General features: G+C 49.1%; 49 protein-coding genes and 4 tRNA genes (1 of these 53 running past the window's edge). 6 read left to right on the forward strand and 47 right to left on the reverse strand.

The window, feature by feature from the left end:
* Positions 1–168 precede the first annotated feature (168 nt).
* Genes pepF through MOZ60_RS05325 form a run of 4 tightly spaced genes read right to left on the reverse strand, consistent with a single transcriptional unit; the run spans position 169 to position 4,876 of the window.
* Positions 169–1,980, reverse strand: a complete 1,812-nt coding sequence (pepF, locus tag MOZ60_RS05310) for an oligoendopeptidase F (RefSeq protein WP_370595912.1) — start codon at positions 1,978–1,980, stop codon at positions 169–171.
* Positions 1,973–2,842, reverse strand: a complete 870-nt coding sequence (locus tag MOZ60_RS05315; RefSeq protein WP_370595913.1) for a patatin-like phospholipase family protein — start codon at positions 2,840–2,842, stop codon at positions 1,973–1,975. Before MOZ60_RS05315 ends, pepF begins: the two co-directional genes overlap by 8 nt.
* Before the next feature lie 15 nt (positions 2,843–2,857).
* Positions 2,858–4,387, reverse strand: a complete 1,530-nt coding sequence (gene cls, locus MOZ60_RS05320; RefSeq protein ID WP_277009305.1) for a cardiolipin synthase — start codon at positions 4,385–4,387, stop codon at positions 2,858–2,860.
* Between the two features lie 18 nt (positions 4,388–4,405).
* Positions 4,406–4,876, reverse strand: coding sequence for a GNAT family N-acetyltransferase (locus MOZ60_RS05325; RefSeq protein WP_277009306.1), 471 nt, complete (start codon positions 4,874–4,876; stop codon positions 4,406–4,408).
* A 47-nt stretch (positions 4,877–4,923) separates the two neighbouring features.
* Here MOZ60_RS05325 and MOZ60_RS05330 point away from each other — a divergent pair, with 47 nt between their 5' ends.
* Positions 4,924–6,408 carry a family 1 glycosylhydrolase gene (locus MOZ60_RS05330; RefSeq protein WP_370595914.1) on the forward strand — a complete coding sequence of 495 codons (1,485 nt, stop codon included), beginning with the start codon at positions 4,924–4,926 and terminating at the stop codon, positions 6,406–6,408.
* Positions 6,409–6,457: 49 nt separating this feature from the next.
* Here MOZ60_RS05330 and MOZ60_RS05335 read toward each other — a convergent pair whose 3' ends face one another.
* From MOZ60_RS05335 to MOZ60_RS05375, 9 genes are all read right to left on the reverse strand, one after another.
* A complete protein-coding gene (locus MOZ60_RS05335) occupies positions 6,458–7,081 on the reverse strand; it encodes a hypothetical protein (protein WP_277645514.1) in 624 nt (207 codons plus the stop codon).
* A 19-nt stretch (positions 7,082–7,100) separates the two neighbouring features.
* Positions 7,101–8,027 carry a 1-phosphofructokinase family hexose kinase gene (locus MOZ60_RS05340; protein ID WP_108775016.1) on the reverse strand — a complete coding sequence of 309 codons (927 nt, stop codon included), beginning with the start codon at positions 8,025–8,027 and terminating at the stop codon, positions 7,101–7,103.
* Positions 8,024–9,247, reverse strand: coding sequence for a peptidase T (gene pepT / locus MOZ60_RS05345; RefSeq protein WP_370595915.1), 1,224 nt, complete (start codon positions 9,245–9,247; stop codon positions 8,024–8,026). The genes MOZ60_RS05340 and pepT overlap by 4 nt, the downstream gene beginning before the upstream one ends.
* Positions 9,248–9,251: 4 nt before the next feature.
* Positions 9,252–9,812: a DUF1349 domain-containing protein gene (locus tag MOZ60_RS05350; protein WP_108775018.1), complete on the reverse strand. Its 561-nt coding sequence runs from the start codon at positions 9,810–9,812 to the stop codon at positions 9,252–9,254.
* A 13-nt stretch (positions 9,813–9,825) separates the two neighbouring features.
* The gene (locus MOZ60_RS05355) at positions 9,826–11,298 is read right to left on the reverse strand and encodes a monomeric [FeFe] hydrogenase (protein WP_370595916.1); all 1,473 of its coding nucleotides are present in this window, start codon (positions 11,296–11,298) and stop codon (positions 9,826–9,828) included.
* Between the two features lie 51 nt (positions 11,299–11,349).
* On the reverse strand, positions 11,350–11,898 hold the full coding sequence (locus MOZ60_RS05360) for a DJ-1 family glyoxalase III (protein ID WP_277635487.1): 549 nt from the start codon (positions 11,896–11,898) through the stop codon (positions 11,350–11,352).
* Positions 11,899–12,560: 662 nt separating this feature from the next.
* Positions 12,561–13,463: an ROK family protein gene (locus MOZ60_RS05365; RefSeq protein ID WP_370595917.1), complete on the reverse strand. Its 903-nt coding sequence runs from the start codon at positions 13,461–13,463 to the stop codon at positions 12,561–12,563.
* 123 nt (positions 13,464–13,586) lie between these two features.
* The gene (typA, locus tag MOZ60_RS05370; RefSeq protein WP_108775021.1) at positions 13,587–15,434 is read right to left on the reverse strand and encodes a translational GTPase TypA; all 1,848 of its coding nucleotides are present in this window, start codon (positions 15,432–15,434) and stop codon (positions 13,587–13,589) included.
* Positions 15,435–15,555: 121 nt separating this feature from the next.
* On the reverse strand, positions 15,556–18,141 hold the full coding sequence (locus MOZ60_RS05375; RefSeq protein WP_370595918.1) for an FAD-dependent oxidoreductase: 2,586 nt from the start codon (positions 18,139–18,141) through the stop codon (positions 15,556–15,558).
* Positions 18,142–18,258: 117 nt separating this feature from the next.
* On the opposite strand from MOZ60_RS05375, the gene MOZ60_RS05380 reads away from it, so the two are divergent.
* Entirely contained in the window at positions 18,259–19,083 is an 825-nt protein-coding gene (locus MOZ60_RS05380; RefSeq protein WP_108775023.1) for a MerR family transcriptional regulator, read from the forward strand.
* On the opposite strand, the gene MOZ60_RS05385 is transcribed toward MOZ60_RS05380, so the two are convergent.
* From MOZ60_RS05385 to MOZ60_RS05410, 6 genes are all read right to left on the reverse strand, one after another.
* A complete protein-coding gene (locus MOZ60_RS05385; protein ID WP_370595919.1) occupies positions 19,074–19,700 on the reverse strand; it encodes a YczE/YyaS/YitT family protein in 627 nt (208 codons plus the stop codon). The two genes, MOZ60_RS05380 and MOZ60_RS05385, sit on opposite strands and share 10 nt — an antisense overlap.
* 87 nt (positions 19,701–19,787) lie before the next feature.
* Positions 19,788–19,861 (reverse strand) — tRNA-Gly (locus tag MOZ60_RS05390).
* A gap of 10 nt (positions 19,862–19,871) precedes the next feature.
* Positions 19,872–19,945, reverse strand: a tRNA-Asp gene (locus MOZ60_RS05395).
* Positions 19,946–19,949: 4 nt separating this feature from the next.
* A tRNA-Ser gene (locus MOZ60_RS05400) sits at positions 19,950–20,040 on the reverse strand.
* A gap of 237 nt (positions 20,041–20,277) precedes the next feature.
* Positions 20,278–21,696, reverse strand: a complete 1,419-nt coding sequence (locus MOZ60_RS05405) for a serine hydrolase (protein WP_370595920.1) — start codon at positions 21,694–21,696, stop codon at positions 20,278–20,280.
* A 1-nt stretch (position 21,697) separates the two neighbouring features.
* Positions 21,698–22,768, reverse strand: a complete 1,071-nt coding sequence (locus MOZ60_RS05410; protein ID WP_277635493.1) for a dipeptide epimerase — start codon at positions 22,766–22,768, stop codon at positions 21,698–21,700.
* A 363-nt stretch (positions 22,769–23,131) separates the two neighbouring features.
* Between MOZ60_RS05410 and MOZ60_RS05415 the strand changes: the two genes are divergently transcribed.
* A complete protein-coding gene (locus tag MOZ60_RS05415) occupies positions 23,132–23,272 on the forward strand; it encodes a hypothetical protein (protein WP_370595921.1) in 141 nt (46 codons plus the stop codon).
* A 37-nt stretch (positions 23,273–23,309) separates the two neighbouring features.
* On the opposite strand, the gene MOZ60_RS05420 is transcribed toward MOZ60_RS05415, so the two are convergent.
* From MOZ60_RS05420 to MOZ60_RS05510, 19 genes are all read right to left on the reverse strand, one after another.
* Positions 23,310–24,263 (reverse strand): alpha/beta fold hydrolase, encoded by a 954-nt coding sequence (locus MOZ60_RS05420; RefSeq protein WP_370595922.1) that lies wholly within the window; start codon positions 24,261–24,263, stop codon positions 23,310–23,312.
* On the reverse strand, positions 24,260–24,991 hold the full coding sequence (locus MOZ60_RS05425) for a glycerophosphodiester phosphodiesterase (RefSeq protein WP_370595923.1): 732 nt from the start codon (positions 24,989–24,991) through the stop codon (positions 24,260–24,262). Before MOZ60_RS05425 ends, MOZ60_RS05420 begins: the two co-directional genes overlap by 4 nt.
* Positions 24,992–25,025: 34 nt before the next feature.
* Positions 25,026–25,913, reverse strand: a complete 888-nt coding sequence (locus MOZ60_RS05430) for an isoaspartyl peptidase/L-asparaginase (protein ID WP_277010601.1) — start codon at positions 25,911–25,913, stop codon at positions 25,026–25,028.
* Positions 25,914–25,919: 6 nt separating this feature from the next.
* Positions 25,920–27,494 (reverse strand): UDP-N-acetylmuramoyl-tripeptide--D-alanyl-D-alanine ligase, encoded by a 1,575-nt coding sequence (locus tag MOZ60_RS05435; protein WP_370595924.1) that lies wholly within the window; start codon positions 27,492–27,494, stop codon positions 25,920–25,922.
* A complete protein-coding gene (locus MOZ60_RS05440; RefSeq protein ID WP_370595925.1) occupies positions 27,491–28,261 on the reverse strand; it encodes an alpha/beta fold hydrolase in 771 nt (256 codons plus the stop codon). The genes MOZ60_RS05435 and MOZ60_RS05440 overlap by 4 nt, the downstream gene beginning before the upstream one ends.
* Positions 28,258–29,661, reverse strand: a complete 1,404-nt coding sequence (locus tag MOZ60_RS05445; RefSeq protein WP_277008660.1) for a HAMP domain-containing sensor histidine kinase — start codon at positions 29,659–29,661, stop codon at positions 28,258–28,260. The genes MOZ60_RS05440 and MOZ60_RS05445 overlap by 4 nt, the downstream gene beginning before the upstream one ends.
* Positions 29,658–30,317, reverse strand: a complete 660-nt coding sequence (locus MOZ60_RS05450; protein WP_108775307.1) for a response regulator transcription factor — start codon at positions 30,315–30,317, stop codon at positions 29,658–29,660. The genes MOZ60_RS05445 and MOZ60_RS05450 overlap by 4 nt, the downstream gene beginning before the upstream one ends.
* A gap of 69 nt (positions 30,318–30,386) precedes the next feature.
* Entirely contained in the window at positions 30,387–31,724 is a 1,338-nt protein-coding gene (gene glmM / locus MOZ60_RS05455) for a phosphoglucosamine mutase (protein WP_108775031.1), read from the reverse strand.
* Positions 31,717–33,123, reverse strand: a complete 1,407-nt coding sequence (locus tag MOZ60_RS05460) for a CdaR family protein (protein WP_277655592.1) — start codon at positions 33,121–33,123, stop codon at positions 31,717–31,719. Before MOZ60_RS05460 ends, glmM begins: the two co-directional genes overlap by 8 nt.
* Positions 33,116–34,276, reverse strand: coding sequence for a diadenylate cyclase CdaA (gene cdaA / locus MOZ60_RS05465; protein WP_370595926.1), 1,161 nt, complete (start codon positions 34,274–34,276; stop codon positions 33,116–33,118). Before cdaA ends, MOZ60_RS05460 begins: the two co-directional genes overlap by 8 nt.
* Positions 34,277–34,423: 147 nt before the next feature.
* Positions 34,424–34,843, reverse strand: a complete 420-nt coding sequence (locus tag MOZ60_RS05470) for a hypothetical protein (RefSeq protein WP_370595927.1) — start codon at positions 34,841–34,843, stop codon at positions 34,424–34,426.
* Between the two features lie 178 nt (positions 34,844–35,021).
* A complete protein-coding gene (locus tag MOZ60_RS05475) occupies positions 35,022–35,615 on the reverse strand; it encodes a histidine phosphatase family protein (protein WP_277653387.1) in 594 nt (197 codons plus the stop codon).
* Positions 35,616–35,625: 10 nt separating this feature from the next.
* Positions 35,626–37,464, reverse strand: a complete 1,839-nt coding sequence (locus tag MOZ60_RS05480) for a glycoside hydrolase family 13 protein (RefSeq protein ID WP_370595928.1) — start codon at positions 37,462–37,464, stop codon at positions 35,626–35,628.
* Positions 37,465–37,758: 294 nt separating this feature from the next.
* Complete coding sequence (glgB, locus tag MOZ60_RS05485; protein WP_370595929.1) at positions 37,759–39,759, reverse strand: 1,4-alpha-glucan branching protein GlgB; 2,001 nt, start codon at positions 39,757–39,759, stop codon at positions 37,759–37,761.
* A gap of 135 nt (positions 39,760–39,894) precedes the next feature.
* A tRNA-Leu gene (locus MOZ60_RS05490) sits at positions 39,895–39,976 on the reverse strand.
* Between the two features lie 42 nt (positions 39,977–40,018).
* On the reverse strand, positions 40,019–40,339 hold the full coding sequence (locus tag MOZ60_RS05495; protein ID WP_370595930.1) for a branched-chain amino acid transport AzlD family protein: 321 nt from the start codon (positions 40,337–40,339) through the stop codon (positions 40,019–40,021).
* Positions 40,336–41,022 (reverse strand): AzlC family ABC transporter permease, encoded by a 687-nt coding sequence (locus MOZ60_RS05500; protein ID WP_277009232.1) that lies wholly within the window; start codon positions 41,020–41,022, stop codon positions 40,336–40,338. The genes MOZ60_RS05495 and MOZ60_RS05500 overlap by 4 nt, the downstream gene beginning before the upstream one ends.
* An 83-nt stretch (positions 41,023–41,105) precedes the next feature.
* On the reverse strand, positions 41,106–41,237 hold the full coding sequence (locus MOZ60_RS05505) for a hypothetical protein (protein WP_277009231.1): 132 nt from the start codon (positions 41,235–41,237) through the stop codon (positions 41,106–41,108).
* Positions 41,238–41,269: 32 nt separating this feature from the next.
* Positions 41,270–42,106 (reverse strand): patatin-like phospholipase family protein, encoded by an 837-nt coding sequence (locus tag MOZ60_RS05510; protein WP_370595931.1) that lies wholly within the window; start codon positions 42,104–42,106, stop codon positions 41,270–41,272.
* 456 nt (positions 42,107–42,562) lie between these two features.
* Between MOZ60_RS05510 and MOZ60_RS05515 the strand changes: the two genes are divergently transcribed.
* Together MOZ60_RS05515 and MOZ60_RS05520 are read left to right on the forward strand one after the other, a co-directional pair.
* Positions 42,563–43,426 carry an AraC family transcriptional regulator gene (locus MOZ60_RS05515; RefSeq protein ID WP_370595932.1) on the forward strand — a complete coding sequence of 288 codons (864 nt, stop codon included), beginning with the start codon at positions 42,563–42,565 and terminating at the stop codon, positions 43,424–43,426.
* Positions 43,427–43,458: 32 nt separating this feature from the next.
* Positions 43,459–44,430 carry an MYG1 family protein gene (locus tag MOZ60_RS05520; RefSeq protein WP_277645391.1) on the forward strand — a complete coding sequence of 324 codons (972 nt, stop codon included), beginning with the start codon at positions 43,459–43,461 and terminating at the stop codon, positions 44,428–44,430.
* Between the two features lie 38 nt (positions 44,431–44,468).
* Here MOZ60_RS05520 and MOZ60_RS05525 read toward each other — a convergent pair whose 3' ends face one another.
* The 9 genes from MOZ60_RS05525 to MOZ60_RS05565 form a co-directional block, all read right to left on the reverse strand.
* Positions 44,469–45,317: an ABC transporter permease gene (locus MOZ60_RS05525; protein ID WP_370595933.1), complete on the reverse strand. Its 849-nt coding sequence runs from the start codon at positions 45,315–45,317 to the stop codon at positions 44,469–44,471.
* Between the two features lies 1 nt (position 45,318).
* Complete coding sequence (locus MOZ60_RS05530) at positions 45,319–46,275, reverse strand: ABC transporter permease (RefSeq protein ID WP_108775044.1); 957 nt, start codon at positions 46,273–46,275, stop codon at positions 45,319–45,321.
* Complete coding sequence (locus MOZ60_RS05535) at positions 46,272–47,258, reverse strand: ABC transporter ATP-binding protein (RefSeq protein WP_277634830.1); 987 nt, start codon at positions 47,256–47,258, stop codon at positions 46,272–46,274. Before MOZ60_RS05535 ends, MOZ60_RS05530 begins: the two co-directional genes overlap by 4 nt.
* On the reverse strand, positions 47,251–48,231 hold the full coding sequence (locus MOZ60_RS05540) for an ABC transporter ATP-binding protein (protein ID WP_108775046.1): 981 nt from the start codon (positions 48,229–48,231) through the stop codon (positions 47,251–47,253). The genes MOZ60_RS05535 and MOZ60_RS05540 overlap by 8 nt, the downstream gene beginning before the upstream one ends.
* A 65-nt stretch (positions 48,232–48,296) precedes the next feature.
* Positions 48,297–49,916, reverse strand: coding sequence for an ABC transporter substrate-binding protein (locus tag MOZ60_RS05545; protein ID WP_277009216.1), 1,620 nt, complete (start codon positions 49,914–49,916; stop codon positions 48,297–48,299).
* 30 nt (positions 49,917–49,946) lie between these two features.
* On the reverse strand, positions 49,947–50,534 hold the full coding sequence (locus MOZ60_RS05550) for a C39 family peptidase (protein ID WP_277009217.1): 588 nt from the start codon (positions 50,532–50,534) through the stop codon (positions 49,947–49,949).
* Positions 50,503–51,663: a M20/M25/M40 family metallo-hydrolase gene (locus tag MOZ60_RS05555; protein WP_370595934.1), complete on the reverse strand. Its 1,161-nt coding sequence runs from the start codon at positions 51,661–51,663 to the stop codon at positions 50,503–50,505. The genes MOZ60_RS05550 and MOZ60_RS05555 overlap by 32 nt, the downstream gene beginning before the upstream one ends.
* Positions 51,664–51,894: 231 nt before the next feature.
* Positions 51,895–53,373: a C69 family dipeptidase gene (locus tag MOZ60_RS05560; RefSeq protein WP_370595935.1), complete on the reverse strand. Its 1,479-nt coding sequence runs from the start codon at positions 53,371–53,373 to the stop codon at positions 51,895–51,897.
* A gap of 33 nt (positions 53,374–53,406) precedes the next feature.
* Positions 53,407–54,750, reverse strand: a complete 1,344-nt coding sequence (locus MOZ60_RS05565; RefSeq protein WP_370595936.1) for an MATE family efflux transporter — start codon at positions 54,748–54,750, stop codon at positions 53,407–53,409.
* A gap of 155 nt (positions 54,751–54,905) precedes the next feature.
* On the opposite strand from MOZ60_RS05565, the gene MOZ60_RS05570 reads away from it, so the two are divergent.
* A protein-coding gene (locus MOZ60_RS05570; protein ID WP_370595937.1) for an ABC transporter ATP-binding protein/permease crosses the window boundary here: on the forward strand, positions 54,906–57,671 show its 5' portion. It continues 717 nt past the right edge of the window; only the first 2,766 of its 3,483 coding nucleotides appear in the window; the start codon lies at positions 54,906–54,908; the stop codon falls past the right edge of the window.

Consider the following 57,671-nt stretch of genomic DNA (forward strand, 5'->3'; position numbering starts at 1 on the left):
AGGCTTTTCACCTTCACTAGGGTTCTACTTCATACGCTTTCATGTTTTCCATCCAGTTCTATCCTTTCTTGGATTACTTTGACAACGCACTATTGCGTTTCTGTATGAGTGTGACTGCCCGTCACACGAAAAAGCCATCAGATCATTGATGGCTTTTTGCATGTACAATCACTTGTTCTGCAGCTGTGCGTAGGTTTCTTCAGCATCATCCAGAACTCTTCTGAACTTATCCAGCGCTTTCTGGATCGGTGCTGGCGTTGTCAGATCTACGCCGCCATGACGCAGTTCATCCAGCGGATCAGCACTGCCGCCCATGGATAAGAATTCCAGATACTTCTTCACTGCCGGCTCTCCTTCTTTCAGAATGCCTTCCGAAAGAGCCACAGCACTTGTATAGCCTGTTGCATAGACATACACATAGAATGGAGAGTAGAAATGAGGGATTCTTGCCCATTCATAGGCAACTTCATCATCCATAACCAGATCCTTGCCAAAGTACTGTGCCACCAGGTTCTGATACAGATGGTCAAGTGCATCCGCATCCAGGGATTCTCCCCTTTCCTGCATAGCATGTGCTTCCTTTTCAAACTCAGCAAACATCGTCTGGCGGTACACCGTACCCTTGAAGCCTTCCAGATACTGGTTCAGCAGAGCAAGTCTTCTGGCTGGCTCATGGCAGTTCTGCAGCAACTGTTCAATCAGCAGATTTTCATTCACTGTAGAAGCAACCTCTGCCACAAACAGACTGTAGCCGGAATACTGAGCTGGCTGATGGTGCTGGGTCAGCCATGTATGCTGAGAATGGCCCATCTCATGGGCAAGTGTAGAAACGGAATCCAAAGATCCGGTGAAGTTCAGCAGAATGAACGGATTGGAATCATAGGTGCCGGAAGAATAGGCACCGCCGGATTTCCCAACATTTGGATACACATCAATCCAGCCGTCTTTATACGCTGCCCTGACCCGGTTGACATAGTCTTTGCCAAGAGGTGCCACCGCATCCAGCACCATCTGCTGTGCCTGCTGATAGGTATAGCTTGCATGATCACCGGCAGACAGCGGTGCATAGACATCATAGTAATGCAGCTCATCCAGGCCGAGAATCTTCTTGCGCAGTGCGACATAGCGGTACATCGCATCCATGTTGTCATGCACAGTCTGAATCAGATTGTCATAGACAGATACCGGAATGTTATTGGCAGCCATGGATGCCTGACGGGAACTTTCATATCCGCGCAGCTTTGCCTCGGCAGTAGCAGCTTTTACGCAGCCTGCATAGGTAGAGGCAAATGTATGAATGTGCTGGCGGTAGGAATTGTAATAGGACATAAAGCTGTTTTTACGAAGGGTGCGGTCTGTGCTCATCTGCAGCGGAATGTATGAGGATCCAGTAACCTCATGCATATTTCCTTCCGAGTCCGCAGCTGCCTCAAAACGAAGATCCGCATCCTGCAATGTACTGGCAGTTTCCCCAGAAGCACGGAGTGCATCACTCAATGAAGAAAGTACTTTTTCTTCAGGTGCAGACAGTGTATGCGGCTTTTCACGGATCAGCTTCTGCATCGTATAGGCATAGTCCGCAAGCAGAGGATCCTTTGCCAGAGCATTCAGCTGGTCTTCAGGCAGAGAAAGGATTTCCGGCTGGATGAAACTGACAGCACCGGCCAGCTGGGCATACTTGCCAAACGCACGTGAATACATGGACTGGGCAGTGTGGTCACGGGAATCCTCCGAATGACGCAGTGATGCATAGCAGATCACATCATCCAGACGGCGGCTCACCTCTGTTTCCCATGCAAAGCATGCCTTGATATGGCTGGCATCCTTCAAAGTACAGGCAAAAGAAGAAGCTTTGGCAATATCATCATCCAATGCCGAAAAAGCCTTCTCCCATGCCGCATCATCCGCAAACAACGTTGTCAGATCCCACTCATATCTGGGATCCATGTCTTTTCTTTCTTTCAATACATTCTCACTCATCCTGATCCTCCTGCAGAAGTGCATACACTTCTTCCTTTCTTGTTTCCATATCCTGATAGCCAAGATCATACAGCTTTACACAGTTGTCATGATTGCCCTTCCAGCGTGATACCTTGATATCCAGAGAAGGCAGAATATTCACGGCATTGCCCTGCGCAATCATATCATCTATGATTTTGCGCTGTTTATAGTAATTCTCCTTGCGCACCTTGTAATCCTTCGCAACCTGCGGGCATTCCTTATAGATATGCTTCATCAGCCAGATGACAATTTTGCTGGAATCCGGACGGACATAATCAGCCGGCTTGGTTGTGATCACCAGGCACTTGGTACATCCCTTTTCAATGGCACGCTCAATCGGAATCATCTTGGTAATGCCGCCATCCAGCAGCCGGTATCCATGCCAGTCGACAATCTCAGATGCCACCGGCAAAGAGCAGGCACCGCGGATCACATTCAGCTGATCATCGAGATCTTCCGGCCCGAAGTAAATCGTTTTACCCTGATTCAGATCATAGGCACCAATTTCCATATCTGGCTTTTCTTCACGGATCTTTGCAATGGACATATGTTCCTTTCCCAGAAGATATGTTTCAAAAATCTTGCGGTAATCCACGTAATAACCGCAGTGAAACAGTGCATACACGCCAACCAGATGGGGATCTGCTGCATAGATCGTTGCCATGTTCTTCGGTGTATGTTCATCATTGCACAGATAGCAGCAAAGATACGCTGCCCCTGAAGAAATCCCGACACTGTAATCAAAATGAATCTGATGATCCTGCAGCCAGGCAAGAGCACCTGCTGTATAGGCACCGCGGACACCGCCGCCTTCCAGGACCAGACCAATACGTTGTTTCATCTAACCTTCTCCTTGTTATGCCAGCGGCATCAGCATATGCAGAATACCACGGAATATACGGATAAACACATTCGTATGGGCAAGCACATAAGTGGATGTGATTTCCTGTGACTGGCCAATCGCTTCCATAAAGTCTTTGCGCACATCCCTGACTGCATCTGTATGCCACATCAGCACGCCATCCTCAAAATGCAGGAAATAACTGCGGAAATCTGTATTTACCGAACCGACAATTGCCATTTCATCATCGGCTACAATCGCCTTGGAATGATTGAATCCAGGTGTAAATTCGTAGATCTTCACGCCGCTCTGCAATAGTTCCAGATAATTGGAACGGGTTGCCTGGAAGACCAGCCATTTATCCGGCTTATGAGGCGTCAGGATGCGCACATCAACACCATTTTTCGCCGCTGTCTGCAAAGCTCTTGATATCGCATCATTCAACAGCAGATACGGCGTATTCAGATATACATAGCGGCGGGCATGGTTGATCAGGTTCAGATGCTCCGTCATGCCCACATCCTCTCCATCCGTCGGCGAGTCTGCATACGGCTGTACAAAGCCAGTCACCTGGAAATGAGGTGCTTCCAGGTGATAGCTGCTGTAATCCGCGTCTTCGCCGCCATGGGACAGATAGTGATACATGCCAAGAAACTGAGAAGTCATGGACCATACCGCCGGTCCTTCCACCCGGATGGCGCTGTCACGCCAGTAGCCAAAGCGCACAATCCGATTGACATATTCATCCGATAGATTGACACCGCCGGTAAATGCTACCCGGTTGTCAATGATGGTCAGCTTACGGTGGTCACGGTTGTTCATCTGCACGATCAGTGTCGGCCGCAGGCGGTTGAACGGATATGCCTCAATGCCATACTTTCCAAGCTTCTTGTACATATTCGGCGGCATGGTGACACAGCCAAAATCATCATAGATCAATTTCACTTCCACACCGGCAGCTGCCTTCTCCTTCAGGATTGAAAGAACTTCATCCCATACGGATCCCCTGTCAATGATAAACATCTCAATGAAGATAAAATGCTTTGCACTGCGCAGTGCTTCCAGATAATCCGGGAACCACTCTTCACCAGACTTATAGTACGTTGTCTTTGTACTGTCATAGATGGGAAAGCCGCATGTCTGCCAGCCATAGTGAAACAGGCGGGATACCGGTGTGTTCTCCATCTGCTTCAATACAGCCGGATCCTGATCTTCCTTCAGGGCAGCCTTGAGCTTTGTGCTGGCATTCAGTGTGCCATCATACAATTTGCGGGACAGCTTCTTATTGCCGCACAGCAGATACATCGGCACGCCGATGACCGGAACGGCCAGCAGCACAACCACCCAGGCAATCTTATACGCCGGATCTGTCTTGCGGTTAACCTGCCATACCGCCAGCAGCAGACCGATCAGCGTAAACAGCGGCGTCAGATTATTGACATAAGAAAACTGGCAGATATAAGCCAGCAGAAAGTAAATCTGGGCAATAACCAGGGCAATGACCAGAAATAATCTTGAAGATAGTACCCGTATCAGCTTATGCATGGTTCTATTATACCATTCTCAATTCCTGCTCAACGGATACAGATAGATGATCTTGACGGTTTCCCCGCGCTGATACAGCCAGTGATCATGGGGAACCGGCACGGTTTCCACCTTTGTGCCGCCGAGCTTTTCCAGTGTCATGCGGCTGGCAATATTTTCTGGTGAGCAGGTGATAATCACTTCCTGCATATGAAAGCGGTCACGGGCCAGCACCAGCAGCAGCTGACAGGCGTCATATGCATAGCCATGACCGCGGTACTGGGCATAGATCCGATAGCCGATATTACCGGCATAATATAATTCTCTGTTCATGCCGATCCGCAGATCACACTGGCCGATCCGGATCGCCGTATGATGAAAATAGATGCCGAAATCATAGGATTCATACGCACTGCCATGGCCGGGCAGATGATGTTCTTCCTGGATCAGATCGACGATATGGCCGCTGATTTTCTGACGCGGCTGGAAAAAAGAAAAGAAACCTGGCATATACACTCCAGTCCCATTATAAAATGAAGTTAGAAAAAGGAGAAATTATGACACATACATTTCCGAAAGATTTCTTATGGGGCGGTGCCACCGCTGCCAACCAGTTTGAGGGCGGCTTCAACCAGGGCGGCAAAGGATGGAGTGTTGCGGACTGTGCACGCAGCCATCTGGATACCGATGTCAAAGACTACAAGAAACAGAATGAAGTACTGATGAAGGATGTTGAAGAGGCTCTGGCCAATCCGGATGACATGGATCATTATCCCAAGCGCCATGGATCCGAGTTTTATTCCCACTACAAGGAAGATATTGCCCTGCTTGGTGAGATGGGCTTCAAGGTTTTCCGCATGTCTATTGCCTGGAGCCGCATTTACCCTCAGGGTGATGAGGATCAGCCAAATGAGGAAGGCCTGCAGTTCTATGATGCCGTCTTCCAGGAACTGCAGAAATATGGCATCCAGCCGCTGGTGACAATTTCCCACTATGAACCGCCGCTGCATCTTGCCCTGGAATACAACTGCTGGCATGACCGCAGAACCATCGGCTTCTTCATGAACTTTGTCCGCACGATCGTTGACCGCTATGGCAGATACGTCAAATACTGGCTGACCTTCAATGAAGTGGATTCCATGATCCGCCATCCGTTCACAACCGGCGGCCTGATCAAAGACCGTTTCGCACCCGAGAAATTTGAAGAAGTGATCTTTCAGTCCATGCACCACCAGTTTGTGGCAAGTGCCCTGGCGACAAAGTATATTCATGAAAAAGATCCGGATGCCAAAGTCGGCTGTATGCTTACCAAGCTGACCTATTATCCTTATTCTCCGAACCCCCTGGATGTGCTGGAAGCACAGCAGAGAATGCGCTCTACGTATTGTTACAGTGATACGCAGGTATTCGGTGAATACCCGGCTTATCTGCTTGCCAGATTCAAAAATCATGGCATCCGCATCCAGATGGAGCCGGATGATCTGAAGATCATGAAGGCATACCCGGTTGACTTCATCTCCTTCTCCTACTATTCCTCCAGCTGTGTTGCTCATCATACTGACAATCTTGAAACAACCGCCGGCAACACGATCACTGCTGTGAAAAATCCATATCTGCCAACGAGTGAATGGGGCTGGCAGAGTGACCCAACCGGCCTGAGGATTTCGCTTGTCGATCTGTATGACCGCTACCGCAAACCGCTGTTCATCGTGGAAAACGGCCTTGGTGAAAAAGAAACACTCGTCAAAGACGGTGATACCTATACCGTCAATGATGATGCCCACATTGCCTATTACAGAGATCACTTCAAAGCCATGTATGATGCCATTTATGAAGATGGCGTACAGCTGCTGGGCTATACGTCCTGGGCATGCATTGATCTTGTCTCAGAAAGCACGAAGCAGATGTCAAAACGCTATGGCTTTGTATATGTGGACTGTGATGACCATGGCAAAGGAACGTTCAACCGCTACCGCAAGAAGTCATTTTACTGGTACAAACATATCATTGAAACAAACGGTGCTGCCCTGTTTGAAGAATGATATAAAAGAAGCTGGAAATGCAACTCCAGCTTCTTTTCATGTTAATTGATTATTGGGCTGAGGAACTTGACACTGCATTGTCAGCAGCGGACTGGATGACACTGACATAATCGTTATACAGCTCATTCTTCTGGTCACTGCTCAGCTGCACACTGCCGGCGGCGGCACTGATGCCATCCAGCAGGGAAACATGATAGCCGCTGAGAGCACCATCTTTCACTGCCACAACATCCGGTACAAAGAACGACTTGCTGCCGGAATCATCTGTGACAAAGGTTTCTGAGATCAGGGATGTCAGGGCATTGTAATCATCCTGCGTGTAGTCCGAATTGGTATCTACATAATAGACCGTCACAGAAAGGTTCATTGCGGCTTCATTAAGAACCGGTGCCGCGGTGACGCATTCTGTGCCGTCCGGCTTGGCAAAAAACAGAATGGCAGAACCGCCCTGCTGGAAAATCTGCAGGGCCTGCGACATGGAAATTTCCCGGAAAGCATGGGCAGATGGATCACTCAGGCCATACGCTGTCATATCTGCTGCACTGCTGTCAATTGATACATTCTCGGTAATGGTAATAGGATTGGTTGATACAGTAGTGACGGCATCGGGATCCGTGTTGACAAACATGAACGCGTAAACAAGCAGCGCTCCCGCTATCAGCATTTTCTTCATTTATCACATCTCCAGAAATTCAGTCAGAAATCTTTCTGACTTTGGTTGTCTCATAGAAACTATCAATCTTCTCACGGGTAGCCAGGCCGCGTGAATAGACATTGGCACTGCCGCAGGATGCGCCAAACCGGAAAGAATCCACCGGTTCCCTAGAGCGCAGATAGTCCATCAGGAAGCCAGCCACCAGGGCATCACCTGTGCCCACTGTATTGACTGCTTTGCTTTCTCTCTGCAGGGCTGCTCCGTAGACGCCTTTATCACAGACAAGCAGGGCATCTCTGTTTTCAGAAAGAATCAGCACATTCTGCACACCATCGTCATGGAGCTGACGGCCTGCTTTGATTAATGCCGCTTCATCATCCAAAGGAAAATCCACCATGCTGGAAAGCTCCGCTGGGGTTGTCTTGATCATAAACAGGCCAGCGCCGAGCATATCCTTCATCAGGCGCGGATCCGTATCCATGCATACTCTGACCTTCTCCCTGACAGCGTCCTGCAGCATTTTCTTGACATCTTCCACAAGATAATCCTGCGTATTGCCAGCCAGAACAAGATAATCTCCCTCACTCAGGCGGGATACCTTGCCCATCAGATTCTGCATGTCCACATCCGTGATGTAAGGACCCGTCGCATTGATATCCGTGCTTTCATCCTGATTGCGCAGCTTGACGTTGATACGTGTATGACCTTCCGTATAGGTGAAATTCGGACGGATGAATTCATACTTGGCAAGCAGATCGATGTAGAAGTCCTTGGTGAAACCGCCGATGAAACCAAAGGCACGGGTTGGAATGCCAAGGTTATTGAGGACAATGGACACATTGATGCCCTTGCCGCCGGCTTCATAATATTCCAGCTGCGAACGGTTGAGCTTTCCCGGCTGCAGCTGACGGTCACCTTCCATGAAATAATCCAAAGATGGATTCAGTGTACATGTACAGATCATTTTCTCATCTCCCCAGTCCGCCTGACAATCTGTTCAATCAGCTGGCTGGACTGTTCCAACTGCTCCACAACACAGTATTCATAACGGCCATGGCAGTTGCCGCCGCCATTGCCAAGATTCGGACACGGCACACCCATGAAGGTCAGATTGGACCCATCTGTGCCGCCGCGGATACTCTCATTGACCGGTGTCAGGCCAAGATCTTTCAATGAAGCAACAGCAATTTCTGAAACCTCAGGATGCTTGACAAGCACTTCCTTCATATTGTGATAGGTATCACTGATCTCTACTGTAATCACCTGCCGCTTATATGCATCATTGATATAGTCAGCTGCCTGCTGCATCAGCTTCTTCATCTGCTCAAAATCACTTGTTTCATGAGCACGGATCAGATATTCTGCCTCAGCAGAATCCACGTCACCATGCATTCTGTGCAGATGGAAGAACGGTTCGCGTCCTTCCGTGTGCTCTGGTCTTTCATATGCCGGCAGAAGATTGTGATAATCAACGCACACATTCAGGGCATTCACCATCTTGTTTTTGGCAGAACCCGGATGAATGGAAACGCCTGTGCATTTGACAACAGCAGATGCTGCATTGAAGGTCTCATCCGAATAGACACTGATATCGCCGCCATCCATGGTGTAGGCATAATCAGCACCGAATTTCTTCACATCAAAATGTTCCGTACCTCTGCCTACTTCTTCATCCGGTGTAAAGGCAACAGCAATGCGGCCATGCTTTACTTCAGGATGAGAAACAAAATACTGCAGTGCTTCCATAATAGAGGTGATGCCTGCTTTGTCATCTGCGCCAAGCAGGGTTGTGCCATCTGTCACCACCAGTGTCTTTCCCTTCAGTGATGCCATCTCCGGGAAGTCCGCAATATGTGTGATGACGCCATTGCCAAGATCAATATCATTTCCATCATAGTTTTCAATCACATGCGGATTGACGCCAGTGCCGCTGTAATCCGGTGCTGTATCCATATGGGCAATGAAGCCTACACATGGACTTTCATGGTCCAGATTGCTTTCCAGATGTGCATAGATATAGCACGTATCATCCAGACTGGCATCCTGAATCCCCATGTCCTGCAGTTCTTTCAGCAATACCTTTGCCAGATCAAACTGCTTCTTTGTGGAAGGAGATGTCTGACTGTCTGGATCAGACTGTGTATCAATTCTGCAATAGCGGATCAATCTTTCTAGTGCGCTCATCTGTTTACCTCTTTTCTTTCAGTTCCATTTGTGAAAATGTACAGTCGAAATGGGAATCCTGCGGGCTGCAGGCATAGATGCCAATGCGGATCGGACCATTGCGTTCTTCCATTCTGAACTGTCTGACATCCGAATATACCCTGCCATTGAAGCTGTACTGAATCCGTACCGCCCCGGCCCTGTACCATACACGATAATACATCCAGCGGATTGCTGTGCCAATCTCACGGCAGGAACGGTCGCCATATTTGCCATGAAATACGATCACATCCAGCTCATCGAGCTCTTCATTGCGCCGCTTCGTGCAGCAGACCGCTTTCCGTCTGGAACCGTTGTACAGCAGAATGCCGCACTGGTCAAACTTGCCCTGATACGAAAAATCGACGCGGACAGTAAACATGAAATAGCCATCCGGTTTCAAAGACAGCTCTACTGCCTCTGCCCCGTGCCGGTGCCCCCGCAGGTCTGTATACGGTTCTGTTTCCAGAATCACACAGTCCCTTCTGACAATATAGCGTTCCGGCTTCCGGATCCATTTCAACTGATTCGCGTCAATTTTCGTCATGTATCTATTTTACTCAGATTTTGTGTCTGACATCCATATCAACATTCTCATAACTTGTTGCAGTCAGAGAATCATGGATCGTTGTTGCTTTGTTAGCCATGTTCTCACGCATCATTCTGCCCTTGACCTGAGCAGGCTGAGAAATGACGGCCGGGCCGGCAATACAGCCGCCCACACATGCCATGCCTTCCAGAATATCTGCTTTGAAGCGCTTGAACTTGATCAGGTTCAGCTGCTGTTTGCACTCCATACCGCCATTAGCCAGCACGGAAGTAACAGGCTTATCATACCCCATTTCCTTCAAAGCTTCTACAACCGCAGCCGCAACGCCGCCGCTGGCAGCGAAGTTTCTGCCATAGTTGGATGCTGTCAGCTTCTCATCACCCTGAATCTCATCCAGGTCTACACCCTTGGCCGCAAACATTGCCATCAGCTCTTCAAAGGTCAATACATAGTCAACTGCACTGACTTCCTGCATCGCTTCCTGCTTCTTGGCAACACACGGACCGATAAAGACGACCTGACAGCCAGGATGATCCTTCTTCAGTTTACGTGCCGTAGCCATCATCGGTGTAACTGTCGTACTCTTGTTTTCCTTGTACTGCTCCGGGAAGTGAATCATCAACATATTGACAAAGCCAGGGCAGCAGGATGTTGTCAGAGGAAGACCGGCTTCCTTGTGCTTGATCAGTTCCTCAGCTTCATTATGGGCAACCGCATCCGCACCACCCGCAACTTCCACGCACTTGGTAAAGCCAAGCATCTCAATCCCCTTGAAGATCACCGGCAGGCTGGCTGCTTCAAACTGACCCTGGATGGAAGGTGCCACAATCGCATACGTCTCTACTTTCTCATTCAGCAGATGAATGACCTGTGATACCCAGCTCATATCCGAGATCGCGCCAAACGGACATGCCTTCAGGCAGGCACCGCAGTTGATGCAGCGGTCCTCGTCAATCTGACAGATCTTGGCATCATTCCAGGAAATTGCCTGTACCGGGCAGTGTGCATAGCATGGACGTTCCGTAACAACAATCGCATTATACGGGCAGGCACGTGCACAGGCACCGCACTCCTTGCACTTGGCATGGTCAATCACCGAGCGGTGGGCACCCATGGAAATGGCACCGAAGTTGCAGGCAGCCAGGCATGCCTTCTTCATACATTTACGGCAGTTATCTGTTACCTGAATCTTCTGGATGGTGCAGCCGTCACATGCCGCATCAATGACCTGCACGATCTGTTTCGGCTTGTAGATTTCAGAATCATTTGCCATCTTGCCAAGGGCCAGACGCACTCTCTGCCGCAGAACTTCTCTTTCCTTATACACACAGCAGCGGAACCGCTCTCCCCCAAGCGAGACAAGCTGACGTGCAAAGGCATTCACCTTTTCCTCTGCCAGCTCTCCTTCAAAGGCTTCTCTTGCCACCTCTGTCAAGACATCAAACTTGAACAGATTGGCATCACTTGTCAGCATACTGAACATAATCCGTTGTTCTCCTTTTTCTCAATCCCTTAAATATAACAATATGATATCTCAGCGATAATACTGAACGCCATACTCTACTTTGGCAAGATCACTGTCCGGAATCAGCTTCTTCAGAATCTCACGGGCAAACTCCAGCGAGGCACTCATGCCGCGGCCGGTCACAACATTGCCGTCCGCAACAGCCGGCACCATCATGAACTTGCCGCCAAAGCTCTCATCATGAAAGCTCGGGAAGCATGTATAGTATTTATCCTTCAGAATACCCAGGTGTCCCAGCACGGAAGGCGCTGCACAGATTGCACAGGTCAGCTTTCCTGCCTTGTAATGGGCAAGCACCGCCGCTTTAACGGTATCACTCTTGTCAAGATTGGCTGTGCCAACCTTGCCGCCGGGCAGAACTACGACATCATATGTACTGACATCCACATCTTTCAGCAGAAGATCCGCACTGACATCCACGCCATGAGAACCATGCACCGTGAAACGATCACTGATTGAAACCATATCTGTATGGATTCCTGCTCTTCTCAGCAGATCCACTGTTACCAGAGCTTCACACTCTTCAAAACCATCAGCCAGAAATACAAGACTCTTCATTTCAGCCTCCTTGTGAAAATTATACCATGTTAGTATACATCCCACCACTCATAAAAAGAAGAGCCGGGGCTGTCCGACTCTCCTTCTCTTCATTCCGCTTCACAATATCCTGTCAGTTTCTATTTCAGCTTCTTTGCATTTCATGCTTATGATGGCACAACCGATTCTCTTTCATCTTGCCCATCTGCTTACATATACAGGATTCCTGATGTGTTTTGTTTTCCTGTTCGCTTTTGTTCAGCCATTGCTGACCACTGAAAGGCAGATCATGTCATGTTTTACCTACTGCCGCTGTTGTTACAATTGCGGCGCTCATGAACTTTTCCTTTTTCCTCACTGCCAGCTCATGTTCCAAGAGACTTACCCTATACACAGGGCACCATGAACAGCTTTTTCATGTCTGCGGATTGTTTCCAGTGGCTTCGCTCTGCGCTTCCATCAGGCTTTGACAGAAATATCAGAAGTCAGAATTGAATGCTTTGTTATTTGCAGGTTTCTATGACCTGCCTCCATAAATTCCTGGTTTCATTGGATACCTCCCGGCTCTCATTCGGTTGGCTCTTTCTCTTTGCACTTATATAATAGCTTTCCGCGGTATCATTACCAGTCTTGTATTTCAAATTTATTTCAGCTATATTGTTTATGTTAGGGCTTACATAAACTTAATCTGCATTTTCCATTAACTGACGATAATTATAAACGGCACCAAACATTCTGGCATTGGAATGAAAGTCTGATTCTACAACCTCCGGCTCCCAGATGTTATGATACGGCACGTTTTCAAAGCGCCTGTGTACAGCTTCCTGGATTAATTTCAGAAAGACAGGCTCAGAAATATTGCCGCCGATGACGATCCTGGAGGAATCGATGACACACTGGATGTTGTACAAATAGGAGGCCAGCCCGTCGCAATACGTATTTACTCCGCGCAGGACATCCGGGTCGTTCTGCTGCAGCCGCATCATGATCCGGATCACATTCATATCATCACGTCCGGTTGCCTCATTGACACACTGCGCCAGGGAATCCACACCGCTTGTCTGTGAAAAAATACCATTTTTGCCATAGCGGTCCTGGTAGTCTGCACGCATATAGGAAAATTCGCCAGCTGCGTAATGGGCGCCATCACACAGTTTGCCATCCATAATCACCGCACCGCCAATGCCGCCGCCAAGAATCATGACCATCATGCCATTGCGGATTCCCTTGAGGGCACCATAGCCGATTTCAGCCATGGCTGCTGCCTTGGCATCGTTGGCAATGACAGTCTTCAAGCCGGTCAGTTCCTTTACTTCTTCCGCATAGTCCATATTATGAACCCAGCGGAAAACGCCGCCAGAGTAGGCAATGCCTTTTTTACGGTCAATGACACCAGGCATCGTGATGGAGATTCCATCCACCTGATCTTTGTATCTGGCTGCCACATCACAAAGAGGTTCAAACAACTCTTCTTTGCATGACATGCCAAAGGTCATGCGGCCGCTGTCCATCAGATCCAGGCACTGCGAGACAATGCCATAGCGGAACGTGCCATTGTCAATATCAAAACATAAATATTTCTTCACGAAGCTTCCTCCGTTGGCTCCCTGCCATATCAAAAAATGCCAAATACTCTGTTTCTTATTATATGCCTGCAGACTGTCTTTGCAAAATAACAGAAAAACAGGACATCTCTGCCCTGTGATCTGTTACTTGGAATTTTCTTCCTGTGCATCGAGCTTGCCAAGTGCACGATAGTGACGGCGTCTGTCAATCTCCGTCAGATACTTCTTGCGGACACGGATATCTGTCGGTGTGACTTCGACAAGTTCATCATCATTGATGAACTCAACCGCACCTTCCAATGTCAGAATGCGCGGCGGAACAAGCTTCATGGCTTCATCATTTCCGGTAGAACGCACAGCTGTCATCTTCTTATTCTTGATCGGATTGACGCCCATATCCATATTCTTGCTGGAAACACCGATGATCATGCCTTCATAGACCGGTGTCTGAGCACCAATGAACAGCTGGCCTCTTTCCTGAATATTCCAGAGTGCATAGGTCATGGCATTTCCGGTTTCCGTTGAAATCAGAGCACCGTTTTCACGCTGCGGAATTTCACCCTTCCATGGCTCATAGTCCGCAAGACGCTGCACAATCGTACCTTCGCCATGCGTCATATTAATGAAGTCACTGCGGAAACCAATCAGGCCTCTGGTAGGAACCATATACGTAATACGTGTATACGTACCGATCTCTTCCATGTCATTCAGAACACCTTTACGCACATTCAAGGCGGAGATTACAGCACCGGAATATTCTGTCGGTACATCAATGACAACTTCCTCAACCGGCTCGCACTGTACGCCATCAATTTTCTTGAGAATAACCTGCGGACGGGATACTGCAACTTCATATCCCTCACGGCGCATCTGTTCCAACAGAACCGTCAGATGCAGCTCACCACGGCCGGATACCTTGAAGGTATCTGTGGAATCGGTGTCTTCCACTTTCAGACCGACATTGACTTCCAGTTCCTTTTCCAGTCTTTCACGGATATTGCGGGAAGTCACATACTTACCGGACTGACCTGCAAACGGTGAGTCATTGACCATGAAGTTCATGGACAGAGTCGGCTCTTCAATCTTGATGGCAGGCATTGGATCAGGCGCGCCAACCGGGCACAGCGTATCACCGATGTTGATATCAGGAATACCGGAGATCATGCAGATTTCACCGCACTGGATCTCATCAACAGAAATACGGCTCAGTCCCTTATAGACAAAGATCTGGTTTGTCTTGCCCTGATGAATCGTACCATTGGCATTGCACACTTCATATGGTGTGGCAGCCTTCAGAGTACCCTTGTAAATACGGCCGATGCCAAGTCTGCCAATATAGTCATCATAAGCCAGTGCACAGATCTGCATCTGTACCGGTTCATCCATCAGGTTCGGATACGGCTGGGTATGATGAATGATCGTCTCAAACAGCGGCACGATATCATTGTTGGTATCCTTGTCCCAGTCATAGCGGACAATACCTTCTCTTGCCACGCCATACAGGATCGGGAAGTCCAGCTGATCATCCGTCGCATTCAGCTCCAGGAACAGATCATAAACTTCATCAATAACCTCGGTTGCACGCTGGTCTGCTTTATCCATCTTATTGATCAGCAGGATCGGACGCAGGCCGATCTCCAGAGACTTGCTCAGAACGAAACGGGTCTGCGGCATCGGTCCTTCGGCACTGTCAACCAGCAGGATGACCGTATCCACGGTACGCATGATACGCTCAACTTCGGAAGAGAAATCCGCATGGCCTGGTGTATCGACAATGTTGATCTTATAGTCCTTATACGTAACCGAGCAGTTTTTGGAATAAATCGTGATGCCGCGCTCACGCTCCAGATCATTGGAGTCCATGATGCAGTCCACAACCTTCTCGTTGTCCTTGAAGACATGGCTCTGCTTGAGGAACGCATTGACAAGCGTACTCTTGCCTGCATCGACGTGGGCAATCACTGCAATATTGATAATCTTCTGATAATCCATATGCTCACCTCATTCTTAATCTCGAAACGTGTCTATTATATTGAGTTGGATTGCATAAATCAACTGCACTGCCAGCAGATGCGCGCACATAAAAAGCACCGGATTTCCGGTGCTTTGCGCCTTATTTCTGATCAGCGTCAATTGCATTGGCAGCTGTGCGTCCAGAGACAAAGATCTCAACAATCGCATTGCCGCCCAGACGGTTGCCACCATGGATGCCGCCCGTGACCTCACCAGCCGCATACAGACCCTTGATGACATTGCCCTTTTCATCCAGGACATGGCGTTCATCATCAATTGTCAAGCCACCCATTGTATGGTGTGTGCTCGGTGCCAGCAGGCGGACCTTGAGCTGTACGCCATCCAGTGTATAAGTATCTTCCTTGTAGTTGCCGTTTTCATCCTTTTCGGCATTGCCGATCAGTGCTGTCCAGCCGGTCTTTTCTGGATCCAGGTCTTCACCCTTGTTCTCCATCAGTGCCTTGTCATAAGCCAGAATGGTTTCCTTGACCTGCTCACCAGTGCAGTCAAAGCCAAGCTGTTTGAACAGATCGTCAAGCTGATCAACGGTGCGGGTGTACTGACGGTTTTCCACGTCGCTGTTCCACAGCGTCAGGTCACTGTCCTTCGGTGTGCCATATGGATACGGGCCAGGAATTGCCTGCGATGCATTGGCAATTTCAATGACAGTGCCCTGAGCGCCATCATAGCTGACACCATTTTCAAACTCACCAAGAGACAATACATCACGTTCACTTGTCTCATTGACATAGCGGGTGCCATCCTTCGGATTCAGATAGATCGCATAGTTGCCGCCGCCAAAGGCCAGGTTGCCATTGTCGACCCAGGAGATCGGCATCATCTGTGTCCAGCCCATGCCGGTCGTGCCGGCACCAACTTCTGTACCCATGTCAATGCCATCACCAACCAGTGAAGAACGGTTGGTTGTCTTTGTGGAAGAAGTAATATCGCCATCAGCCCAGTATTCGTTGGTATCCATGACACGCTGGATATTGGCTGCATAGCCGCCGGTTGCCAGAACAACGCCCTTGTTGGCATGCAGGGTGACTTCCGTACCGTCATACATCTTTGCCTTGACGCCTGTGACAGCACCATCATCTGTCAGCAGAGATTCCGCTTTGGTTCGCGTCATGATTGCATTGTCAGCCGCATTGGCCACCGTATTGAGAAGTGTATTCTTCGTGGTTGCAATGTACGTGTTGAAGACGCTCTTGCCCTTGGTGTTGCTGCCATCAGGATCCGCCGTACCATCGCCATCCAGGTCACAGCCAAGGAAGTCGTTTTCACGGTTCCACAGTGCACCGACAATGGTTGGCTGCACAGATTCATCAAACAGAGCTCCCTGGTCTTCCAGCCAGCCCTTGAGATCCTGGCCGCCTTCAATGAACTGAGAAACCAGCTTGTAGTCACCATAGATCCACTTTGTGTGGTCAGCATTCGGACGCAAGCCGCCATAGTAAGTCTGGAAGATATGCAGATTGACTGTGGAGAACAGTGTCAGATCGCCTTCATTAACCCCGGCATCCAGCTTGGGCTGTGCCCAGTCAAGATATGCCTGAATCTCTTTCTTCAGTGCCTTGAGTGTATCCAGATATTCCGCATGGACACCTGCCTGGCTGAGACTGTCAATATCACCAGCCACAAAGTCATGGTCCTTGAAGTAGCTTTCATCAAACGGTTCCTCACTCCAGTTCAGAATGGTCTTGAGAACCTTGATGTTGCCATTGGCCATCTTGACCTTGTCATAGGTCTGGCCCTTGTACTCACCGGTTGTGGCATCCGGATTGCTTTCATCCCAGCACAGATACTTCTGCACAGACTGGAACTGGCCGCCGGATGCGATGGTGTTGCCGCCGATTTCGGCATTCTCTTCGATCACGGCAACAGAATCACCATTCTGGGCTGCCTGCACAGCTGCGGCCATACCGGCACCGCCGGCACCAACGACAACGACATCATATGTCTTTTCAATCGGATCCTGTGCCTCATGCACAACCGTATTGCTTTCAAAGCCATCCTGGTCCGATGCCTTTGCCTGCTTTGCCGCATCTGCCAGTGCTTCCTTGACACCCTTGGAAGTAAAAGTAGCACCAGACACACTGTCAATACCGGAGCCATTGGCTTCCTTTGCATCCGCAAACAGAATGTCATATGCAGGTGTGCCAATATGATTTGTCTCCTTGGAACTCTTGATCGCAATATCCGTAATGCCATCTTCACTGAACGTGACATCCAGCTGGATCGGTCCATTATAACCGGTGCCTTCACCAGTATAGGTGCCGGCAGTATACGTAACCGGTACATTTTCATGCTTTGCGGCAACTGCATAGTCATCCGGATTCAAACCTGCATTCTTCAATGCATCCTTGACCGCATTCATGATTGCATTGGATGTAACGGTGGCACCAGACACTGCGTCCACATTCGGTGTCCCGGCATCCACAATCTCCTGCGGCACCTTTTCCAGAGCCGGATCGGCAATCCCTTTGGTCTCCTGCTGATCCGTCACTTCAACATTGGTAATCTCCCCGTTTTTCAGTGTGACTTCAACCGTCACATCCCCATTTTTACCTTCGGCAGTTCCCTTGAACGTGCCGCTCTTTTTTCCACATCCGGTCAAAGACCCTAACAGAAGTGCTGTGCACAGCAGCATTGTGCCACTGCGAAAACATCTTTTTGTGTTCATCTTTCCTCCCATAACTTGAACATTTCCGGATTTGTTCACTATGATTATTAAAAACCCTGTACCAGATACAGAGTCAATCATTTTTGTGAATTATTTCGTAAGTGGGGGTGTATTTCTATGTATATTCATGAACTGGCAGAACTGACCAATACCAATCCCGAAACGATCCGGATGTACCGTAAGAAAGGCCTGCTGCATCCATCCAGACAGAAAAACGGTTATTACGATTATTCCATGGCAGACTTTGCGTCTCTCATACACCTGCGCAAACTGCGTGAATATACAATGTCGCTCAATGATATCGACCACGCTCTCTCTGCATCCAATCCCATGAAGCTGCTGGACAGTTTCAGCCAGAAGGAGCAGGCAATCAAAGAACAGATTGCCGGGCTGCAGGAAAAAATACGTTTTCTGGAACTGGAAAAGCGGCATATCTGCGAAACTATGAGTGAAGGCTTTGACAGCGTACAGATCATGCAGTCCGTTGACACCAAGATTGACTTCTATCCGCCCTTCCAGGAAGCTGCCTCAACTCTGCTGTCACTGCACTATCTGACCACAACGATCTGCCTGTATATACCAAAAGAGATTCTGAATGGTCCCATCATAGACAAAGAGATTCCCCTGCAGGCAGGTATCGGCACCTACAAATACATGCTCAAAGATGATGCAGACATACCGGAAAAGGCTGTGGTGATTCCCAACGGCAGGTGCATTTCCCAGTTGATTTCCCTGCAGGATCTGACCCGCATCAATATTCTTTCCCTGGCACCGATGATGGCTTATGCCAGAACAAACAAGACACCTTTTCTGTCTGATACCACAGCCTACCTTGCTGCAGTCAATTACCAGCAGGACAAACCGGTCTATACATTCCGGCTGCGTGCCTGCATAGAAAAAAATGATATCCGTGATCCGGATACCAGGATTTCTCAGAACTGATTTTCAACGCCAAGCAGTTTTGCATTGACAAGACGTGTAAACAAAGAGACAAGCGGGCCCAGCAGGAAGGTACATACAAGTGTGCCGATGCCGATCAGGCCGCCGGAAAGCCATGCCACAAGTGCGCACATGGCATCTGTGAATACCCGGCAGCCAAAATATGGCAGATGCAGATGATCGCGCAGACCGATTGCTGCATAATCATACGGAGCAATACCTTCATTGGATGCCTGGTATAAAGAAGAACCGTAGCAGGTAACCACCACCGCCGCAAGCATGATCACAATCTTTACCGAAAATGTCTCCGGCAAAGAGAAAGCAGCTGTCAGCATATTGTAAAAGAAGGTCACCATATAGCCAAGCAGGCCGCCATTGACCAGAGTCCCCCAGCCAATGTACTGTTTTCCAGCAAGGAACTCCACCGCCAGCAGCACAATATTTACCAGTAACTGCCAGTTGCCAAGCTGCCAGCCAATCTTGTTTGAAATGGCAATGTTCATAGCAGTATACGCATCATTTCCTGTCAGTGAAAAACGGAATACAGCAATGCCCAGTGCCAGAATCACATTGCCTGCAACCATGCCGGTAATTCTCCGGCCGCGATTTTCTTTGTTCATTTTGAATCACTCACAAACTTTCTATCTCTATGATATCTCAGTTCATGACAAAGCAAAAAAAATCCGAAACGAATTCCGGATCGATCATGGAGCGCGTGAGCAGAATTGAACTGCCGTGTCCACCTTGGCAAGGTGGCGTTCTACCATTGAACTACACGCGCACAATAGAGGCGGTTCTGACGAGATTCGAACTCGCGATCTTCTCCGTGACAGGGAGACGAGATAAGCCACTACTCCACAGAACCAGTATGGCGAGGAAAGAGGGATTTGAACCCTCGCGCCGGTTTCCCGACCTATGCCCTTAGCAGGGGCACCTCTTCGGCCTCTTGAGTATTTCCTCAATATCTGCCAAGCGCATATTGTGTTGCTCTTTTTTAGCGCTCATTCATATTACCATGGGGTATATTTGAATGCAACTCTTTTTTTCCAAATTTCGCATCTTCGTCAGTTTCTGCTACACCCTCAATTATACGATAGAAAGCATCAGTGCAAATACCATAGCCAAAAAAAGCGATCCAGGTGGGAGACAACTGAGAAATATCCCGGTTTTCCCCAAAGATCGCTTTTACTGCAATGATTACTTTTTACGGAAAAAAGAAGGTTTCACCTTTGCCTCTGTTTCCAGCCATACCTTCAGTCCGGCAACGCTGCCATCATCCGCAATAACAAACTGGGCAGGAACAGGCATGCCAAGCATTGGAAGCACGAGGTCAAAACTGTCATAGTGATAATGATTCAGCATTGCCGGAAGACCGTTCCATGTTCCTGTATAGCCGTCCTTATCCCCTTTCCGGAAATTCATTGTACCAAAGCCCGGATGTTCATAGACGCCTTCATATGCCGCAGAATCCCTGACAGTATGGGTGTTGGGGATTTTCTTTGCAGCGCGTTCCTGCAGCCTGCCCATAATCCTGCCATAGTAATCCGTAAAGACTTTCTGATAGCGGGATGACCAGTCCGGAATCTCTTTGACCCCAAGTGCCTCATCGCACAGGATATTGCCAAGTGCGTTAACGGCAAATGTGGAAGTCGCATTGCTCAGCACTACCATGCCGAAATCCTGTTCAGGAAGGAAGGCAAGCTGGGATGAGAAGCCATTGGTATTGCCACCGTGGGAGATCATTGGTACGCCGCGGTAAATGTCTGTAAACCATGCCATGCCATACTCGGCGCACTGCACTTCCGGGAAAGACCAGAAATACGGGCTGCCGATCATCTGATGTGTATGCATTTCCTTCAATGTCTCCGGCTTTACAAGCTGAGGGCCATGCCCCAGCTGAAAATTGACATACTTAGCCATGTCCTTTGCACAGGACACGATGCCGCCGGCGGGATTGAAAGCACCCAGATGCAGGTAAGGCGGTTCCATGTACTGTTCATTGGCATAGACATATCCTGCCGCATGGTCTTCATATCCCGAAAGCGAGTCCACTTCAAAATCCGTATGTTCCATGCCCAGCGGCCTGAAGATGCGCTCTTTGACAAAGTCTTTATAGCTTATGCCAGACAGAACATCCACGAGATAGCCTGCCAGAGAAACCATCTGGTTGGAATACTGCAGTTTGGTGCGAAACGGTGCACTTGGCTGCAGATACTGCAAAGAGGCAATCATCTTCTGTGGATCATCCACGGCATCATAGGCAAGCTGCAGATCATATCTGGGCACGCCAGAACGATGGCAGAGAATATCTCTTACTGTGACATTGCTCTCTGCCTCCGGGTCTGCCAGTTTCAGAGAAGGCAGATAGTTTTTTACCGGCACATCCCAGTCAAGCTTTCCTTCTTCCACCAGCATGCCAAGAGCAAGGGCAGTAAACGACTTGGTGATGGAGCCAATCGGCATCACCGTTTCTGCACTCATCGGCAGCTGTTCCTTCACATTGCGCAGTCCACTGGCCTCCAGACAGACAACGCTGCCATTTTTCACAACCGCTGCAGCCATGCCTGCCACATGGTAATCTTTGCGCAGACTTTCCAACGCTTCTCTGACATCCATATCATTGTTCTCCTTCCATATCAAAACCAATGCCCGGCTGAGAGCCAAGGGTAATGTTGCTGCCATTCTGCAAATATCCTGCCTGCATATGATCATGTTTCAGGATAACACCGGAATCCAGATCGATTTCCTGCAGATTGCGCAGGGCAGCAGCCAGATGCAGTCCCGCCGCATTCGCCAGCGGACTTTCTCCCATACAGCCAATCATGCAGGAAATTCCGGCAGCTTCACAGATCGCATTGATCTGCAGTGCCCGGTAAATGCCACCGCATTTCATCAGCTTGATATTCACAACATCCGCCCCTCCTGTTCTGGCAATCCGCATCGCATCCTGCGGCAAATGCACACTTTCATCCGCTGCAATGCGAATATGACTGTTCGCCTTCACTTCCTGCAGTCCCTCAATATCCCATGCCTTCACCGGCTGTTCAATAAGATCCACGCCATACTGCTCAAGCAAAGAAGCAGCCCGGACAGCATCCCTGACACACCAGCCCTGATTGGCATCAGTGCGCAGAATAACATCTTCTCCAACCGCCTTCCTTATTGCCGCAATACGTTCTACATCCGCTTTCACAGTTTCGCCAAGCTTGATTTTCAATATTGAAAAACCACAATTCACATAACTCACTGCCTCGGCAGCCATGATATCAGGACGGTCAATGCCAATAGTCACATCCGAAACCAGATGGGGATCACTGCCGCCCAGATACACATATAACGGAACGCCTGCCTTCTTTGACGCAAGATCATAACATGCCAGGTCAATGCCTGCCTTTACAGCAGTATTGCCATCATACAGACTATCCATAATATTATGAATCGTGCCAATGGACCGGGGATCCATGCCGGTCAGAGACCGTTTCATATCATTGCCAACAGAAAGGATCGTTTCAAGATTGTCACCAGTTACATAGGGCAGCGGCGCTGCCTCTCCCCAGCCGGTCATGCCATCATCTGTTCTAATCCTCACAATGCACGTATCCATGGAAGAAATCGTTCCAAATGCCACATGAAACGGTTTCTGCAACGGAAAATGCATCACTTCAAAGGAAATATCCGAGATCTTCATAGCTTCCATTCTCCTTCTTTATCACAGGAGTCAGCCAACTCATGTTCAGGCTCCATAGCATCTGTTTTTTCCTGCTTCAGTGCAGCTTCATAAGAGAAACAGCAGCGCCTTGTCTGCCATGGTCCAGCAGATGCCTCCAGCGGCTTAGCCCTATTATAGAGCACACTTAACGAACTTCAACGATAATCACCAAAGGCGAGCCATCATGGTCCTGATAATAAACCTGCAGATTTTGAACAAATTCCTGATGCTCGTTATTCTACAACTGCAATTAAGTGTTGCTCACGAACAGCATGCAAAAGCTTGTATTTATGATGACAGATCAGATATGATTTGACCATCCTGCATACAGAAAGGAGCGATATGTCAAGAAAGAAAATATTAATCATTACAGTCATTGTCTTTCTCGTGGCATGGTTTTCCATTAACGGAATTCTGTTAGCCGCAACCGGAAGAACTGGCTCCCAGTGGGCAGCCTATGTCATACAAAACATGGGAAGTTAAGACTGATTGTCAAAAAAGCTGTGCGCTTACAGGCAGATTATGCCTGCTTTGCACACAGCTTTTTGCTTTGTACATCATAGAAAGTCACAAGATCTTTGACATATCTGTTAAAAACTTCATCATTTGCCGCAAATATTTCATGACGTGAATCATACTGCACAAGGGATGTGTTGGCAGAACGCATCTTGAAGATCTGCTCACCTTCATTCAGCACCATCGTATCCCGGCTTGCCTGACAGATCAGTACCGGAACCCGCACCTTTCCGGCATTCTGCAGTGCCTTCTCAGAGCCCTGCTTGGCAGCTCTTGCCCAGCCATAGGTACCGCCCCAGGTCTGATAATCCGGATCTGCCTGGCGCTGATGGAACTGATAGGCATAGCGCTTTTCACTGTCACAGGAAGAATTGGCAGGATCATACTTGCCCGTCCAGGCATGCTGGCCAGGTGCGTAGTCATCATCCAGATGTTTGACTTTGGCATAAACGGACAAAGCATCTACAGCCGGTTCCGGCAGCTTGCCAAAGTTCATTTCCAGCATAGGTGAAGAAAGAATGGCACAGGCAAAATCATCCGGATGTTCTTCCAGTTCCAGGGCTCCTGCAGCACCGCCCATGGAATGGGCAAACAGAAATCTCGGCAGGGCAGGATACTGCTTCCTAATCCAGTTGACATAGGCGTGGATGTCACCGGCATACTCTTCAAAGGAGCCTACTGTAACTCTTTTATCCGCGAAGCAGCGGCGGTTGGATGATTTGCCATGTCCGCGCAGTTCCAGAAAGAACGGTGCATATCCCGCTTCATAGAAATGCTGAAACAGTTCATGGTATTTGCCAAAGAAACCGCAGAAACCATGTACCATGACAATCACAGCTTTGGCACGGTCTGGAATGGCATGATACGTATTCAGACTGGTTCCATCAAAAGAGGAAATCTCCTGTTGGATGGCATGCCGGGCAATCCAGGGGGCAGTCTTCTCTTCCAGCTCGCTCATGCATGTTCCTCAAAGAAGATTCTGGCTTTGTCAGGATAATTGGTAATGACGGCATCTGCCTTCATCTTGTCACAATATGCCCACAGCGTTTCATCATTGACAGTCCAGACATTGACAGCCATGCCAAACTTGTGGGCCTTTTCCACTACATCCTGATAGCGCAGATTGTAAACAGCCGGATGAATGGCATTCATGCCATACTTGTGAGCATATTCCGGCATATCAATCGGGCCATCCTCATACAGGAAGGCTACTTTTGCATTGGGATCCAGCTGTCTGACCTTCAAGGCAGAATAGTGATTGAAGGAAGAATAGATGACATGGTCCTGGAACCCATTGGCTTTGACCATCTCAATAATTTCTTCTTCAATGCCTTCATAATCAAAGATGCCGGTCTTGAGTTCAATATTGATCATCAGATTTGTCGGTTTCAGCAGATCAAACACTTCCTGCATCAGGGGAATATCCGCATGGCCTGCCTCAGGATGGGTCTTGTTGAAATTGAAGGTGCGCAGCTGCGCAAAGGTATAATCTTTCACCCAGCCAGTACCATTGGAAGTTCTGTCTATGTTTTCATCATGGATGACAACGATCTTCTTGTCCTTTGTATACTGGATATCCAGCTCCACGCCATCGGCGTGCTGCTTTGCAGCAAGGTCAAATGACAGTAATGTGTTCTCCGGCATATAGCCGCTGGCACCGCGGTGTGCCCAGATCTGATGTTTCATTGTTTATCCTTCTTTCTTTTTAAAAAGAGAAACGTCACTTCTGACGAATCTCCAGTCCAGCTTCCTGTGGGATCACTTCATACACACACATTGCATGTTTGTCATCTGCCACAGCAAACGTAAATTCACAATTGGTGCCAACACCCCAGCTGCCATGTGCATCTATGGCAATCAAAGACATCGGCTGGGCATAGCCATTACGTCTGATCAAAGAATCATTAAGCTCTTTGACAGCCTGCTCCGCAGCACTCTGCACCGGCAGGCCAGCCTTCATAGCTGCCACTGCTGCATAGCTCAGCGCACCCTTGGCAATCTCTTCACCCATGCCGGTAGCCGCAGCTGCACCCACTTCGCTGTCCGCATAATAGCCAACACCTGGCATCGGCGTATCACCAACACGGCCCGGTTCCTTCATGAAAAGACCGGATGTTGAAGTCGTTGCACAGATCGTACCCTTCTGGTCCAGGGCCAGGAAGCAGACCGTATCGTGGCCGTCATAGGCTTTTAATGCTTCCACTTTCTTCTTCTCGAAGATTTCCTGTGCCTCCGGGGTCAGATTGTTGCGCTTTTCAAAACCATGTTCTTCTGCATACAGTGCTGCCCCTGCTCCGGTACGGAAATTATTGGCATCTCCATCCGCAAGCGACTGGGCAACAGCAGCCGGAGAACGAAACCCCTCCAGTGCCGATACAGCACCAAAATGCAGCGTGTCACCATCCATATAGCCGGCATCCATGGCAATATGTCCATCTTTGCCAGGCAGTCCGCCATAGCCGACGGAATGAAATTCCGGATTATCCTCAACATCCTGCACACCGGCAAGTGTTGCCTGCTTTGCCGTACCGTTTTTTGCAAGAAGATCAGCAGCTTTGACTGCACCCTGTGCCGCCATTTCCCAGGTACCAATCACACACCAAGTCATATTCGTTCACCGGTTGAAAGCATCAGGCAGATCGTTCTCGAGAAGAATCGTATCCTCTCTTGAAGCATTTGCCCACACCCAGTTAAATGCCTCCTTTTCCTTTGCCAATACTACCACATGGCTCATATCAAAATCCACATCCTGCAGGCCAGCCAGAATCGGTTTTGTCTGGGCTTCACCTACCAGTACAACCCAGTCCGCCTTGCCCTTCATCTTCTGGCCAAAGCTGCGGTTGATTTCATCCTGCTTTGCGCCCAGATCAATCATGCCAGGGGTCACAATGATCCGCCTGCCCGGCATCATGCCAAGTACTTCCAGCGCCATAGCACTGCCGCTTGGATTGGCATTGAACGCATCATCGATGAAGCGGAAGCCATTGATCCGCTTCAGTTCCAGGCGGTGTTCCACCTGTTTCATATTCTTACAGCCTGCGGCAATGGCCTCCCACGATACATTGAGATAGCGTGCACATGCCGCTGCCGCCAGAATATTCAGAATATTCAGCTCACCCAGCAGTTTTGTCTGCACGGGAATGCGCTCATTCCCATGCACAATCACAAACGAAGAACCGGAAGCGGAATAGGAAATATCTTCGGCATGATAATCTGCCTGCTGGCACACAATGCCATAGCTGATGACTTTGACCGGATTTGCAATGTGATAATTCCGGATGAATTCATTGTCATAGTTCAGGATTGCCGCTCCATCAGCTGGCAGCTTTTCAGCCATCTGCATCTTTTCTTTGATGATGTTTTCCTGGCTGCCAAATGTATTGAGATGCTGCGGTCCAATGGATGTCACAACACCGATGGAAGGATGGACAAAATTCATCAGTTCGGTAATATCGCCAACATGGTCTGCACCCATTTCGCACACAAATACCTGATGGATCGGTTTGAGCATTTCCCGGATCGTGCGGGTGATGCCCATCGGCGTATTGTAGGAAGCCGGCGTCATCAGTGTGTTGTACTTTTCAGACAGCACTGCCTGCATGATATTCTTGGTGGTTGTCTTACCGTAAGAACCGGTAATGCCGATCTTGATCAGACCGGTATGGCTGCTGAGAATCTTTTTTGCATCATTGAGATAGGACTGCTGTACGCCATGTTCAATCGGTGCAGTAATCCATCCCACTGCAAACAGCAGAATCCAGGGCAGGAAATAGCCAGCCGCTATCATCAGTCCATAGCTGAAACATGCTGGTACAAAAGCCAGAATCAGCCAGAGGGCAACTACTTCCAGGATCACCAGCACAGCGATCTGCCGTTTTACTCTTGCCGTGACGACAAGCGGCTTGATGTACTGTTTTCCCTTTTCCATTGCCCGATGGTACAGTGCCATGACAATCTGCACGCATACAAATGGCCAGATCGTCACTTGAAACAGTGAAACCACAATAGAAATCAATACGATGGCAAGCGGAATAATACAGGATGAGACCTGATCATGCACAGATGTACGGATCCATTTAGCAAATCTTCCATTTTCATAGCGGTTCTGCTGATACATATGCAGGGCATGCCTGGAAGGAATCCAGAGTGCCCACATGGTCAAAGCAAACAAAAGCAGTTTCGTGATCATGCATTTTCCTCTTTCAAAAAGATATCCAGTACGGCATTGAAGCGCTGCGGCTGATGCCAGTAAGCCCAATGGTCATCATGTTCAAAGACAGCCAGGCCGGCATCCGGCATCTTCTTTGCCATTTCCTGTCCCATCCATAACGGCACAGCCGTATCATTTTCACCCCATACAAGCAGCACCGGGCATGTCACATCTTTCAATACCGGTGTGACATCATCATTGACGACTTTCACAAACGTGGGCTTCATGATGCCCTTGGCATTGCGGTAATCCTCAGAACCGGCTGATGCCTGCAACTGGCGCAGCTTTTCTTCATTGTGGGTTGCCTTAAGAAACCATTTGCCTGCTTTATAAGCAGATACACGGATCTTTGCGTCCAAAGACTGCCTGGGACGGATGCCGGCAGCCCCGGTCAGACACATCTTTTTGACATCGTGGTGCTTTGCCGCATACCGGATCGCCACCCGACAGCCAAAGGAATGGGCAATAATCACCGGATTTGCAATGTGATTCTGCTCCACAAAATCTTCAAAGAATTCCGTATATTCCGGTACACCCCAGGCGCAATCAGGCAGATCAGACTGACCGTGTCCCGGGAAATCCAGACTGTAGACATGATAGCGGTCCTTGAAGTGCGCCATGATCAGTCCCATCATTTCCTTGTTCTGTCCCCAGCCATGCAGCAGAACCATATCCGGTCCTTCTCCAGCTTCTATATATGCCGTTTTCACATTGCGGCATGTACACCACTTCACCTCAGTGCTCATGGCTTTTCCTCCTGTCCCCCGCTGTTATGCGTTTCTTTCTTCTTTCTTCTGGATGGCTTTCTGCCTTCCCGCCATACCCGGAAGCACACGCCGCCCGGCAGGTTTTCTGCATCCACATGATAGCCATAGGTTGTGACCACCTTATAGACGATAGAAAGGCCAAGACCGAAGCGGCCATTGGTACCTTTCTCATACGGCCTAAAGATTCTCTCCAGATCCTCATCCGGAATCGGACTGCCATCATTAATGACACTCAGTTCATTTTCCTTCAGCACAATCCTGATATGGGATACCGCATACCGCAGGCCATTGTCAACCAGGTTTTCCACAACAATCCGCCATGGATCCTGGGCACCATGGAAAAAGACATTTTCCTCGGTATCCTTTTCCAGTGAAATCTCCGGACGAATGACTTTCAAAGACAGAATGACCTGATCAATGACCTCATTCATGTCCACCGTATCACCATCCGGTGTTTCATCCTGCAGATAGTCCATCTTGTTCAACACAATCAGGGACTGGACTTTCTTTTCCAGACGGTCCGCATGTTCAATGATGACATCAACGCTCTTTTCCAATGTGTCATATGGATAAATCCCATCCTTGATGCTCTCACCATACGACTTGATTGTGGCAATCGGCGTCTTGAGATCATGCGAAATATTCTGAATCATTTCCTGCTTCTGCTGGTTCTGTTTCTGCAGCTCACCTTCCATATCGCGCAATGCATCAGCGACCTGGCCGATGGCATCACGGCGGTGCACATTCAGCTGCGCCGGTTCATCATTCTTAACCTTTTCAATATAGGTGCGGATCTGTGACAAAGGCACGATCAAAGTGGATACCCACGCCATCAGAATGATGAACAGGACTAATACAACCAGTACATTCATCGTCACCACTTCATTGACAAGCGACGTCTTGAACTGAGTCTGGTAGGCATTGTCCATCACAGATATCAGCCAGCTGCCATTTTTCATCAGTGTCATGGAATACAGATACGTAATCACACGGTCATCCGCTTCTGAACTGCACTTGTAATCCTGGGTACCGGAAACTTCCTGCTCTGTATGGGACACGATGTCTTTCTGCAGATCCGATGGCAGTGATCTGGTGCCAAGCACGGTAATGATACCGTTCTGGCAGACAGCATCCACGATTTCTGCATCTTCATTAGGCACAATCTCATCCAGATCACCATCATAGTTATCCAGATAGGACAGCAGGCTTTCCTGGGAATTGTGCAGCAGCCGGTACATTTCATTCTGGGAAAACTGGTCCAGTGCCGGTGAGAGAAAAGTGGAAATAAAGATGGCAAAGACGGAGATAAACAGGATGATGATCGCCAGCAGCTGCTGGTTTAGTGACAGCTCACGCAGCCACAGATTGAGGCGCTTCATCCAAGCCGGTATCCGAATCCATAAATTGTGCGGATGCTCAGATTCGGCATCTTCTTTCTCAGCCTGCGCAGCGTATCATCCACCACCCGGTCACTGCCGTAATAATTTGTCTCCCACACCTTGGAAAGAATCTCATCACGCGGGAAGGCAGTGCCCTTATTGTTTACAAAAAGCATCAGAAGTTCGAATTCCTTGGTTGTCAGTTCAATCTGATTATTTCCCTCAAAGACCATGCGCTGATTCTCATCGATCTCATAGCCGTCGACTTCAATGCGTGCTCCTTCGTCTTTATACGTACGGCGCATGACATTGTTCACCCGCAATACAAGTTCCTTGGGTGAAAACGGCTTGGTAATGTAGTCATCGCTGCCTTTTTCCAGGCCGATAATACGGTCAAACTCCTTGTCACGGGCAGACATGAAAATGACCGGTACATCCGGAGAATGGGCACGGATCTCATCAATCAGATCAAAGCCGGACTTGTCACCCAGCATGATATCCAGAATCCACAGATGCACATCATCATCATTTGTATGGGCACTGGCTTCATCAAAAGTCAGATAGGAGCGTACCTCATAGCCTTCCTTTTCCAGATACCGCTTGACCAGCTCATTCAGGTCTTTTTCATCTTCAACAATACAAATCACTTTTTTCATTGCAATCACCAGAATCATTTTAACACGTGCACATAAAAAAGCCGCCCGAATCAGGACGGCATCCATACATCATGCGCCAAATTTAGCCTTGATCACATCTGCAACCTGGCCGCATACCTGCTGGCAGATCTCATCCGTTTCCGCCTCTGCCATGACACGCAGCAGCGGTTCCGTACCGGAAGGTCTCACCAGAATGCGTCCATTGCCATTCAGATCCTTGTTCACCCTGGCAATGGCTTCCTGGACTTCCGGATCATCCATGACCTTTGTCTTGTCATTGACTTTGACATTGACAAGCAGCTGTGGATAAATGCGCAGACCCTCACACAGCTCGGAAATACTCTTGCCCGTGTTCTTCATAACCTTGAGAATCGCAAGGGCTGTCACCAGGCCGTCACCGGTTGTCTCATGGCGCGAGAAGATGATATGGCCGCTCTGCTCACCGCCCAGGATATAGTCATTCTTGATCATGCAGTCATAGACATACTTATCACCAACATCCGTCTTGGCAACGTTGATATGTTCTCTCTCCATTGCTTTCCAAAGACCAAGGTTGGCCATAACGGTTGTCACAATCGTATTATTGGTCAGCACCCCTTTATCACGGTAATACTTGCCGCAGATATACAGGACATAGTCGCCATTGACCAGCTCACCATCCGGTCTGACCAGAATCTGTCTGTCTGCGTCGCCATCAAATGTCAGGCCAAGATCATAGGAGCCAAGCTTCATATATTCCTGGAAGCGCTCCGGATGGGTGCTGCCGCACTTGCGGTTGATATTGGTGCCATTGGGATCATTGCAGAAGATCGTGCATTCTGCGCCAAGCCGGCGCAGTGCCTTCTCGGCTGTATAGGTTGCTGAGCCGTTGGCGCAGTCCATCGCAATCTTGGTGCCGTGCAGATCAAGCGGAAATTCGGAGACCACAAAGTTCAGATAGTGATCCAGACCCTCCGGATAATTCACAATCCGGCCGATCTCGCCTTCTGTCTTATATGGAATCTCAATCTTGCCATCAATATAATCCTCAATCAGTGCTTCCACTTCCCCCTGCAGCTTGACGCCCTGCTTGGAGAACACTTTGATGCCATTGTCATAGAATGGATTATGAGAGGCCGAGATCATGGCGCCAACCGCAAAATCCTCATGGACGGTCAGATAGCAGATCATCGGCGTCGGACAGTATCCGGCAAGATACGCATCGCAGCCCTCTGATGTAATGCCGGCCGCAAGTGCCGACTCCAGCATATCACTGGAAAGACGGGTATCCTTGCCAATGACAATATTCTTCTTCCCCTTCTGGCTGTAATACCAGCCAAGATATCTGCCAACCACAAAGGCGCGTTCTGCTGTCAGTCCTTCATTGGCTTTGCCGCGAATTCCATCTGTTCCAAAATACTTACCCATTGTTTGTATCTCCTTCTGTCTGAGTATCCTGTGTTGTATCCCCGATCACATTCAGTTCATACGTATCTTCCAAAAGCTCATAGCGCACCAGGCCATTCTCAGGCTGGTCGATCTGCAGATCAAATGTCTGCAGGCCCGGCTGCGCATCAGACATGTCTATATATACCATAATATCATCTGCGCTGACCGCTTTAATATTGTCGGCGGTACCATAGACCGTTACGCTCGTTGTCGTCTTGCCGTCCGGCTGGGTCGCTGTGTAATTGCCTGTATTGTTCTTGTAGTTAATCTTGACATTGTCAATCGTACGGCTTGTCTCATCGCCCAGCTTGACCGTCATGGTCACCTGTGAAATCGAGGCACTGGATACCCCGGAAGGCAGTGTGATCGGCCGCAGTACCGTCGCATCTTTGGTCAATGTGCTGGCATCCAGAGTCACAGTCACCTTGTCTATGCCATCCAGCACAGACTGCGAGCCATAGATTGTCACAGTCTGCTGATCCAGGCCGATGCTGGCAATGGCTTTGCCATCCGGCACCTCACCACTGACCTGCACCTGAATGCCCACCGTCTTACTGATCGAAGAAACCGGTACATGTACATGAACAGTATCCGGCACAATATCCGCATTGACCACCTGGCCATCCGCATCATATGCCACAAGCCTGGCATCCTGATCAAAGTCACTTGTCTGTCCTGACACGTCAATCAACGCCCGTATAAAGGCAATGGTGTTCAAGGTATCACGGGATGCGCGCACATTGACCTTGGTATACTCAAACTCTGGTGTTCCTACGGAATATTTGCTGTCCATCTTATCCTGATTGACCAGATCATAAGACAGATCAAACTGTTCGGTTGTCTTTTTCTTCAGCGTTACCGTAACATTGGAAGGATCAATCTTGACATTGACCGAATCACCAAACCCTTCTGCTTTCAGCTTGACATTGTGTGTGCCTTCTGACAGTCCTTCCAGATCAGCTGTGATGGTACCGTCACTGTTGAAGGCTGTGGTGACGCTGGTCGCATCACCGGTGATGGTGATATCACATGTGGAAGGCAGTCCGGAAAGCTCAAAGGCATCACTGTTATACTGAGCGGAAACAGTAACGTTGCTGCGGGAGCGGCTGCTGGTCATGCCGGTTGTCAGACTGCGCCAGGAATTGGCATTCACGGCCATATACATGATCACTGCCAACGCCAGAGCAACCCAGCGGGAATACTTCCGATTAAACAGAATCTTGTCCAGTGCGGTGGAAAACCAGCGCAGCAGTTTCAGCAGGAATTCTTCAAAGCGCTGGGATGTACGTGCCATGCGGCGGGACTGCTCCGCAATTCTGCGGGCCAGATCGGTCTTGGCTGCCGAGCTTCTGCGGCGGTCTTTCTTGTCCTCAGGCATGCGGCTCATCTCCCTTCCCGTCATCATCTTCTTCACTGCGTTTCAATCCGCTGACAGACTCAGGTTCAATCCTGGCATGTTCATGTGCCTTCTTTTCTTCGATCTCTGCCATCTGCTTCTCAGCTTCCGTAAAGGAAGGGATCTTTCGATCCTGCTGAGGATAGGAAGGTATGGGACGGTCATGCTTATGATTCTGCGGCAGTTTGATGCGGGCAGCCTCATCATGAAGCTCCTCCATCTTCTCCTCCTCTTTTTCCTGCTCACTCTCCGCATGGAAAAACGGAAAACGGCGGCTGGACGGTTCCTCCTGATCATTTCCGCTGCCAGTTTCTGTTTCATCATTGCCTGATTCACTGGCATCCACAGGTGTGCTCTGACCGCAGATCGTCCGCAGCAGATAGTCACGCAGCTGTCTCTCATTCACGCTCATCATGCGGCCGCCCTCTGTTACGGATACATTGCCTGTTTCTTCGGAAACAACAACAGTCACTGCATCCGTAATCTCAGAAATGCCAACGGCGGCACGGTGGCGGGCACCATAGCGGCCGGGCAAGTCCAGATTGGTCGGCGGGAAATACGCACTTGCACATGCAATCTTATCTCCCTGGATAATGACAGCACCATCATGCAGCGGGGTGGTCGTCACAAAGATGGATGTCAGAATTTCCGCCGTCACATCACTGTTCAGCTTTGTGCCGGTCGCGACATAGTCATCCAGCGACTGGGAGCGCTCAATCGAGATCAGTGCACCCGTCTTGTCCTTGCTCAGCAGCATGACAGCAGTCACAATCTGATCCACCAGATGTTCTTTTTCATTGCCGCTGAGACTGGAAATCCGGCTGAACACGTTCGTTTTGCCAAGTTTCTCCAGCATAGAGCGCAGTTCCGGCTGAAAGATGATGATCAGAGCCAGAAAGCCCCAGTTGATGAACATATCCGCAAAGTATTTTACGGTTTTCAAGCCAAGCAGATTGGACAATGCATCGACGATGATAACAAGCAGAATACCCTTGAAAATCTGCGTTGTCCGCGAATTGGAACGGGCCAGGCGCAGCACATAGTACAGAATCAGCCAGACAATGAAAATATCAGCCAGCGAGCGGATCACGCTGCCAAAACTATCCAGACTCCAGTTAAGAAACAGGCCAGACATGGAATCTCCTTTCCGAAAAGATGGTAACACTCTCTCCACCTTCCATTTTATTTGCATTCCGTAAGTAATGCCACCCTTACCTTCAGCACGCTGAATGTACACTGTTAAAAAAACAGCGCCGGAAGGCGCTGATGCAGCATTTCAAATTTATCTTTCGATGGTCAGATAAGCCAGATCTTCCTGGCTGAGATAACCAGTATCTTCCAGAAGATCCTTCAGAACATCCTTTTGATAATTGGAAAAATCGTAAGACAAAGCATGCAGCAGACCGCTCAGATTCACTTTATCACCTGTACTGCGGGCAGTCGCAAGGAAAGCATTGGCAGCTTCCTTCGGGGTCAGATTGCGCTTGTCAATCGAATAGCCAGGATGATCGGCTGTATAGCCGGTCACAACCCATCCATGCATCTTGAGAATTTCGATATCAGAATACAAAGTGCGTCTTTCAATTTCATAATCGAACTCTTTCTTGATGTAGCTTGAAATCTGGCTGAGGGTGACAAAATGATCACGATCAGTCAGCCTCAGCAATGCCTCCAGTACCGACAGCTCCGATCCTTTTTTCATATGATTTCCTCTTTTCTAAATGCTGTAAAGTGGCACAAACTTATGGCTATATTATATCGGCATTTATCAATGAATAGAATAAATAATTCAGGTTTTACCTGCTTTTTTGTCAAATGTGACAAGACTTTTCAGGCATCGGGGGATTCTTTCATGCACACGTCAGGGAAGAATAGAATTTTCAGCTGGCAGCTTCTGGAATATACAGCATTTTCTGCAGATAGAACATCCTTTCAGAATATAACAATATAGTCATACTGCAGTTTTCAATGCGGTGTTCTTTCAGAAATACATCTGCCTGTTCTTTCAGCACCATCTCAATCATGCAGGCAATTGACTCACCATGGCTGACAGCCAGAACTGTATGATGATCTTCTTTCTGCATGATCTGTTCCAGCTGATGATAAACACGCTGCTGTACCTGGGCACGGGATTCACCGCCCATGGCAGTATAGAAGGCATCCCGCATCTCGGCAGGAATGCAATGAGAGATCCGGCGGCTTTCTCCTTCCATTCTGCCATAGCATCTTTCCCGCAGATCCTTGCAGCGCACATAGGGCATGCCACCGACAATTTCAGCCGTATCACAGGCCCGCTCTGCCGTTGAGCAATAGACGTGATCAAATACATAGCCCGCTTCCTGCAGCGTCTTCCCGGCCAATGCAGCCTGCGCTCTGCCTGTTTCAGTCAGCGGAGAATCACACCATCCCTGCACACGGTTTTCCATATTGAACAGCGTCTGGCCATGGCGTACCAGTACAAGTGTCTTATCCATCTGTATTTCCTCACTTTATCTTTCTGTCATCTATCCGTTTCCAGATTCTTGCCCCATACGGTCCCAGCTTGTGGTCATACAGGCAGGAAGGCCATACAAGAGTCCAGTTATAGTGAATGGGATATGGTTCCTGTTTTTCTGCAGAGAAGCTGCAGTCAATCAAATATGTGTCCTCATCATCCCGGCGCAGATAAACAAACCTGTCATGACGTCTGTCCAGCACATGAAAGGAACCATAGACAAGTGCATCACAGGAATGCCGCAGCCTGATCAGATCCTGATATGCCTTGCATACAACCGGATCTTCCTTCTGGACAGGATTTTCTTCATTCCATGGCAGCATCACTCTGGCGTGATCTCTCGTGCCTGCCTTGACACGCTTCCATACATCATCCGGATCTTCTCCAAGCGAGACATGTTCTTTGTAATACCGCAATGATTCAATATCATGCAGATCATGGATCGAATGAAAATCATAATTGGCCAGACCCATTTCATCTCCCTGATAGACAAACGGCGTGCCTGGCAGCGTCATCTGCATCACCGCCAGCAGCAGGCAGATTTCACGGCGGTATTTCCCACTGGGATCAATCTTGGATACCATGCGGGGATTATCATGGTTGTTATAGAACAGTGACATCCAGCAGTGGCTGCCATAATGTGCTGACCAGTCAATCAGATAATCACGCAGATAATTCAGATCATAGCGGTAATCTTCAAAGCGCACATGTCCTGGTGTTTCCAGATGATCAAACGAGAAGATCATGTCCAGTTCTTTGCGCCGCTCATCGGTAACCAATTTTGCCATTTCCATGCCCAGACCCGGCGTCTCACCAATCGCAAAGGCATCATGCGGGCCAAAGGCATTTTCATGCAGCTCATGGAGATAGTCATGCAAGTGAGGGCCATAGTAGTAGTGCTCAATGCCGGTATAGCCCATCAGCTTTCCAACCGACACATCGCCATCCGGCAGGCCGGCATCCTTACTGATGTAATTGATCACATCCAGACGGAATCCATCCACGCCTTTGTCAAGCCACCAGTTCACCATCGTGCATACATCATGGCGCACAGCCGGATTGTCCCAGTTCAGATCGACTTGTTTCTTTGCAAACAGATGCAATGCCCATTCTCTGCGGTCACCATACTGGTCCCAGGCACTGCCTGAGAAGAACGATGTCCAGTTGTTGGGCACGTTCTTTGATGAAGAAAAGAAATAGTAGTCATGATACGGACTATGCGCATCCGCCAGTGCTTTCTGGAAGAATGGATGTTCATCGCTTGTATGGTTGACGACCAGGTCCATGATCAGCCGCATGCCGCGCTGATGTGCTTCTTTGAGCAGCGCGTCAAACTGTGCCATTGTGCCAAAGCGCGGATTGATGGCACGATAATCACGGATGTCATAGCCATTGTCATCCATAGGTGAATCATAAATCGGGCATAACCACAGTGCATCCACGCCAAGATCCTGCAGATAGTCCAGCTTTGATATGATGCCGGCCAGATCACCAATGCCATCATGATTGCCATCACAGAAGGAAGAAGGATAAATCTGATAAAAGACAGCCGACTTCCACCAGCGCCTGTCACCTGGCTGGCCATCTTCCTGCATACCCTCTTCTTCCTGATTGACCAGTTTGAGAAAGGCCGGCCAGAAATCCGCATCCAGCAGATGGGACAAAGGCTTGACAAGCCATTTCAGTTTCAGATGAGATGCGGCAGGATTTTCCACCAGAAAAGAAGGCAGGCCTGCCTGCAGAAGAATCTTGGCAATGATGTCGTGGCCGATTGGATTGGCATATACATCCCGGATGGTACTGTCCATCGTCAGTTTCCTGTTTTTCATAGCCACAGTGTAGCACAGAAAAAGAGCAGAATTTCTCCTGTTCCTTTGATCTTAAGATCATGGCATGACCATCACGGTGCAAAGGAAGGTTGCTTCTGCACCTGCTGCTGACACAGATGAATGACACGGCCGGCATGCCAGCACCGTAATGATGATCATGGAGATGTGAACCTTCCCGCCTAAGCATTAACGCACTATAGAAGGGCTTCCAGGGGCTTGTGTGCCCTCAGACTTATGTCAGGTGTACGCAAAAAACACAGATGCAGTTTTTCCTGCATCTGTGTCATGAACGCATTACTTTGTCTTGGCTTTGGTTCCTGCTTTTTTCTTTGCCGTGCTTCTTTTCTTTGCTGGTTTTGCATCATTATAGCGGAATACCGCACAGCCATAGCCTGGCAGCGGATAATTCACATGATACTGTCTGCCGTCACATTCACCCTTGCGGGCATTGTACAGCTTTTTAACCTTGTCATCCTTCACGGCACCGTTCTCATTGAGAATCAGCGTATAGCGGCCAGGGCATGGCACACCGACCATGTAGTCCTTTCTTTCCACCGGCGTAAAGTTGATCACAAACAGCAGATTATGCCTGCCGGTACCGTCCTTGCGCACAAAGGAGAAGATGGAGCGGTCCGCATCATCCGCATTGATCCATTCAAAGCCATCCCAGGAATCATCCAGTGTATACATTGCCGGATATTCCCTGTACATGGCAAGCAGATCTTTGACAAACAGCAGCAGTTCCCGGTTGTATGGCTGATCGCACAGTTCCCAGTTCAGCTGCACTTTCTCATCCCATTCATGGTACTGGCCGAAATCCTGGCCCATGAACAGCAGCTTCTTGCCGGCATGGCCAAACATGAACAGATACCCTGCCTTCAGATTGGCAAACTTGTCATGGCCAAGACCCGGCATCTTTTCAATCATGGAACACTTCAGATGTACAACCTCATCATGTGACAGCACCAGAATAAATTTCTCACTGGTGGCATAGGACATGCCAAAGGTCATCTTGTTGTGGGCATTCTTACGGAATAACGGATCAAGCTTCATGTAATCCAGGAAGTCATGCATCCAGCCCATATTCCACTTGTACGTAAAGCCAAGGCCTTCATCTTCCGGTGCAGCTGTGATCTTAGGCCATGCGGTCGATTCCTCAGCGATGATGATCGTGCCATCATGGCGGCCGCGGATCACAGAATTGAGATGCTTGAAGAACTCAATCGCATCCAGGTTGCCATTGCCGCCATACTTATTTGGAATCCATTCACCATCCTTGCGGCCATAATCCAGATACAGCATCGAAGCTACTGCATCTACACGCAGTCCGTCGATATGATACATTTCATACCAGTACAGGGCATTTCCAATCAGGAAGTTCTTCACCTCATTCTTGCCATAGTTGAAGATCTTCGTGCCCCAGTCCGGATGTTCACCCATACGGGGATCCGGATATTCATACAGCGGCTGACCATCAAAATCCGCAAGGGCAAAGGCATCCTTCGGGAAATGGGCAGGCACCCAGTCCAGAATCACGCCGATGCCATTTTCATGCAGATAATCCACCATCCACTGGAAGTCCTGCGGAGAGCCATGACGGGATGTCGGTGCATAATAGCCAGATACCTGATAGCCCCAGGACCCATCAAACGGATGCTCGGCAATACCCATCAGCTCCACATGCGTATAGCCCATCCACTTCACATAGTCCACCAGTTCTCTGGCCAGCTTGCGGTAGTTGATAAAACCATCCGGATTTTCCGGCGTCACTTCCTTCTTCCAGGAACCCAGATGGCACTCATAGATTGCCAGCGGCTGCCGGTACGTATCCTTGGACGCACGGTCTTTCATCCAGGCTTCATCATGCCAGTTAAACGAATCAATATCGGCTGTTTTCGATGCTGTGCCCGGTCTTAATTCAGCCGAGAACGCATACGGATCTGCCTTGAAGATCGTATCGCCGCTCTGTGTTTCAATTGCATACTTGTACAGCTCACCAAAATCCATATCCGGCATAAAACCTTCAAAGATGCCGGATGTCTCCAAAGGCATCATGTAGTTTCTGCCAGGCTGCCATTCATTGCGGTCACACACAATCGACACTGCCTTTGCATGCGGTGCCCACACAGCAAAATGCATACCGGATACACCATTCAGCTTTGCCTTATGTGCACCCATCTTCTGATAGCACTTATAATTTCTGCCTTCACCAAACAGATACCGATCCATTTCCGTAATAAAAACAGGATCCAACGGTACTGCAGGTTTCTTGCCGGCTAATGATTTGTCTGCCATGATCATGCCTCCCTCAAGCACTCATTTATATTTCAATTTCTGAATATACTGTATCATATTTTGAACGGGAAAGAGAGGGGTTACATGAGACAAAAGCAAGAAAAAAAGCGCAGCCACATGACTGCGTCTTTCAAGTGCACCGGACAAGACTTGAACTTGCACGGGTTGCCCCATACGCCCCTCAAGCGTACGTGTCTGCCGATTCCACCACCGGTGCGTGCCGAATCATTATAGCACGTGGTACGATTCCGTCAAGATGCTACAGCAGGTACAGCAGCGCAATGTATACTGCTGTTCCTGCAAAAACAGACAGAATCGTATTGTGCTTCCAGGCATGCAGTGCCATGACGCTGCCGCAGCCTGCAATTGTCGCAACCCACACGGTCCAGTCCGCGCTTAATGTATCCTTAAGACCATAAACCACAAGCACCGCCATGATCGCAGCCGGCAGTACCATGGCCAGCCGTGAAAGGATCGGTGACATTTTGCCGTCACGGAAAATGACAAATGGCAAAGCACGCAGGCTGTAAGTCACAATGGCAGAGAGCAGTATGGCAAGCAATGCATAGGAATTGTTCATGCGTGCCTCCTTTCATTGCGTGCCAGTAGGATGCCGCTGGTCAGAATCAGAGATGGCAGAATGAAACGGGACGGACCAAAGGCAACCAGGCAGCCAATCGCACATGCAAAGCCTGTCAATGCCGGTATATGATCCTTTGCTTTCTGCCACTGGTCCATGACGATGGTCAGAAACAGTGCTGTCAGTGTGAAGTCAATGCCGCGGATGGAAATCGGCAGTAAGGAGCCTGCCAGGGCACCGGCAAAAGTGCCCAGAATCCACCAAAAATGAGACAGGAAGGCAATTTCCTTCATTGCCGCATACTTGTCCACATGATCCGGATATCGGTCAATGGAGCTGTACAGAGAGTACGTTTCATCGGTCAATGTGCCAACCATATAGGGAAACATCTTTCCACAGCTGCGGAAATCATCCAGAAATGACAGGGAATAGAATACCTGACGGCTGTTCATGAACAGTGCTGTCAGAACAATGGTTAACAGCGGTGTGCCGGCAGACAGAAACGATGCCAGTACAAACTGAAAGGCACCTGTGTAGACAAACACACTGGCCAGTACGGCATCATACCATGGAAAGCCATTCTGGCTCATCAACAGGCCGAAGGACATTGCCACAAAAAAGTAAGAAACCGCAATGGGTGCGGTTTTCATCAGTGCAAATTTCAGTGTTTCATTCCGTTTCATTGCATCGATTGTATCAGGTATCTATAACTTTTTCCTATATCTTTTCCTGATTACTGGCAATAAAGAAAAGGAACTTTCGTTCCTCACTTCTTCTCTTCATCGTTTTCAACGGCTGTCAATGCGCCGGTCCAGATAAACACGGTCATGATCACCAGCAGAATGATCAATGCAATGATGCCAAATACAATACCCAATGCAATTCCCTGTTCGCTCATCGTCTATTGCCTCTTGTCATTAGTATAGCATTTCATCCCACAAAGTCCCAGATCGAATCCGCATCATGGAAACCTTTGACATACAGATCCTTGATTGCTGCTTTGTCCTTGGTCAGTGTCTTCATCTGACCAATGGAATCCGGTGCCACGATCAGTACTTTGCCTTCCTTTTCCAACGCAAAGCATTCCTGCAGCTTCTTCTGATACAAAGGAATCCGGTTTCTCATGTTTTCTGCTGCCACCGGATACTTATGTTCCAGCAGCTTTGCAAGCCGCAGATCACTCTCATTGGAACGCACTTCATCCCGCGGTCTGGTCAGAATCACCACAATTTTGTCACAGCCTGCTTCAAAGCAGTGTTCATAAGGAATCGGATCACTCAGTGCTCCATCAAACAGCAGATGGTCACGGTATGGATACGGCTGATCTGCCACCGGCACACAGCAGGATCCCTTCAGGAAACCAAGATCATTGCGCTGATAATCCTTTTTGGCATAATACATGGGTTTCCCGGTCAGAGCATCCGTTGCCACAACCGCAAAATCTGCCGGATTATTCATGATGCCATCATAGTCAATCGGATACTCACCGCCATCATCTGACAGCGTTCCATAAATATAATCCAGGCCCAGATAATCCTTTGTCTTGAGAAAATTAGCCAGGCTCATGTATTCCTTCCGGAATGTGTATTCTGTATAGAAGGTATAGTTTCTGCCCATCTGGCCGGCAAGATAGCTCAATATATTTGCACTTCCCGCCGATACACCGGCACCATAATCAAAGTGAACCCCTTTGCGCAGACAGGCATCCAGCACACCGGCACCATAAGAACCGCGCAGGCCGCCGCCAACATCAATCACACCAATCATGACAATCTCCTTTTGTTCACAAAATTATCGCAACTGACATGCACTTTCAACAACAAACAGCCAATTGTGTCATCACTGATGTGATCTGCGGTATGAAGATCTCTGTGATTTCAGCACAGTGACATCAGAAAGAAGTCAGCACTGCAGATCAGCATCCTTACCACCAGATGATTGCGATACCGGAATACCTGTTATCCCGCAGCTTTCTGCAGGCTGCCACAGCCGCAAGTGCGAAAAAGGCATAAAAAAATGCCGCATCTTCGGCATGAACTTTCCACATCACAGCCCTTTCAGCAATCCGGGCGGCTGGCTTCTCCCCTTCGCATATCAATCGTTTGTATCTCACGAAAGATGTTTCTCTTTCGGCACGAATTAGTATACGCAGATACTCCTCAACGCATTAGAACATTATAACCGGAAAAGTTGTAAAATATTGTCAGATTCGGGGGAGGAAAAATGAGTGAAATCAATGATGCACTGCTGCCGGCAGTGATGATGATCCATCATGTCAAGCCGGAAGACAGTACTGACTGGACGTGGCACGAAGAAATGGAAGTTGGCATGGTATTGGAGGGGACCATGACGCTTCATGTGGAAGATCATACCATACATCTTATGCCGGGGGATGGTTACTTTATCAACAGTCAGGCGCGCCACCGCTTTATCAATCAAGGCAGCACATTTACGCTGCTGTACAATATCCGCTTTGCACCAAGACTGGTCGGCGGATCGCGTGACAGCATTTACTGGCTCAATTACATCAATCCGATTGTGCATAACCGCAATTATGCCTTTGAGCATCTGCGCCATGATCAGGACGCTGACAAGGAAAGCATCACGCACATGGAAGCTGCCTTTGCCATCATGCAGTACCGCACAACCGGCTTTGAATTCCTGCTGCGCAATGAGCTTTCTTTCATCATACTTGACCTGTACGGCCGCCAGAACGTCGTTCATACAGGCCTGAGTCAGAAGGATATGCGCAATGAACTGCGCATCCGGCAGATGCTGGACTGCATTGAAAACAACTATACCCGTCAATTATCAGTTGCCCAGATTGCCGCAGCAGCAGATATCAGTGTCTCGGAATGTATCCGCTGCTTCAAGGCAACCATCCACACTACGCCTGTGCAGTATCTGCTGCAGTACCGCCTGCTGAAGGCTTGTGAGCTGCTGAAGCAGACAGATATGAATATTACAGATATTGGTACATCCTGCGGCTTCTCGGAAATGAGCTACTTTACCAAGTGCTTCCGCCGTCAGTACCATGCCACTCCATCCCAGTGGCGTAAAAATGCACTGGCAGCCAGAAAAGAATGAGATAGAATACATACAAAGATCGGAGAACATGCATGTACCAGAAAAAGAAACTATATACCCATGATGGCATTTTTCATGCGGATGATGTCTTTGCGGCGGCTTTGATTTCCCTGATGTGCCAGGAGATTGAAGTCACCCGCGGACCGGATACGAAGATTCCTGAAAACAAGGATGGCTGGATCATCTTTGATATCGGTGAAGGAGAACTGGACCACCATTCCCCCGAAAACAAGGAAGCCAACGGCACCCATCCCGGCACGGACATTCCTTATGCGGCATGCGGCCTTGTCTGGAGGAAATATTACCGTGAAATTCTGGAAGCGCAGAACTGCCCTGAGGAATACTATGACCAGGTCTATGAGCGCCTGGAAAGCTCCCTGATCATGGGTATTGATGCGGCTGACAATGGCTATAATCCGCTCAAGGGAGCCCTGGAGAAGATGCCGAACATTCCGGAAGACCAGCAGAAAGAACTGCTCAGTGTCCAGGGAACCGGCTTTACCATCACCCAGATGATCAAGGACTTCAATCCAGCCTGGAACTCTGACTATGACTACTACAGTGCCTTCATGGATGCCCTGAGCTTTGCCAAGGATATCCTGCTCAACCGTCTGGATTCCATCATCAGTTCTCTGGATGGAAAAGATTACGTCCTGCAGTGCATTTCCTACTCTGCCAACCACATCATGATCATGAACCAGTTTGCACCATGGGAAGGCATCCTGACCAGGATGAAGAATGACCCTAAGGCAAAAGACATCTGGTATGTCGTCTATCCTGCCCTGCGCGGGGGCTGGAATGTGCAGTGTGCTCTCAATAACATCGATGACCGCAAGAGCTACCGCCATCCTCTGCCGAAAGAATGGTACGGCCTGCGCTATGAAGAACTGCAGAAAGTATCCGGTGTGGAAACTGCACAGTTCTGTCATGTCTCAGGCTTCCTGGCAGGATGTGAAACCGAAGCAGATGCTCTGCAGATGGCAGCCATCGCCTGCAGTCACTGATCAAAAGCAAAAAGAACGCCGGCGGCGTTCTTTTCATGTTACTCTACTGCATTTGGATCCATCGCATCCCGCAGGGCATCACCGACAAAGTTGGTGCATACAACCAGGATGACAATCATTAATCCCGGTGGAAGCCATAGCCACGGCATACTTGTCAATACGGTGATGGACTGGGCACCATTGAGCATATTGCCCAATGATGCCTGCGGAGGCTGGATGCCCATGCCAAGGAAGGACAGCGATGCTTCATCCAGGATGGAGATCGCCATGACGCCTGTGCCGAAGATCAGAATCGGTGCAAAGCAGTTAGGCAGGATTTCCGAAAACAGAATATAGGATTTCGGCATGCCGGCAATCTCAGAGCTGTGCACAAAGTCTTTCTCACGTAAAGAGAGCACTTCGCCGCGCACCAGTCTGGCTACCCCCGGCCAGTCGATCAGTCCCAGGATGATGATGATCATCCACATGCCCGGCTTGAAGATGACGCCGGCAACCAGGATTAACATGATGTAGGGAAATGACATGATCATGTCGGTAATCCTCATGATCATCATATCCACTGCACCGCCAAAGTAACCTGCCAGCAAGCCCAGCACGGTACCGATGGAGGTTGCCAGCAATGTACTCAATACACCAACCGTCAAAGAGACTCTGGTGCCATACAGCAGCCGGGAGAAGACATCTCTGCCCATCTGGTCAGTACCCAGCCAGTATTCACCGGTCGGCGCACTGGAGAAAGCAGGGTTGATGGCATTGGGATCATGACGGGCAAGCACTGGTGCCAGAATGGCAGTCAGAATGATGATGCCAAGGATGATCAAAGAGACAACACCGGCTTTATGCCGCTTGAAGCGGCGCCACACACTGTGGGCAAAACTCTCGTGCATGTCAGTCCTCCTTTCCCAGCTTGACCGTTGGATCTACTACCGCATAGAGAATATCGGTCAGAATGTTGGCAGCCAGCACAACCACTGCCGATAAAAGACAGGTTGCCATGATGACCGGATAGTCTCTTTGCAAAATGGCATTCATTGTCATCAGGCCAAGACCTGGCCAGGAGAAGATCTGCTCAATGATGATGGAGCCGCCAAATAATCCTGGAATCTCCATGCCAAACACGGTCACAATCGGAATCAATGCATTGCGCAGTGCATGCTTGTAAATCAGAATTCTTCTGCCGACGCCCTTTCCTTTCACGGTGCGCAGATAGTCCTGGTTCAATATTTCCAGCATGGCAGAACGGATGTAGCGGATATCATTGCCTGCCTGGCCAAGTGCTAAGACAAGTGCCGGCAGAATCAGATAACGCAGCTGCACGCCATTGCCGGGGTCAGACAGATTGCGCATTCCGGAGCTTGGCAGGATGCCCAGCTTGACACAGAACAGATCAATCAGCAGCAGTGCCATGAAGAATCCCGGCACCGACTGGCCCAGAAATGCCAGTGAAACGATGGAATAGTCACGCTTTGTATGGGCATGAACCGCACTATAGATGCCAAAGATGATCGAAATCGTCATGGAAATCAGCAAGGCGGTTCCCATCAGGATCAGGGTTGGCCCAAGGTGTGAAAGCATCATGGAACTAACGGACTGATAAGATTTGTAGGAATAGCCGAAGTTGCCGGTCAGGATCTGCCTGATCCAGATGAAGTACTGCTGCCATGCCGGCTTGTCCAGGCCAAGCTGGGCAGCACGGATCGCCAGGGCTTCTTTGGATACTTTTGGTGAGCCGGCCAGAATCTCAATGGGATTTCCGGCCATATTCATCAGGATGAAGTCAATGACCGTAATGCCGATCAGAGTGATCAGGCCATAGAACAGTCTTTTGCCAATGTAGCGGATCATTTCAGCACCCCTTCCACCTTGAAGCAGGCAGCCTGATGGCCATTGCCATAGTCTTTCATTTCCGGCACCTTTTCAAAGCACATCTTCTTTGCAAAAGGACAGCGCGGCGCAAACTTACAGCCGATACCGGCATCCTGCGCCGCATCAACCTCACCTGCCATGATCTTGTCATCTGACATTCTCTGATCCGGATCTGCCACCGGCACCGCATCAATCAGACCGATGGAATATGGATGCAAGGCATGGTGGAACACATCCTGGCTTGTGCCGATCTCGACAATTCTGCCTAAGTACATGACCGCAATCCGGTCCGACACATAATGCACAGCACCAAGGCCGTGGGCAATGAAAAGATAGGAAACACCGGTTTCTTTCTGGATCCGGCGCAATAAATTCAGAATCTGTGCCTGAATGGACACATCCAGTGCCGATACCGGCTCATCGCATACAATCAGCTTTGGCTGCAGAGACAGTGCTCTGGCAATGGAAATACGCTGTCTCTGGCCGCCGGAGAATTCATGGGGATACCGATATGCGGCATCTGCAGGCAGGCCGACCATATCCAGCAGATCCCTGACCTTCTGCTGCACATTGCTCTTATCTGCCAGATGATGGTACAGCATTGGCTTGCTGAGGATATCATAAACGCGCTTGCGGGGATTCAAAGAGGAATAGCTGTCCTGAAAGATCATCTGCAGCTGGGTGCGGATCGGGGCAAGCTGCTTTGCACTCATACTGCCGATATCATGGTCCAGGAAGGTCACCTTGCCGCCATCAGGCTTTTCAATGCCGACAATCATTCTGCCGGCTGTTGACTTGCCGCAGCCAGATTCTCCCACCAGGCCAAGCGTCTCTCCTTTGCCGATTTCAAAGGAAATCTGATCCACGGCCTGAATATATTTCCGGTTCTTTTTCAGCACGGCAGATCCTTCCGCTTCATACCGTTTGGAAAGATTCTCTACCTGCAGTACGGTCTCACTCATCCAGCTCACCTCTTTGTGACCGGATGCACGCTGCCCAGTGTCCCGGTGTCTTCTCAAATAATGACTGCTTTGCCTTGCACGCTTCCGTGGCAAAGGCACATCTTGACGCAAAACGGCATCCCGTCATGCTTGTATAATCCTGCGGCACACTGCCGGGAATGGAATACAGCTGACGATCCTGCTGGTCATGAATATCCGGCACGCTGGCAAGCAGAGCCCGGGTATAGGGATGCTGGGGGTGATGATAGAGCTCACGGACATCCGCAATTTCGACAAACTGGCCGGCATACATGACCATGACCCGGTCCGCATTCTGGGCAATCAGACCCAGATCATGACTGATCAGGATGACAGACATGCCCAGCTTGCTGCGAAGATCACGAATAATCTTCATGATCTGTGCCTGGATGGTCACATCCAGGGCCGTGGTCGGCTCATCCGCAATCAGCAGGCGCGGATGGCAGGAAAGCCCCATGGCAATCATGACTCTCTGCCGCATGCCGCCGGAAAACTCATACGGATAGCTGCGGTACGCATCCGCAGGATCCGGAATGCCGACTTTGTCCAGCCATTCCAGGGCAATCTGCTTTGCCTTCTTCTTGTCAGGCTCTACATGATGTCGGATTGCTTCAGACATCTGTGAACCGATTGTAAACACCGGATCCAGTGAAGCAAGTGCATCCTGATAGATCATGCAGATGTCCTTGCCCCGGATCTGGTCCAGTTCCTTGTCTGACATGGCGAACAGATCCTTGCCATCAAACATTGCTTTGCCTGAGATCACGGATCCATTCTTTGGCAGCAGTCCCATGACCGAAAGGCTGGTCACTGACTTGCCTGAACCGGATTCTCCGGCGATACCGAGAATTTCACCCGGTGCTACATGAAACGAGATATGATCCGTGACAATACGGTCGCCGAAATCACTGCGAAACCGCACCTGCAGATCTGACACATCCAGCAGACTATCCATAAGTCTCTCCTGTTCTAATAAGGCAAATGCGCCGGGGAAGTTCCCCAGCGCAGCATTGCCATATGTTATTGCGCAATCTCCCAGTCCTGGATATTGTTGAAGGCACCAAAGAAGGTCGGTGAGGCATTCTTGATGCGATTGTTCACACTGCCCGAATTGGACATGAAGTACAGCGAGAACAGCGGCACTTCCTGTTCCAGAATTTCATCCAGCTGCAGATAGATGCTTGTCAGCTCAGCAGTATCTGTTGTTTCCTGGGTCTTTGCAAAGAGCGCATCCACTTCATCATTCTTCCATCCGCCGGTCCAGCTGTCATCCGCATCAACCAGATACGTGCCATCGGCGTAGTAGTCTGACGGTGTGATTGTATACTGAACGGAGAAGATATCAAAGGAATTGCTCGCCGCAGTTGACATCAATGTCGAGAAATCAACGGTATTGATGTTAATGGTGACGCCAACCTGAGCCAGTTCTTCCTTGATGACCTGAACAGCACGGGTCATGGATGTATCAGAACTGGATACGTACCACTCAAGAGACTTACTGCTGTCCCAGCCGGCTTCTTCCAGAAGCTTCTTGGCATTGTCAGGATCATACGGAATGGTTGGCTTGGAAGCATCATAATACGGTGAATGAGAACCAACGAATCCATCGACGATCTCACCCTTGCCGCCCAGAATCTGATCCAGGATCGTATTGCGGTCAATAGCCTCTACAATAGCCAGACGGACTTTGGCATCCGGTACATTCTTGGTATTGAAGAATGTCATCTCATCCGTGATCGGATCAGAATACGTTGTTGTCACATTGCTCAGACCTTCCAGTGTCTTGCGGTCTTCCACCGGCATATTGGAGAAAGCAGGATGTGTCATATCAATCTCACCAGACTGCAGGCCAGCCAGCAGAGAAGAAGAATCCTCAATGCGGATATTCATCTTGGCAATCTTCGGTGCACCGGCAAAGTAATTCTCATTTGCCTCGTAAGTAACATAGTGGGCAAAGTCTTCACTGGTTGCCTTGTAAGGACCGGACACAACCGTCGGTGCATTGAACCAGTCACTTGTCAGCAGTTCATCATCCGGTGTATCTTCCAGTGCATGCTTGGGCAGAATCAGCAGCCATGTACCGATGTTATTCAGGAATGTATTCAGGCCCATCTGACTCTTCATGACAATATCGAGATTCTTGTCATCTGTCTTGACCAGGCCTTCCAGAGAATCTGCACCCTCCGGGGACAGGTTGTCATCAGAAATACCCTTGACATTGGCAAAGCTGATATACGGATTGGCAACCGCCGGTGCTGTCATCTTCAGAATCGTCCAGATCACATCATCAGCAGTGATATCCTGGCCGTCAGACCACTTGGCATCATCCTTGATATGAATGTGGAATGTAAGATTGTCATCCGTGGTAATCGGATCTGCAATCATGCCGTACTGCTGATAATCCTTGTCCAGTGAGATCAGCGGCAGGAATTCAAAGCTTGTCGCATAATAGTTCACAAAGGTCATATCCATGTTCAGTGGATTCAATGTGCTCAGGGTATCGGTAACACCAATGTTTACCGTGTCTGATGCAGCAGCAGAGGCAGTTGCCTGAGTGGAAGCACTCTGGCCGCAGGCAGCCAGTGACAGCGACAACACTGCTGCCAGGGCACCTGTGACAACTTTCTTAAAACCTTTCATCTTTTTTTCTCCTGTATGTTTTATATTTTGTTACGCATCACGATTGAACACAAGCGCGATGCGCTCATCCATCTTTCCAAATGACCACCATTCGGTGTCATTGCGATCCATATAATCTGCTTTGACCTCCACATTGTAAGAATGCGGATGATCATACGTCCATGTCACACCTTCATGATGATACGGCTTCTCTGGGATATACGGGTCAAACAGACGCACTGTATCATCCTTTTCCCCCGTCATCAGCACATAGTGAGCCACGTCAACCATGACCTTGGCAACTACAGCACCGCCATTGTGCAAGGCATTCTGGATCAAAGCATTGTGCGTATTGACATCTGTATCCAGGACCACATCCACATGGTAAGGAAGATGATCCTTTTTGGCAATGTCATTGAACTTGCCGGCAAAAGTCATCATTGCATCATCTGAAGTACCATGTACGGAAACCGGTTCCCTGGTACCGTGGGCATGATAGCCATCCAGGCAGATGTTCATGATGGCACAAAGCACTTCCTGCGGCATCTTTTCACGCTCCATCAGGAAAGCCATTGCATTGCGCAAAGATGTCGGACCGCAGTCATATTCACTGATCTGATACTGTAACGGCAGCTTCATCTTTCTCATCCTCCTCCATCGTCATCAGATTCATCACAATACGCGCCACCTGAACCATATCAGAAATGCGCGTATATTCATGCACGGTATGACAGTTGTACATCGCACTGGCAATCACAATTCCCCTTCCCCCATGCTGGGCAAACTGGTTATTGTCACTGCCGCCGAAACTCCCGCTCAATACAGGCTTGATGCCTGCTTTTTCACAGGCTGCTTCATACCGTTTCACAACTGGTTCTTTCTCATCGATACAATACTCATGCAGAGCGATCTCATAGTCTACAGATGCCTTTGCCCCGATCTTTTCAGCACTTTCAGCCGCATTGTCCTGAATCTTCTGCAGCAATGACAGTGCCTTTTCATGATTACGGCTGCGCAGCTCACCTTTCATCACCACATGATCAGGCACTGCATTGACAGCTGTACCGCCGCTGATCATGCCGATATTCAGCACCGTAACCGGATCCGCCCGGCCAATCGGCAGTGAATGAATCAATTCAGCCGATGCCGTCAGAGCATTGATGCCCTTTTCCGGATTGAAGCCGGCATGCGCGCTGCGGCCCCTGATATCCACTGTAAAGGAAATCAGCGTCGGCTCCCACAAAGAAGCTGTACCAACCGGTGCTTCCAGGTCCAGTGTATAAGCCTGTCTGGCCTTCAAAAGGGAGAAATCAAACTTCCGTGATCCCTTGTCAAAGGCTTCTTCACCAAAGGTGATCAGAAATTCAATGGTCCTGTGAGCTGTATGACTTTCCTGGATACATCGGATGGCCTCGACGATCTCAGCCAGACCGCTTTGATCATCGGCCCCAAGCACCGTATTGCCGGCACTTGTGATCGTGCCGTCTTCATGCAGTACTGCATGGCGTCCATACGCAGGCTCCACCGTATCCAGATGGCCCATGAACAGAATGGGCTCACCCGGCAGAGTGCCCTGCCAGCAGCCATACAGATTGCCCGTCTGAGAACCATAATACTTGTTGGCATCATCCTCATGGAGCACAATGCCAAGATCCTGAAATACCTGCTTCACATAGGCAGCCATCTCACCTTCATGAAAGCTTGGCGAATCAATCTTTGTAAATGCCAGAAACTGATCTGTCAGACGATTTGCATCCGGTAATGTCATACCACTCTCCCCTTTCTTTCCCTTAAATATAAAAAGGCGGAAGCCTGCGCTTCCGCCTGAAATCTCCGTATCGTACGAATATCAGCCAAAAACCACGCAGAATCTTAGCGCGTCAGTTTTCATATTCATACAGCATGTACAGAGTCTGTTCGTTTTCATTTCGCTATTATTTTACTGGATTCGACTTCCATGTCAATGAAAAAGATACATGCATAAAAGAATCTTTTTGCATCAGTTGTCAGAGAGCGAGTAAGAATTTTTCATGCCGTTGCTTGCCGCATACAGTACCTTGTCCAGCACAGCATCGGTTTCCTTCTTTGCCATTGCCGCAATCTCTTCATTGGCCTTCTCATTCAGCTTCGCAGCCTCACCAGGATCCGAAACATCCTGATGCAGCCCGTCATACTGCTTGATCAGCTGGTGGCCAAGCGAGAGCACCTTCTCCTGATAACGCTCCACATGTACAAAGGCAGTATGGTAGCTGGCATCACACAATGCTGCGATCAGACGGTTGGACCAGTAGAAGTTGTCCGTGCTGACTGTCTTTGTCGTATTGGCAAAGTAATCCGGTGTTGTCTCCACATTGCCATAGAACGGCACAATGGCATTGAAGGCATTGGAACCTTCCGCAATCCACTCAATGCTCTGGTATTCCGCAGGCATGTATCCACGAATCTGGAACAGGCCTAAAAAGTCATTGCGGTTGATGCCGATCGAGCGGTACGCACCCATGCGGGTACGATCCATATGGCTGCCATACGGATCATATTCCGTATTCTGATAGTGACCGGACAGCACATATTTCACATCTTCCACCGTAACTTTTCTTTCCGGTACTAAAGACCACGGCAGATCATCGCTGGTCGGGCCAAAGTCTGCATCTTCTCCATCCCAGCGGTATGTATGCGGATTTAAAAAGCGTTCCATCCACCATGCCCTCGGCGTATTGTACACATGATCCGCATCACTGTGGGAACCAAAGGAAGCACGCGGATCAAAATTGCCATCCAGGCTGAGATCCAGGAAATTATCCTGCACAAAGTTCTGCAGATCCGCACTGCACATATAGTCCTTCTGCGCACCATAGGCATCCGCAAAGTCAAAGGCATCAATGCCAAACTGATTCGGCATGACAACATAGCATTCATCCGGCACCCTTCTGGCAATCCAGTGATGGCCGCCAATCGTTTCCAGCCACCAGATCTCATCATGATCGCTGAAGGCAATGCCATTGCTTTCATAGGTGCCATATTTTTCCAACAGGCTGCCAAGACGTCTGACACCTTCACGGGCAGAATGAATATAAGGCAGCGTTAACACAACAAGGTCCTCTTCCCCAATGCCGCCGGCAGTTTCCTTGCCGTCTGTCTTCTGCAGCGTAACCAGCGGATCAGCACCTAATACACGCTCATTGGACGTGATGGTCTCGGTGGCAGTCATGGCTACATTCACCTCATTGACACCGGCTGCTGCCCAGATGCCGCTGCCATCCACCGCATTGGGCATCGCCGTATAGCGCATCGGATCATCCGGCAGATCAATCTCGACATGAGAGATCACCGAACGGTAATGACGCGGCTGTTCCTGCGGATGCACAACCACAAACTTCTTCGGCATGAAGACACCGGAAGGTGAATCATCATTGCGGGCAATCATAGTTGACCCGTCATATGTTGCTTTTTTTCCAACTAACAATGTTGTACAAGGCATTATTGTATTCCTCCTGAAAACAATGCAATTGTATCACGCACGCTGCTGTCCAAGGCCGTTTTTGCGCATCATAACATACATCACGGTCATGATGGCAAGCGTCACAATCCAGCTCATCGGATACGCCCGCAGCAGAACATCAAATCTCTGATGACTCTGGAAATACGTATAGATCCAGGTAATACGCACCCCGCATACACCAACCAGCGTGACAATCGCCGGTTTCATCGATTCACCATATCCACGCATCGCCCCTGAAATCACATCAATTGCCCCATTGAGAATCTCATAGGGCAGAATTCCTTTCAGACGCATCATCCCATACCCAATCACCGAAGGATCCGGATTAAAGATATGCAGCAGCGGCCTTCCCACCGCCACCAGCAGCATCGATACAGAACCCCCGATCACAACACTCTCCAGAAGCGACCACTTCAGAGATTCACGGCAGCGCTTCACATCGCCGGCACCATAATTCTGTCCCACAAAAGTCGTGCATGCCTGGGCAAAACTGTCAACCAGATAGAAGCCGATGACTTCCAGATTGCCAGAAGCGCTTGAGCCTGCCACAACGTCGGTGCCAAGTGAATTGATGCCGGACTGAATAATGATGTTGGAGACGGAAAAGACCATGCCCTGAATGCCGGCAGGCAGGCCGATGCGGACCATTTCACGGATGATACTTCCATTGATATGGAAACGGCTGCGGGAAATGGTCACCGGCAGTCTGCCCCTGCACAGGCAGACAAACAGAACGGCAGAAGAAATCACATTGGAAATAACCGTTGCCGTTGCCACACCGTCAACCGTCATATGAACCACCAGGACAAAGAAGAGATTCAGGAAGACATTGACAATGCCCGAGGCAATCAGGGCATACAGAGGGGTTCTGGTATCCCCCTGGGACTGAAAGATGGCAGACTCGAAGTTGTACAGAAGAATAACCGGCATGCCAATCAGATAGACACGCAGATACAATACCGCCATGGAAAGAACATCTGACGGAACAGACATGGCACGCAGAATCATGCGGGCAAAGGCCTCCCCGAAGATGGTCACAATGACGCCGCTGATCAAGGCGACCAGAATTGCTGTATGCACGCTGTTCACTACCTGTTCCCGGTTCTTCTGACCGGTAAAGCGGGATATGACAACATTGGCACCAAGGGCAAGCCCCATGAACAGTGTAATCATGATATTGATTACCGCCCCGTTGGCACCTACCGCCGCCATCGCTTCCTTGCCTACAAACTGTCCCACCACAGCCACATCTGCTGCATTGAACAGCTGCTGCAGAATGCCATTGAAAGCCAGCGGCATCGCCAGCAGCAGTATCTGCACCTTCAGATTCCCCTGTGTCAGATCATTCTTTTTCATTTTGTGCACCCCTCTCCTCTTAAAAAAAAGCACGTTAAGTATATACCCGAAACATGTCAGCCGGCCGGATCTGCATGATTGTTTCCAAAAGCTTTCTTAAGAACAAACCGGCTGTGAACATGCTACACTATGGAACGCAACAGGAGGTTTTGGGTATGCTGCAGATCAGAAATGTCAAAAAGGAATACAGAACCGGGGATCTGGTTCAGAAAGCACTGGATGGGGTCAGCGTCAATCTGCGCGACAATGAGTTTGTCGCGATTCTTGGCCCTTCCGGATCCGGAAAGACAACCCTGCTCAATGTCATCGGCGGCTTAGACCGCTATGACAGCGGCGAACTCATCATCAACGGCCTGACAACCCGTAAATATAAAGATAAGGATTGGGACTATTATCGCAACCACATGATCGGCTTTGTCTTCCAGAGCTATAATCTCATTCCCCATCAGACCATTCTTGCCAATGTCGAGCTTGCCCTGACAATTTCCGGCATTTCCGGCAAAGAACGCCATGACCGGGCAGTCAAAGCATTGGAAAAAGTGGGTCTCGGAAACCAGATCCACAAGAAGCCCGCCCAATTGTCAGGCGGCCAGATGCAGCGCGTCGCCATTGCCAGAGCCCTGGTCAATGATCCACAGATCGTCCTGGCAGATGAACCTACCGGCGCCCTTGATTCCGAAACAAGCATTCAGGTCATGGAACTGCTCAAGGAAGTTGCCAGGGACAGACTGGTTGTCATGGTCACCCATAATCCCGATCTTGCCCATCAGTATGCCACCAGAATCATTACCATCAAAGACGGTCATCTGATCAAGGATACCAATCCATATATCATCGAGAATGAACAGGCCATTGTTAAAAAGACCGGCAAGTCTTCCATGAACTTTCTGACCGCCCTGCAGCTGTCCTTCCAGAACCTGCGCACCAAGAAAGCCAGGACCCTGCTGGTCTCCATTGCCGGTTCCATCGGCATCATCGGCATTGCCCTGATCATGTCCATCTCCAATGGCGTCCAGATCTACATCCGCAGAACAGAACGCGAAACTATGAGTGAATATCCCCTGCAGATCAATGAGCTTGGCATGGATATGGATGCCATGATCAACGGTGCCAGGAGTGATTCCGAAAGTCAGATGAGTGCCACTGCCGATCCCGATGCCACTGGCGCACAGGTAAAAAACACACTGGCAAGGCAGAGCCAGGAAACATCTGACAATGACCTGTCTTCATTGAAGACGTATCTGGAAAGCAATGAAACGATCCAGGATCATGCCAGAGCGATTGAATACAAATATGGCATCACCCCGAGAATCTATCTTGTCCAGAATGACAAGGACTATCTGGTCAGTGCAAATGCTTCTTCCAGCATGATGATGAGCTTCTCGGGCAGCAGTTCTGATTTTTACCAACTGCCAGCGGCCTCAGATCTTTACAGTGACCAGTACAATCTGGAAACAGGCCATTGGCCAGCCAATGCCAATGAAGCAATACTGGTATTGAACAATGATGGCTCCATCAACGATACACTGCTGTATGAGCTTGGCATCAAGGATTACAGCGAGTATGAAAAGATCCAGCAGGATCAGGAAAACAACAAGGCTGTTTCAATAACAGAAGATAACAACATTTACAGCTATGACAAATTCATTGGCTGCAGCTTCAAAGTTATCTCACCAAGTGATCTGTATCAGTACAACGCAGAAAACAATGTCTATGTCGACAACAGCTCTGATGAAGAGACATTGAAAAATGCAGTAAACAATGGCATTGATCTCACTATCGTTGGTGTGGCAGTGCCTAAGAGTGATGTCAAAGTCACAAGCCTTTCCACCGGTGTCGGCTATACCAATGATCTGACCCAGGAAGTCATCAAACGGGCATCACAGTCTGATGCCGTCAAGGCACAGCTTGCCAATCCCAGCATCAATATCTTCACCAACAAGTCGTTCAATGATGAAAAAAACAGTGACTTCTCTCTGGAAAATCTGATCTCAGTAGATACCGATGCATTGACCAATGCCTTCAGTATCAATCCTGATAACCTGCAGCTTGACTTTGATCCAGGCCAGCTGAATTTCGATAACATTGATCTTTCAAATCTGATTGACACCAATGCACTGCAGAAAGCCACCCCGCAGTTTACAACAGATCAGCTCAACAACATCCTGAAAAAAGCCAATCTGACCATCACCCAGGATAATCTGAAAACATTATTCACAGATCTCTACCAAAGCTATACAAGCCAGAATCCCGATACACTTTCAGGTTTTACCTCTTCCTTCTCCAGCTGGATCCAGTCGGATGAAGGAAAAGAGGCATTCAAACAGGCTGTGGCGGCGATCATTCAGAAAGATGCCAGCGGCACCTTACAGCCGGATAACCTGCAGAAAGTCATCACAAGCATCATGGAAGGCTTCCCGAAGTATGTGATCAAAAACAACCTGGCTGACAAAACATTTGCAGAGCAGTTAGAAGCATACCTCTCTGATGACAGCACCAGAAAGACCATGCAGGATGAAGGAACAAAGATGAAGGATGCCATCAGTAATCTTGATCTGAGTGATGATGATATCAAAAACATCATCTCAGCCTTCACCAACAGCTACAACGACTACGCTAAGAAAACTGAAGGTGCTGTATCAACAGATGATGTGATCAGCTCCTTCCAGACCTGGATGAGCTCAGAACTGGCATCAGATGTCCTGAAGAAAGACATTAACAAGTTCATCGATCTGGATGCTCTGCAGAATGCCTTTGTGCAGGAATTCAATGATTCCATGAGCAATTACAGCAATACCATTGCAGATCAGATCCAGAATGCAATGACAAATGTCATGAGCCAGGTTATGACACAACTGTCAGATACCATGTCCAGCAGCATGACAAGCCTGATGTCACAGATGTCCAACATGTTCAATATT

The sequence above is a fragment of the Grylomicrobium aquisgranense genome, from assembly GCF_033971865.1.
Classification (GTDB): domain Bacteria; phylum Bacillota_I; class Bacilli_A; order Erysipelotrichales; family Erysipelotrichaceae; genus Bulleidia; species Bulleidia massiliensis.

Excerpts from the sequence above, each read along its gene's own strand:
- pepF (WP_370595912.1), bottom strand. The coding sequence starts at position 1,980 with ATGAGTGAGAATGTATTGAAAGAAAGAAAAGACATGGATCCCAGATAT.
- MOZ60_RS05315 (WP_370595913.1), bottom strand. The coding sequence starts at position 2,842 with ATGAAACAACGTATTGGTCTGGTCCTGGAAGGCGGCGGTGTCCGCGGT.
- cls (WP_277009305.1), bottom strand. The coding sequence starts at position 4,387 with ATGCATAAGCTGATACGGGTACTATCTTCAAGATTATTTCTGGTCATT.
- MOZ60_RS05325 (WP_277009306.1), bottom strand. The coding sequence starts at position 4,876 with ATGCCAGGTTTCTTTTCTTTTTTCCAGCCGCGTCAGAAAATCAGCGGC.
- MOZ60_RS05330 (WP_370595914.1), top strand. The coding sequence starts at position 4,924 with ATGACACATACATTTCCGAAAGATTTCTTATGGGGCGGTGCCACCGCT.
- MOZ60_RS05335 (WP_277645514.1), bottom strand. The coding sequence starts at position 7,081 with ATGAAGAAAATGCTGATAGCGGGAGCGCTGCTTGTTTACGCGTTCATG.
- MOZ60_RS05340 (WP_108775016.1), bottom strand. The coding sequence starts at position 8,027 with ATGATCTGTACATGTACACTGAATCCATCTTTGGATTATTTCATGGAA.
- pepT (WP_370595915.1), bottom strand. The coding sequence starts at position 9,247 with ATGAGCGCACTAGAAAGATTGATCCGCTATTGCAGAATTGATACACAG.
- MOZ60_RS05350 (WP_108775018.1), bottom strand. The coding sequence starts at position 9,812 with ATGACGAAAATTGACGCGAATCAGTTGAAATGGATCCGGAAGCCGGAA.
- MOZ60_RS05355 (WP_370595916.1), bottom strand. The coding sequence starts at position 11,298 with ATGTTCAGTATGCTGACAAGTGATGCCAATCTGTTCAAGTTTGATGTC.
- MOZ60_RS05360 (WP_277635487.1), bottom strand. The coding sequence starts at position 11,898 with ATGAAGAGTCTTGTATTTCTGGCTGATGGTTTTGAAGAGTGTGAAGCT.
- typA (WP_108775021.1), bottom strand. The coding sequence starts at position 15,434 with ATGGATTATCAGAAGATTATCAATATTGCAGTGATTGCCCACGTCGAT.
- MOZ60_RS05375 (WP_370595918.1), bottom strand. The coding sequence starts at position 18,141 with ATGAACACAAAAAGATGTTTTCGCAGTGGCACAATGCTGCTGTGCACA.
- MOZ60_RS05380 (WP_108775023.1), top strand. The coding sequence starts at position 18,259 with ATGTATATTCATGAACTGGCAGAACTGACCAATACCAATCCCGAAACG.
- MOZ60_RS05385 (WP_370595919.1), bottom strand. The coding sequence starts at position 19,700 with ATGAACAAAGAAAATCGCGGCCGGAGAATTACCGGCATGGTTGCAGGC.
- MOZ60_RS05405 (WP_370595920.1), bottom strand. The coding sequence starts at position 21,696 with ATGGATGTCAGAGAAGCGTTGGAAAGTCTGCGCAAAGATTACCATGTG.
- MOZ60_RS05410 (WP_277635493.1), bottom strand. The coding sequence starts at position 22,768 with ATGAAGATCTCGGATATTTCCTTTGAAGTGATGCATTTTCCGTTGCAG.
- MOZ60_RS05415 (WP_370595921.1), top strand. The coding sequence starts at position 23,132 with ATGTCAAGAAAGAAAATATTAATCATTACAGTCATTGTCTTTCTCGTG.
- MOZ60_RS05420 (WP_370595922.1), bottom strand. The coding sequence starts at position 24,263 with ATGAGCGAGCTGGAAGAGAAGACTGCCCCCTGGATTGCCCGGCATGCC.
- MOZ60_RS05425 (WP_370595923.1), bottom strand. The coding sequence starts at position 24,991 with ATGAAACATCAGATCTGGGCACACCGCGGTGCCAGCGGCTATATGCCG.
- MOZ60_RS05430 (WP_277010601.1), bottom strand. The coding sequence starts at position 25,913 with ATGACTTGGTGTGTGATTGGTACCTGGGAAATGGCGGCACAGGGTGCA.
- MOZ60_RS05435 (WP_370595924.1), bottom strand. The coding sequence starts at position 27,494 with ATGATCACGAAACTGCTTTTGTTTGCTTTGACCATGTGGGCACTCTGG.
- MOZ60_RS05440 (WP_370595925.1), bottom strand. The coding sequence starts at position 28,261 with ATGAGCACTGAGGTGAAGTGGTGTACATGCCGCAATGTGAAAACGGCA.
- MOZ60_RS05445 (WP_277008660.1), bottom strand. The coding sequence starts at position 29,661 with ATGAAGCGCCTCAATCTGTGGCTGCGTGAGCTGTCACTAAACCAGCAG.
- MOZ60_RS05450 (WP_108775307.1), bottom strand. The coding sequence starts at position 30,317 with ATGAAAAAAGTGATTTGTATTGTTGAAGATGAAAAAGACCTGAATGAG.
- glmM (WP_108775031.1), bottom strand. The coding sequence starts at position 31,724 with ATGGGTAAGTATTTTGGAACAGATGGAATTCGCGGCAAAGCCAATGAA.
- MOZ60_RS05460 (WP_277655592.1), bottom strand. The coding sequence starts at position 33,123 with ATGCCTGAGGACAAGAAAGACCGCCGCAGAAGCTCGGCAGCCAAGACC.
- cdaA (WP_370595926.1), bottom strand. The coding sequence starts at position 34,276 with ATGTCTGGCCTGTTTCTTAACTGGAGTCTGGATAGTTTTGGCAGCGTG.
- MOZ60_RS05470 (WP_370595927.1), bottom strand. The coding sequence starts at position 34,843 with ATGAAAAAAGGATCGGAGCTGTCGGTACTGGAGGCATTGCTGAGGCTG.
- MOZ60_RS05475 (WP_277653387.1), bottom strand. The coding sequence starts at position 35,615 with ATGGATAAGACACTTGTACTGGTACGCCATGGCCAGACGCTGTTCAAT.
- MOZ60_RS05480 (WP_370595928.1), bottom strand. The coding sequence starts at position 37,464 with ATGAAAAACAGGAAACTGACGATGGACAGTACCATCCGGGATGTATAT.
- glgB (WP_370595929.1), bottom strand. The coding sequence starts at position 39,759 with ATGGCAGACAAATCATTAGCCGGCAAGAAACCTGCAGTACCGTTGGAT.
- MOZ60_RS05495 (WP_370595930.1), bottom strand. The coding sequence starts at position 40,339 with ATGAACAATTCCTATGCATTGCTTGCCATACTGCTCTCTGCCATTGTG.
- MOZ60_RS05500 (WP_277009232.1), bottom strand. The coding sequence starts at position 41,022 with ATGAAACGGAATGAAACACTGAAATTTGCACTGATGAAAACCGCACCC.
- MOZ60_RS05505 (WP_277009231.1), bottom strand. The coding sequence starts at position 41,237 with ATGAGCGAACAGGGAATTGCATTGGGTATTGTATTTGGCATCATTGCA.
- MOZ60_RS05510 (WP_370595931.1), bottom strand. The coding sequence starts at position 42,106 with ATGATTGGTGTGATTGATGTTGGCGGCGGCCTGCGCGGTTCTTATGGT.
- MOZ60_RS05515 (WP_370595932.1), top strand. The coding sequence starts at position 42,563 with ATGAGTGAAATCAATGATGCACTGCTGCCGGCAGTGATGATGATCCAT.
- MOZ60_RS05520 (WP_277645391.1), top strand. The coding sequence starts at position 43,459 with ATGTACCAGAAAAAGAAACTATATACCCATGATGGCATTTTTCATGCG.
- MOZ60_RS05525 (WP_370595933.1), bottom strand. The coding sequence starts at position 45,317 with ATGCACGAGAGTTTTGCCCACAGTGTGTGGCGCCGCTTCAAGCGGCAT.
- MOZ60_RS05530 (WP_108775044.1), bottom strand. The coding sequence starts at position 46,275 with ATGATCCGCTACATTGGCAAAAGACTGTTCTATGGCCTGATCACTCTG.
- MOZ60_RS05535 (WP_277634830.1), bottom strand. The coding sequence starts at position 47,258 with ATGAGTGAGACCGTACTGCAGGTAGAGAATCTTTCCAAACGGTATGAA.
- MOZ60_RS05540 (WP_108775046.1), bottom strand. The coding sequence starts at position 48,231 with ATGGATAGTCTGCTGGATGTGTCAGATCTGCAGGTGCGGTTTCGCAGT.
- MOZ60_RS05545 (WP_277009216.1), bottom strand. The coding sequence starts at position 49,916 with ATGAAAGGTTTTAAGAAAGTTGTCACAGGTGCCCTGGCAGCAGTGTTG.
- MOZ60_RS05550 (WP_277009217.1), bottom strand. The coding sequence starts at position 50,534 with ATGAAGCTGCCGTTACAGTATCAGATCAGTGAATATGACTGCGGTCCG.
- MOZ60_RS05555 (WP_370595934.1), bottom strand. The coding sequence starts at position 51,663 with ATGACATTACCGGATGCAAATCGTCTGACAGATCAGTTTCTGGCATTT.
- MOZ60_RS05560 (WP_370595935.1), bottom strand. The coding sequence starts at position 53,373 with ATGCCTTGTACAACATTGTTAGTTGGAAAAAAAGCAACATATGACGGG.
- MOZ60_RS05565 (WP_370595936.1), bottom strand. The coding sequence starts at position 54,750 with ATGAAAAAGAATGATCTGACACAGGGGAATCTGAAGGTGCAGATACTG.